46 protein-coding genes and 2 pseudogenes (1 of these 48 cut by a window edge) are annotated in these 50,625 nt (G+C 72.6%); 21 read left to right on the forward strand and 27 right to left on the reverse strand.

The genetic code is table 11. From position 1 onward, the window contains the following. From IG88_RS0118510 to IG88_RS0118550, 9 genes are all read right to left on the reverse strand, one after another. Nucleotides 1–824, reverse strand: partial view of an SRPBCC family protein gene (locus tag IG88_RS0118510; protein WP_031042047.1) — the 5' portion only. Its footprint begins 298 nt before the window's first position; the window shows 824 of its 1,122 coding nt (coding positions 1–824); its start codon is at nt 822–824; the stop codon falls past the left edge of the window. Continuing rightward, entirely contained in the window at nt 821–1,543 is a 723-nt protein-coding gene (locus tag IG88_RS0118515; protein ID WP_031042049.1) for a hypothetical protein, read from the reverse strand. The genes IG88_RS0118510 and IG88_RS0118515 overlap by 4 nt, the downstream gene beginning before the upstream one ends. Then, nucleotides 1,540–1,803 (reverse strand): gas vesicle protein GvpG, encoded by a 264-nt coding sequence (locus IG88_RS0118520; RefSeq protein WP_031042051.1) that lies wholly within the window; start codon nt 1,801–1,803, stop codon nt 1,540–1,542. The genes IG88_RS0118515 and IG88_RS0118520 overlap by 4 nt, the downstream gene beginning before the upstream one ends. Nucleotides 1,804–1,807: 4 nt before the next feature. Then, nucleotides 1,808–2,581 carry a GvpL/GvpF family gas vesicle protein gene (locus IG88_RS0118525; protein ID WP_031042055.1) on the reverse strand — a complete coding sequence of 258 codons (774 nt, stop codon included), beginning with the start codon at nt 2,579–2,581 and terminating at the stop codon, nt 1,808–1,810. Further along, the gene (locus IG88_RS0118530; RefSeq protein WP_031042058.1) at nt 2,578–3,015 is read right to left on the reverse strand and encodes a gas vesicle structural protein GvpA; all 438 of its coding nucleotides are present in this window, start codon (nt 3,013–3,015) and stop codon (nt 2,578–2,580) included. The genes IG88_RS0118525 and IG88_RS0118530 overlap by 4 nt, the downstream gene beginning before the upstream one ends. Before the next feature lie 68 nt (nt 3,016–3,083). Further along, a complete protein-coding gene (locus IG88_RS0118535; protein WP_078861533.1) occupies nt 3,084–3,449 on the reverse strand; it encodes a gas vesicle protein in 366 nt (121 codons plus the stop codon). A 44-nt stretch (nt 3,450–3,493) separates the two neighbouring features. Next, nucleotides 3,494–4,444 carry a non-homologous end-joining DNA ligase gene (ligD, locus tag IG88_RS0118540; protein ID WP_031042065.1) on the reverse strand — a complete coding sequence of 317 codons (951 nt, stop codon included), beginning with the start codon at nt 4,442–4,444 and terminating at the stop codon, nt 3,494–3,496. After that, nucleotides 4,441–6,288, reverse strand: a complete 1,848-nt coding sequence (locus IG88_RS0118545) for a transketolase (RefSeq protein ID WP_031042068.1) — start codon at nt 6,286–6,288, stop codon at nt 4,441–4,443. The genes ligD and IG88_RS0118545 overlap by 4 nt, the downstream gene beginning before the upstream one ends. Continuing rightward, on the reverse strand, nt 6,285–8,315 hold the full coding sequence (locus IG88_RS0118550) for an FAD-dependent oxidoreductase (protein WP_031042069.1): 2,031 nt from the start codon (nt 8,313–8,315) through the stop codon (nt 6,285–6,287). Before IG88_RS0118550 ends, IG88_RS0118545 begins: the two co-directional genes overlap by 4 nt. 181 nt (nt 8,316–8,496) lie before the next feature. Here IG88_RS0118550 and IG88_RS0118555 point away from each other — a divergent pair, with 181 nt between their 5' ends. After that, nucleotides 8,497–9,459, forward strand: a complete 963-nt coding sequence (locus IG88_RS0118555) for an LLM class F420-dependent oxidoreductase (protein ID WP_031042074.1) — start codon at nt 8,497–8,499, stop codon at nt 9,457–9,459. 82 nt (nt 9,460–9,541) lie between these two features. Here IG88_RS0118555 and IG88_RS0118560 read toward each other — a convergent pair whose 3' ends face one another. After that, nucleotides 9,542–10,072 (reverse strand): phage holin family protein, encoded by a 531-nt coding sequence (locus IG88_RS0118560; protein WP_031042075.1) that lies wholly within the window; start codon nt 10,070–10,072, stop codon nt 9,542–9,544. A gap of 80 nt (nt 10,073–10,152) precedes the next feature. Here IG88_RS0118560 and IG88_RS0118565 point away from each other — a divergent pair, with 80 nt between their 5' ends. Both IG88_RS0118565 and IG88_RS0118570 read left to right on the forward strand, forming a co-directional pair. After that, nucleotides 10,153–10,503, forward strand: a complete 351-nt coding sequence (locus IG88_RS0118565) for a VOC family protein (protein WP_031042077.1) — start codon at nt 10,153–10,155, stop codon at nt 10,501–10,503. Nucleotides 10,504–10,661: 158 nt separating this feature from the next. Beyond that, entirely contained in the window at nt 10,662–11,009 is a 348-nt protein-coding gene (locus tag IG88_RS0118570) for a DUF6204 family protein (protein WP_031042078.1), read from the forward strand. On the opposite strand, the gene IG88_RS0118575 is transcribed toward IG88_RS0118570, so the two are convergent. The 8 genes from IG88_RS0118575 to IG88_RS0118610 all read right to left on the reverse strand — a co-directional run bounded on the left by IG88_RS0118575 (nt 10,981) and on the right by IG88_RS0118610 (nt 20,832). After that, the gene (locus tag IG88_RS0118575; protein ID WP_031042081.1) at nt 10,981–11,559 is read right to left on the reverse strand and encodes a GNAT family N-acetyltransferase; all 579 of its coding nucleotides are present in this window, start codon (nt 11,557–11,559) and stop codon (nt 10,981–10,983) included. The two genes, IG88_RS0118570 and IG88_RS0118575, sit on opposite strands and share 29 nt — an antisense overlap. Before the next feature lie 19 nt (nt 11,560–11,578). Then, a complete protein-coding gene (locus tag IG88_RS0118580; protein WP_031042084.1) occupies nt 11,579–12,502 on the reverse strand; it encodes a S66 peptidase family protein in 924 nt (307 codons plus the stop codon). Nucleotides 12,503–12,507: 5 nt separating this feature from the next. Next, complete coding sequence (locus IG88_RS0118585) at nt 12,508–14,463, reverse strand: S9 family peptidase (RefSeq protein WP_234332192.1); 1,956 nt, start codon at nt 14,461–14,463, stop codon at nt 12,508–12,510. Between the two features lie 95 nt (nt 14,464–14,558). Then, entirely contained in the window at nt 14,559–15,890 is a 1,332-nt protein-coding gene (locus IG88_RS0118590; protein WP_031042091.1) for a M20/M25/M40 family metallo-hydrolase, read from the reverse strand. Beyond that, a complete protein-coding gene (locus IG88_RS0118595; protein WP_031042095.1) occupies nt 15,883–16,716 on the reverse strand; it encodes a M55 family metallopeptidase in 834 nt (277 codons plus the stop codon). The genes IG88_RS0118590 and IG88_RS0118595 overlap by 8 nt, the downstream gene beginning before the upstream one ends. 100 nt (nt 16,717–16,816) lie before the next feature. Continuing rightward, nucleotides 16,817–17,542, reverse strand: a complete 726-nt coding sequence (locus tag IG88_RS0118600) for a class I SAM-dependent methyltransferase (protein ID WP_031042098.1) — start codon at nt 17,540–17,542, stop codon at nt 16,817–16,819. A 221-nt stretch (nt 17,543–17,763) separates the two neighbouring features. After that, entirely contained in the window at nt 17,764–20,238 is a 2,475-nt protein-coding gene (locus IG88_RS0118605) for an MFS transporter (RefSeq protein ID WP_031042100.1), read from the reverse strand. 150 nt (nt 20,239–20,388) lie between these two features. Continuing rightward, nucleotides 20,389–20,832: an SRPBCC family protein gene (locus tag IG88_RS0118610; protein WP_031042104.1), complete on the reverse strand. Its 444-nt coding sequence runs from the start codon at nt 20,830–20,832 to the stop codon at nt 20,389–20,391. A 321-nt stretch (nt 20,833–21,153) separates the two neighbouring features. Between IG88_RS0118610 and IG88_RS0118615 the strand changes: the two genes are divergently transcribed. Next, complete coding sequence (locus IG88_RS0118615) at nt 21,154–21,360, forward strand: hypothetical protein (RefSeq protein ID WP_031042106.1); 207 nt, start codon at nt 21,154–21,156, stop codon at nt 21,358–21,360. Nucleotides 21,361–21,370: 10 nt separating this feature from the next. Here the strand turns inward: IG88_RS0118615 and IG88_RS43405 are convergent, their stop codons facing one another. Continuing rightward, nucleotides 21,371–21,772, reverse strand: coding sequence for a hypothetical protein (locus IG88_RS43405; protein ID WP_158853977.1), 402 nt, complete (start codon nt 21,770–21,772; stop codon nt 21,371–21,373). On the opposite strand from IG88_RS43405, the pseudogene IG88_RS44965 reads away from it, so the two are divergent. Further along, nucleotides 21,671–22,102 (forward strand): annotated as a pseudogene (locus IG88_RS44965) (ATP-binding protein); the annotation flags it as partial. The gene IG88_RS43405 and the pseudogene IG88_RS44965 overlap by 102 nt on opposite strands. 216 nt (nt 22,103–22,318) lie before the next feature. On the opposite strand, the gene IG88_RS0118635 reads toward IG88_RS44965, so the two are convergent. Then, on the reverse strand, nt 22,319–22,792 hold the full coding sequence (locus IG88_RS0118635; protein WP_031042109.1) for a cold-shock protein: 474 nt from the start codon (nt 22,790–22,792) through the stop codon (nt 22,319–22,321). A 503-nt stretch (nt 22,793–23,295) separates the two neighbouring features. Here IG88_RS0118635 and IG88_RS0118645 point away from each other — a divergent pair. The 3 genes from IG88_RS0118645 to IG88_RS0118655 are packed head-to-tail and all read left to right on the forward strand — an operon-like array spanning nt 23,296 to nt 25,893. Next, nucleotides 23,296–24,882, forward strand: coding sequence for an alpha/beta hydrolase (locus tag IG88_RS0118645; protein ID WP_031042115.1), 1,587 nt, complete (start codon nt 23,296–23,298; stop codon nt 24,880–24,882). A 58-nt stretch (nt 24,883–24,940) separates the two neighbouring features. Further along, nucleotides 24,941–25,339 carry a RidA family protein gene (locus IG88_RS0118650; RefSeq protein ID WP_031042117.1) on the forward strand — a complete coding sequence of 133 codons (399 nt, stop codon included), beginning with the start codon at nt 24,941–24,943 and terminating at the stop codon, nt 25,337–25,339. Further along, entirely contained in the window at nt 25,336–25,893 is a 558-nt protein-coding gene (locus IG88_RS0118655; RefSeq protein WP_031042119.1) for a GNAT family N-acetyltransferase, read from the forward strand. Before IG88_RS0118650 ends, IG88_RS0118655 begins: the two co-directional genes overlap by 4 nt. 36 nt (nt 25,894–25,929) lie before the next feature. Here the strand turns inward: IG88_RS0118655 and IG88_RS0118660 are convergent, their stop codons facing one another. After that, complete coding sequence (locus tag IG88_RS0118660) at nt 25,930–26,523, reverse strand: adenylosuccinate lyase (protein WP_031042122.1); 594 nt, start codon at nt 26,521–26,523, stop codon at nt 25,930–25,932. Nucleotides 26,524–26,899: 376 nt separating this feature from the next. Here IG88_RS0118660 and IG88_RS0118665 point away from each other — a divergent pair, with 376 nt between their 5' ends. The 9 genes from IG88_RS0118665 (at nt 26,900) to pssA (ending at nt 37,739) form a co-directional block, all read left to right on the forward strand. Further along, nucleotides 26,900–28,717, forward strand: coding sequence for a 3-hydroxyacyl-CoA dehydrogenase family protein (locus tag IG88_RS0118665; protein WP_031042125.1), 1,818 nt, complete (start codon nt 26,900–26,902; stop codon nt 28,715–28,717). A gap of 136 nt (nt 28,718–28,853) precedes the next feature. After that, nucleotides 28,854–29,684 carry a TetR family transcriptional regulator gene (locus IG88_RS0118670; protein ID WP_037836169.1) on the forward strand — a complete coding sequence of 277 codons (831 nt, stop codon included), beginning with the start codon at nt 28,854–28,856 and terminating at the stop codon, nt 29,682–29,684. A gap of 328 nt (nt 29,685–30,012) precedes the next feature. Next, a complete protein-coding gene (ccrA, locus tag IG88_RS0118675) occupies nt 30,013–31,350 on the forward strand; it encodes a crotonyl-CoA carboxylase/reductase (RefSeq protein WP_031042131.1) in 1,338 nt (445 codons plus the stop codon). Nucleotides 31,351–31,360: 10 nt separating this feature from the next. Then, on the forward strand, nt 31,361–33,388 hold the full coding sequence (locus IG88_RS0118680) for a protein meaA (protein ID WP_031042134.1): 2,028 nt from the start codon (nt 31,361–31,363) through the stop codon (nt 33,386–33,388). After that, nucleotides 33,385–34,347: an HpcH/HpaI aldolase/citrate lyase family protein gene (locus tag IG88_RS0118685; protein ID WP_031042138.1), complete on the forward strand. Its 963-nt coding sequence runs from the start codon at nt 33,385–33,387 to the stop codon at nt 34,345–34,347. Before IG88_RS0118680 ends, IG88_RS0118685 begins: the two co-directional genes overlap by 4 nt. A gap of 5 nt (nt 34,348–34,352) precedes the next feature. Continuing rightward, a complete protein-coding gene (locus IG88_RS0118690) occupies nt 34,353–34,865 on the forward strand; it encodes a MaoC family dehydratase (RefSeq protein ID WP_031042140.1) in 513 nt (170 codons plus the stop codon). Further along, on the forward strand, nt 34,866–36,071 hold the full coding sequence (locus tag IG88_RS0118695; RefSeq protein WP_031042142.1) for an acyl-CoA dehydrogenase family protein: 1,206 nt from the start codon (nt 34,866–34,868) through the stop codon (nt 36,069–36,071). A gap of 170 nt (nt 36,072–36,241) precedes the next feature. Further along, the gene (locus tag IG88_RS0118700; RefSeq protein WP_031042145.1) at nt 36,242–36,898 is read left to right on the forward strand and encodes a phosphatidylserine decarboxylase; all 657 of its coding nucleotides are present in this window, start codon (nt 36,242–36,244) and stop codon (nt 36,896–36,898) included. Between the two features lie 58 nt (nt 36,899–36,956). Further along, nucleotides 36,957–37,739: a CDP-diacylglycerol--serine O-phosphatidyltransferase gene (gene pssA, locus IG88_RS0118705; RefSeq protein WP_003972511.1), complete on the forward strand. Its 783-nt coding sequence runs from the start codon at nt 36,957–36,959 to the stop codon at nt 37,737–37,739. A 263-nt stretch (nt 37,740–38,002) separates the two neighbouring features. Here the strand turns inward: pssA and IG88_RS0118710 are convergent, their stop codons facing one another. Further along, complete coding sequence (locus IG88_RS0118710; RefSeq protein ID WP_031042150.1) at nt 38,003–39,145, reverse strand: glycerate kinase; 1,143 nt, start codon at nt 39,143–39,145, stop codon at nt 38,003–38,005. Nucleotides 39,146–39,329: 184 nt separating this feature from the next. Here IG88_RS0118710 and IG88_RS0118715 point away from each other — a divergent pair, with 184 nt between their 5' ends. Both IG88_RS0118715 and IG88_RS0118720 read left to right on the forward strand, forming a co-directional pair. Continuing rightward, the gene (locus IG88_RS0118715) at nt 39,330–39,824 is read left to right on the forward strand and encodes an NUDIX domain-containing protein (RefSeq protein ID WP_031042153.1); all 495 of its coding nucleotides are present in this window, start codon (nt 39,330–39,332) and stop codon (nt 39,822–39,824) included. Between the two features lie 41 nt (nt 39,825–39,865). Continuing rightward, on the forward strand, nt 39,866–40,591 hold the full coding sequence (locus tag IG88_RS0118720; RefSeq protein WP_031042156.1) for an SIR2 family NAD-dependent protein deacylase: 726 nt from the start codon (nt 39,866–39,868) through the stop codon (nt 40,589–40,591). A gap of 92 nt (nt 40,592–40,683) precedes the next feature. Here IG88_RS0118720 and IG88_RS0118725 read toward each other — a convergent pair whose 3' ends face one another. The 3 genes from IG88_RS0118725 to IG88_RS0118735 all read right to left on the reverse strand — a co-directional run bounded on the left by IG88_RS0118725 (nt 40,684) and on the right by IG88_RS0118735 (nt 44,671). After that, nucleotides 40,684–41,178: a methylated-DNA--[protein]-cysteine S-methyltransferase gene (locus tag IG88_RS0118725; protein ID WP_031042159.1), complete on the reverse strand. Its 495-nt coding sequence runs from the start codon at nt 41,176–41,178 to the stop codon at nt 40,684–40,686. A 27-nt stretch (nt 41,179–41,205) separates the two neighbouring features. Next, nucleotides 41,206–42,690 carry an AlkA N-terminal domain-containing protein gene (locus IG88_RS0118730; RefSeq protein WP_031042161.1) on the reverse strand — a complete coding sequence of 495 codons (1,485 nt, stop codon included), beginning with the start codon at nt 42,688–42,690 and terminating at the stop codon, nt 41,206–41,208. 79 nt (nt 42,691–42,769) lie between these two features. Continuing rightward, on the reverse strand, nt 42,770–44,671 hold the full coding sequence (locus tag IG88_RS0118735) for a heavy metal translocating P-type ATPase (protein ID WP_031042164.1): 1,902 nt from the start codon (nt 44,669–44,671) through the stop codon (nt 42,770–42,772). A 67-nt stretch (nt 44,672–44,738) separates the two neighbouring features. Here IG88_RS0118735 and IG88_RS0118740 point away from each other — a divergent pair, with 67 nt between their 5' ends. Continuing rightward, a complete protein-coding gene (locus IG88_RS0118740; RefSeq protein ID WP_031042167.1) occupies nt 44,739–45,098 on the forward strand; it encodes an ArsR/SmtB family transcription factor in 360 nt (119 codons plus the stop codon). Here the strand turns inward: IG88_RS0118740 and IG88_RS0118745 are convergent. Further along, nucleotides 45,079–45,966: a DUF72 domain-containing protein gene (locus IG88_RS0118745; protein ID WP_031042170.1), complete on the reverse strand. Its 888-nt coding sequence runs from the start codon at nt 45,964–45,966 to the stop codon at nt 45,079–45,081. The two genes, IG88_RS0118740 and IG88_RS0118745, sit on opposite strands and share 20 nt — an antisense overlap. A gap of 40 nt (nt 45,967–46,006) precedes the next feature. Beyond that, nucleotides 46,007–49,921 (reverse strand): glycoside hydrolase family 2 TIM barrel-domain containing protein, encoded by a 3,915-nt coding sequence (locus IG88_RS0118750; protein WP_031042175.1) that lies wholly within the window; start codon nt 49,919–49,921, stop codon nt 46,007–46,009. Between the two features lie 296 nt (nt 49,922–50,217). Between IG88_RS0118750 and IG88_RS0118755 the strand changes: the two are divergent. After that, a pseudogene (locus IG88_RS0118755) lies at nt 50,218–50,625 on the forward strand (hydrogenase expression protein); the annotation flags it as partial.

The raw sequence follows: 50,625 nt of genomic DNA on the forward strand, positions 1-50,625 counted from the left end.
CCGCGCCAGCCGTCGTCGGCCTCGCCCTTGAACGTGATGTGGCGGACGTAGTTCTTGAGGTCGAGCCGGGCCCGGCGGCCCTGGGCGCGCCAGATGTTGCCGGTCTTCTCGAACAGGCCGCTCGGGTAGTACTCGATGACCAGGACCACGCGGGTGAGGCTGTCGGCGAGCCGGTGGAAGCTGACGACTCCCTTGGTCGAGCCCTTGGCGCCCTCCGACGTCCAGGAGATCCGGTCGTCGGGCACCTGCTCGGTGGTCGTCGCCTTCCAGCTCCGGTTGGACCACAGGACCTTGAGCTGCCAGTCGGAGGTCGTGTCGTCGGCGCGGTTCGCGCTCTTGACGCCCTTGGCGAAGGTGCTGAAGTCCTGGTACTGGGTCCACTGGTCGTAGGCCGTGCGCAGCGGTACACCGACGTCGACGTACTCGATGATGACCGTCGGCTTCTGACCGCCGCCGCCCTTCTTGCCGCCCTTGCCGCCGCCGAGGTTCTTGAAGGCGCCGGCCACGCTGTCCTTCACCTTGCCGGCGCCGACCTCGAAGGCGGCCCGCATCGGGCTCTTGCCCTCGGCGAGCTTGCGTCCGCCGTCGAGGGCGAGCTTGGCGAATCCGGGGCTGTTGCCCTCGGCGATGTCGTTGAGCCTGCCGGTCGTCTCGCCGAGCTTGGTGCCGAGGCCGGTGAGCAGCCGGGTGGCCTGGGCGGCGAGGTAGTCCTGCACCTCCGCCTTCAGACGGTCGGCCGCCTCGCTCTGCGCCACGTCGGCCAGCGGGTTCTTCTTCGCGGCGTCCTTCGCCCCGGAGGCCGCTGATCCCAGGGTGCCGCTCATCGCTCACCACCGCCCTTCGGCTGCCGGGCACGGGCCGTCTTCTTGGCGGCCGTCTTCTTCGCGGGCTGGGCACGCTTCGCGGCGGCCTTCTTCGCGGGGGCCTTGGCCGCGGACTTCTTCGCGGGCGCCTTCCGGGCCGTCTTCCGCGCCTCGGCCGGAGCCTTCCCGGCCGGCCGCTCACGGCGCGGCGCGCGCCGCTCGCGCGGCTCCTCCCGCCGCGGCTCGTCGGGTCCCTCGGCCTCCCCGGCCTCCGCGGCCTCCTCGGTCTCCCCGCGCTGCTCCGGCTCCTCGTGCTCGTCGTGCTCCCCGTACTCGTCGTACGCGTCGTGCTCCGAGTCCTCCGAGACCTCGGAGTCGCGGGAGTCGTCGGACCCGGACCCGGCGCCGGGTGCCCGGGAAGCCACGCCGGAGAGCTGGTCGCGCACCTGCGCGGTACGCCCGTGCAGCCGGTCGGCCAGCGCGTCCATCTGCCGCTCGACCATCGCGCCCGAGGCCGCCTTGCCCACGCCGCGCAGATCCGTGCGGAGCTGGTCCCCGATCTCCTTGAACTGCGGGTTGTTCTGCAGTTGCCCGGAGACCAGTTCGGCGACGCCCTTCGGGGTCAGGTTCAGCTTCTTGCCGGCCACCATGGTGCCCACGGCGACCGCGAGTTTCAGTTTCTTCGTGCGTCCCAGCAGATATCCGGCCCCTATCGCGAGGCCCAGTCCCATTCGGTTCATGGTGCCGTCCCGTTGCCCAATCCCGCGCTCGTGCGCGTAGCGGTCTCCAGCCGGTCCAGAAGCTCGTCCTCCTGCCGGTCGAACTCCTCCTCGCTGATCTCCCCGGCCTCCAACTGCTCCTCCAGGCGGGCAAGTTCGGCCCGTATCGTGGCGGGGTCGTAGTAGATCCGCTCGGCCTCCGCGAGTACCTGTCTGATGGCCCAGCCACTGCCGCGCGCCGGGGCGAGCGGCAGCAGGAGGATTTCCGAGATGAGTCCCATGTCCTCACCCCGCTCCGGCGCCCGCCCCGCCGGCCGCGGTGCCCGCGGGCTCCGCCGGTCCGGGCTCGACGAAGCTGTACGGCGGCAGCGGGCCGTTGACGCGGACCTCGAGGTGCGGCATCTCGGCGCGGGCCCGCTCGACGGCGGCCAGGAAGGCGTCGGCCGCCTCCCGCTTCACCAGGAACGAGACGTTGGCCAGCCAGCCCGTGGACTCGGGACCCACGCTCACGGCGTCGGCGGCCGGCTCCAGGGCGCGCTCCAGCGTGCCGGCGTCCTCGGCCTCCTTGTCCTTGACCGCGGCCGCGACCATCTCGCCGAGCTGGATCTTCGTCTCGTACGTGCCGCCGCCGGCCTGCCGGTTGGACTCCGCCAGGGCGCGGATCTCGGGGTTCTGGGCCATCACGTGGTGCAGCACGGCCTCTTCGACATGGGTGGCCTTGATGTTGTACTCCACCCGGCCGTCCAGCGCCTTCAGGCGCTCCCCGTAGTGCCCGGCGCGCTCGGCGAGCACCCCGGTGACCGTCTCGTCGTCCGGGGCGACACTGCCGAAGCGCATCGGCAGCACACAGCCGTCCGCGCCGATCTCGCTGAGTACGTTCTGGTGGGCGAGCAGTTCCCTGCGCTTGGGACGCAGGTCCTCGGGCGCGTCGCTGACGACGGCCGCCAGGTCTCCCTCCTTGAGGATCCGCACCTCGCGCGGCGGGTCGCCGACTCCGCCCGTGCCCTCGGGAAGCGGGGGATGCGTGGCGGCGGTGATGCCGTAGACGTACGTACTCACTCCTGCTCCTCCTTCCGGCGCGAGCGCGCGGCCTTGCGGGCACGCGGACGCGACGAGGTCTCACGCTCGGAGCCGCCCTCGTCACGGGCCTGCTTGAACGCGTCGGAGATGGTCTCGGCGGCGCCGGACAGCGCCCCCTTGGACTTGCCCCGGGCGCCGGACTCGGTCATCTCGCCGACCAGGTCGGGCAGCCCCGGGTCCTTGCGCGGCCCGGCCTCCAGGTCGAGCCGGTTGCATGCCTCGGCGAAGCGCAGATAGGTGTCCACGCTCGCGACGACGACACGGACGTCGATCTTCAGGATCTCGATGCCGACCAGGGAGACACGCACGAACGCGTCGATGACGAGCCCCCTGTCCAGAACAAGCTCAAGCACGTCGTAGAGGCCGCTGCTGCCGCCTCCGCCGCCGGTCTGTTGTGCCGGTACGACAGTCATGCCGGTTGTTCCTCCATCGTGTCGGGTGTGGTGTGTTCGCGTGTACGGGGCGGGCGCGGTGCGCCGGTCTAGCGGCCGCCGCGGGCGTCGGACCGACCGCGCTCATAGCGCCGTACGCGCCGGTAGCCGGTGAGCTGTCCCTCGGCGTCCAGGTCCACCTGGTAGCTCGCCATCAGGCTCATGGTGTCGGGCACCCGCTCCAGCTCCAGGACCTCGACCTCCAGCGCCCAGCCCTCCTCCGTCTGCTCGAAGGACGACACGGACTCGGGCGTCATGCCGGTGAGCTCCGCAAGCTGGGCTCGCGCCTCGCGCAGAACCTCCATAGGCTTGGGACGATGAGACTTCTGTGATGTGTGCGACTCGTGCGAGTCCTGTGTCTCGCGTGAATTTCGGTGCGAATCTTGGGATTCGGGCGTCTTTTTGGTGTTCGTCATGGCCACCTCGTCACTCGGGTGGCCGTATGCGTGGGCGCCAAACCTCAGCCGCGCAGGGCGTTCAGGCGTCGCCGGGCGGGGCCCAGGGCCCGGGTGCGGCCGGTGAGCCCGCTCCAGGGCCGGGTGCGGGCCTGTTCCACGGCGTCGGCGACGGTCCAGCGGCGGGCGTGCAGCCCCGGGTCGTCCAGTTGGTCCCAGGTGATGGGCGTGGCCACGGGGGCGCCTGGCAGGGCGCGCACGGTGAAGGGGGCTACCGCGGTCTGGGCGTAGGCGTTGCGCTGGATGTCGAGGTAGAGCCGGTCGCCGCGGTCCTTCTTGCGGGCGGCGGTGGTGAGCCGGTCCGGGTGGGCGGCGGCCAGGACGTCGGCGACGGCCCGCGCGAACTCCCGCACGCCGTCGAAGTCCTGGCGGCCGTCCAGGGGGACGACGACGTGCAGCCCCCGGGACCCGGTGGTCATCGGCGCCGAGGGCAGCCTCAGCTCGTCGAGCAGCTCCCCGAGCAGCCGGGCCGCGGTCCGGACCGTCTCGAAGTCGTCCCCGGCCGGGTCGAGGTCGAAGACCATGCGGTCGGGCCGGTCGAGCCGCCCGGTCCGGGACAGCCAGCGGTGCAGGGTGAGCGCGGCCTGGTCGGCGAGGTGGACGAGGGTCGCGGAGTCGTCGCAGACGGTGTGGCAGACCGTGCCGCCCTCCTTGCCGACCTCGACCCGGCCGATCCACTCCGGGTAGTGCTCCGGGGTGTTCTTCTGCATGAACCGCGGTCCGTCGATCCCGTCCGGATGCCGCTCCAGCATCAGGGGGCGGCCCCGCAGGTGGGGCAGCATGAACGGGGCGACGGCACGGCAGTAGTCGACGAGATCGCCCTTGGTGTACGCCTCGGCGCCGCCGTCACCGGCCGGGAACAGCACCTTGTCCGGCCGGTGGATCTCCAGGGTGCGCCGGCCGGCCCGTACGGTCCTCGTCCCCGTCCCGCCGCCGCTGCCGCCGCTCGCCCTCACGGCACGATCGCCTGCTCCACGAGCATCCGTGCGGCCGCCTCGATGGCCTCGGCGTCGATCCCGGCGGCGTGCAGTTCCTCGGCCGGGGTCGCCGAGCCCGGCATCGTCGTGACCGCGAGCCGTACCAGCCGGGGCACGGGCCGTCCGTCCGTGAACGCGTCCAGGACGGCGTCGCCGAGGCCGCCCTCCCGCCGGTGGTCCTCCACCGTCACCAGGCAGCCGGTCTCCTCGGCGGCCGCCCGCAGCGTCGCCCGGTCGACGGGCTTGACCGAGTAGAGGTCGATCACCCGGACCGGGATGCCGTCCCGCCCGAGGGCGTCGGCCGCGGCGAGCGCCTCGTGCAGGGTCACCCCGGCCGCGACGACGGTGAGCCGGTCGGCGTCGGAGGAGCGCAGCACCTTGCTGCCGCCGACGGGGAACTCCTCGTCGGGGCCGTAGATCACCTTGCTCTCGCCGCGCGAGGTGCGCAGGTAGCGGATGCCCTCCAGGCCCGCCATCTCGGCGACCAGCCGTGCGGCCTGGTTGGCGTCGCACGGGTACAGCACGGTCGAGCCGTGGACGGCCCGCATCATCGCGAGGTCCTCCAGCCCCATCTGGCTGGGCCCGTCCTGGCCGATGGCGACGCCCGCGTGGGAGCCGACGAGGTTGATGCCGGAGCCGCTGATCGCGGCCATGCGCACGAAGTCGTGGGCGCGGGTCAGGAACGCGGCGAACGTGGTGGCGAACGGCACCCAGCCGCGCGCGGCCATCCCCACCGCGGCGGCGACCATCTGCTGCTCGGCGATGTAGCACTCGAAGTAGCGCTCGGGGTGTTCCTTGGCGAAGAACTCGGCCCGCGTGGAGTCGCCGACCTCCCCGTCCAGGGCGACGACGTCGCCGCGCGCGGTGCCGAGGGCGGCGAGCGCCTCGCCGAACGCGTTGCGGGTGGCGACCTCGTCCCCCGGGTCGTAGCGCGGCAGCTCGGTCTGCCCGGTGCCCGTCGAGTGCAGGGCCCGGGCGGCCTCGGGCGCGTGCACCCGCACCTCGATGTCGCGGGGTCCGCCGAGTTCGGCGACGGCCTCCTCGGCCTCCGGAAGCGGCTTGCCGTGCTGTCCCTCGCGGTCCTCGACCGCCGCGACGCCCTTCCCCTTGAGGGTGCGGGCGATGATCGCGGTGGGCTGTCCCCTGGTGGACAGGGCCTCGCCGTAGGCGCGGTCGACGGCGTCGACGTCGTGGCCGTCGACCTCGACCGTGTGCCATCCGAAGGCCCGGAAACGGCGCGCGTAGGCGTCGAGGTCGTGGCCGTGCCGGGTGGGACCGCGCTGGCCGAGGCGGTTGACGTCGACGATCACGGTGAGGTTGTCGAGGTGCTCGTGTCCGGCGTGCTCGGCGGCCTCCCACACCGAGCCCTCGGCCAGCTCGCTGTCGCCGCACAGCACCCACACGCGGTAGTCGGTGTGCTCCAGCCGCTTGCCGGACAGCGCGATGCCGACGCCCACGGGCAGCCCCTGGCCGAGCGAACCGGTGGCCGTCTCGACCCACGGCAGTCGCTGCGGCGTGGGGTGCCCCTCCAGGCGGCTGCCCTGCTTGCGGAAGGTGAGCAGTTCCCGGTCGTCGATGGCGCCGGCCGCCTTGAAGGCGGAGTAGAGCAGGGGCGAGGCGTGACCCTTGGAGAGGACGAAGCGGTCGTTGCCGGGGTGGTCGGGGCGCTCGAAGTCGTAGCGGAGGTGGTTGGCCAGCAGTACGGCCATCAGGTCCGCGGCGGACATCGACGAGGTCGGGTGTCCGGAGCCCGCGGCGGCGGACGCCCGTACGCTGTCGACGCGCAACTGCTGTCCGAGGTCGACGAGTTCACCGGTGTTCATGAGTCTCCTTCCGCGCCGCGGCCGTCGGTGCGCCTGACGGGGCCGGGGGCGATGTCGGGTCCGGGGGGCGGCTGGTGCGCCGGGGGTTCGGGACCGGGCTCGGCGGGCGGGCCCGCGGCGCGGCTCGGTCCGGACGAGGCGGTGGGCCGCTTGCCGCCGGTGCCCGCGCCGGCCCCGCGCGGGGTCTTCCCCGGCTTGGCGGAGCCGCCCCGGGCGGGACGCTGCGCTCCGGCGGCCTCCACGGCACGACGGGGCCTGCCGGACGCGCGGGGCGAACCGGACGGCCCCTTCTTGGCAGCCCCGCCGTGCGGCTGGTTCTTGGCGGGTTCACCGCCGGGCTGACGCTTCGCCGGTTCACCGCCGGGTTGATTCCTGGCCGGTTCACCGCCGGGCTGGTTCCTGGCGGGCTCGCCGCCGGGCTGCGCCTTGGCCGACTCGCCCCCGGGTTGATTCCTGGCCGGTTCACCGACCGGTCGGGCCTTCTCCGGATCACCGTCCGGTGAGGTCTTCTCCGGATCACCGTCCGGTGGGGCCTTCTCCAGGTCACCGTCCGGTGGGGCCGTCTCCAGGTCACCGTCCGGTCGGGCCTTCTCCAGGTCACCGTCCGGTGGGGCCTTCGGCTGTTCGCCGTCGGGGCGACCGCCGTGCCGGTTGGCGGCGGGCTGCTCGCCGGTGGAGGGGCTCCGGGCCGGCTCGCCGGTCCCTCCCGCGTCCTTCCCGGGCCGCCCCGGTACCCGCGCGACCTCGGGCGAGGACGACTCCAGCGGTACGGACCAGGACCGTACGAGGCCGAGCTGTACGGCCTGGCGGGGCAGCACCGCGTCGAGCAGCCAGTCGGCGGCGACCCGGACGCGGTTGCCCGGCATCGCGGCGAGGTGGTAGCCGCGGGTGACCGCGCCCGCGGCCGGGCCGGACATCGGCAGGCCCAGCGGGTTGGCGGCGGCCTTGGCACCACCGAGGTCCACGACGAACCCCAGGTCACGGTGGCGGTAGGCACGCCGCTGCCCCCTGCCGAGCGACGCGACGACGTTGTGGGCGCAGACCTTCCCGTGCCGCCAGGCGTGCTGCGCGGTCATCGGGGTGTACTGGCCCGGCTGGTCGAGGTCGGGCACGGCGGCGACGTCACCGCAGGCGAACACCTCGGGCCGCCCGGGCACCTGGAGGTGGGGGTCGACGAGCAGCCGGCCGCGTTCCATGGGCAGCCCCAGGGATTCCACCAGCGGGTCGGGCCGCACGCCCACGCACCACACCAGCGTGCGGGTGGCGACGGTCGTCCCGTCGGTGAGCACCACCCCGTCGTGCGTGGCCTCCTTCACGGAGGTCCCCATCCGCACGTCGACACCCCGCTGCCGCAGCACCCGCTCGGCGGTGCGGGAGAGCCGTTCGTCCATCTCCGGCATGACCCGGGGCGCCACGTCCAGCAGCATCCAGCGGGGCCGCATGCCGGTGCGCATCGGGTGCTTGCGGACCTGCGCGTCGGTGTACATCGCGCCGTGCGCGGCGACCTCGGTGCCGGTGTAGCCCGCGCCGACCACGACGAACGTGCACCGCGCGGCGCACTCGGCCCGGTCGTCAGTCGCCGCGGCCAGCTCGATCTGCCTGGTCACGTGGTCGCGCAGGTAGAGCGCCTCCGGCAGCCCGCGGAAGCCGTGGGCGTGCTCGGCGACGCCGGGGACGGGCAGCAGCTTGTTGACGCTGCCCGCGGCGAGCACCAGCCGGTCGTAGGGCAGGGTGCCCTCCTCCCCCTCCGGGCCGGTGTAGTGCACGGTGCGCCCGTCCAGGTCGATGCCGTCGGCCTCGCCGAGCACCAGCCGGACGTGCGGGAGCGTGCCCGACAGGGACACGCTGACCCGGCGCGGTTCCAGGATTCCGGCGGCGACCTGGGGCAGCAGGGGCAGGTAGAGGAAGTAGTCGGTCGGGTTGAGCACGGTGATGTCGGCCTGGTGCCGGGTGAGCCGGGACAGGGTGCGGGCCGTCCGGTACCCGGCGAAGCCGGCACCGACGATCACGATGCGGGGTCGGCTCACGGTTCGCCTCCGGGCTGTCGCGTACCTCGTGAGCCTTCCGCGTCCCCTGGGCCGGGGTGCCCAAACGTCCGCGGGGAGGGCGGCGGCCCCCGGGCGAGGAAGCCGCCGCGCCGCCGGTTTCCGGCCCCGCGCCCGGGTACCCGGCCCCGGACCCACCCTCTTCCTGTCCGGAGGCACCCTCATGCCCGAGTACGGCTATTTCCTCTCGTGCGAGCAGTACGGTCCCGCGGAGCTGATCGAGCAGGCGCGGATGGCCGAGCAGGCCGGATTCCAGGCGCTGTGGATCTCCGACCACTACCACCCCTGGAACGGCGAACAGGGCCAGAGCCCGTTCGTCTGGTCGGTGATCGGCGCCCTGTCCGACGCCGTGTCCCTGCCGGTCGAAACGGCGGTGACCTGCCCGACCGTGCGCATCCACCCGGCGGTGGTGGCCCAGGCCGCCGCGACCAGCGCGGTGATGACGGACGGCCGGTTCCGGCTGGGCGTGGGCACCGGCGAGGCGCTGAACGAGCACATCTTCGGCGACGCCTGGCCCGCCGCGCACGTCCGCCTGGAGATGCTGGAGGAGGCCATCCTGATCATGCGCCGGCTGTTCAGCGGCGAGGAGGTCAACCACCACGGCACCCACTACACGGTGGAGAACGCCCGCCTGTACACGGTGCCGGACGAGCCGGTGCCGATCGACATCTCGGGGTTCGGCCCGGCGGCGACGAAGCTGGCGGCCCGGGTCGGCGACGGCTACATCACGATGATGCCGGACGCCGCGATGGTGGAGCAGTACCGCAAGGGCGGGGGTGGCGGGAAACTGGTCAGCGGGGGCACCAAGGTCTGCTACGACACCGACAAGGACGCCGCCGTACGCACGGTGCACCGCCTGTGGGCCAACGAGCAGTTGCCCGGCGAACTGGGCCAGGTGCTGCCCTCGCCCAAGCACTTCGAGCAGGCCCAGACGCTGGTGACCGAGGACATGGTCCGCGACAACCGCGTGTGCGGCGCCGACGTGGACGAACACGTCGCGGAACTGCGGAAGTTCGCCGACGCCGGCTTCGACCGCGTCTACGTCAACCAGATCGGCCCGGACCTGCGCGGCTTCTTCGACCTCTACCGCACCAAGGTACTGCCGCAGCTCCAGCAGGCCGCCTGAGGCACACGCCCGCCGGACGGCACAGGGGTGCGCCCCGCACGGACCGACTGTCCGTGCGGGGCGCACCCCTGTCCGTGGCCGGTCAGCCGCGTCCGTGCCGCGCCTCGGGGTCGATGTCGTCCTGGCGCGGGGCGGCCGGGCCGGTGCCGCCCGGAGCGGGCGTGCCCGCGCCCGGGGCACCGGTCGCGCCGCCCGCGCCGCCGGGCGCCACGGGCGGCACCGGCGGGTACGGCATGCCGAGTCCGCCGGGCGGTGCGGCGGGCGCACCGCCGCCGGCCACGTGCCCCGGGCCGGTGCCGTGGGCGGAGCCCGGCCCGGAGGTGTGCGGCCGGGCCGCACCGCGCAGCAACTGGGCCACGACGCCCAGGAGGACGGCCGTGATCAGTGCGGCGGCCCAGCCGGGCAGGACGAGGGCGAGGGCCAGTCCCACGGCGAGGGCGACGGCGGCGCCCGCGTACAGGGCGGCGGTGTCGGACGCGGCGTACAGCGCGGCCCTGCGGCGCTGTCTGCGGGTCTGTTCGCGCAGTTCGTCGCGCACGGTCTCGCGTGCCACCTGCGCCAGTTCGTCGACCAGTTGCCTGTCCAGGTGTTCCAAGTGATCTATGCGGTCCATGCGGTGCGGGTACCCGCGGCTCCGGCTTCCATGGCCGGACGGGAGGTGCGCGGCGGGCGGTCCCAACTAGGCTCCTCCGTATGGACATTCTGGGAGCCACACTGCGCATCTACGTCGACGACCTGGACAAGGCGATCCCCTTCTACGAGGGACTGGCCGGCGGCGAGGCCCTCCGTTTCGAACGCGGTGGCGTCGAAGTCGCCGCCGTCGGCTGCTTCCTGCTGATGAGCGGGCCCGAGTCCCAGCTCGAGGTGCTGCGCAAGGTGGCCGCGACCATCGCCGTGACGGACGTCGAGGAGACGCACCGGGTCCTCGGCTCACTGGGCGCGGACATCATCGCCGGCCCGGTCGCCACGCCCGCGGGCCGCAACCTGATCGCCCGGCACCCGGACGGGACGATCTACGAGTACGTGGACCGGCGGCAGCAGTAGGCGGGTCCGGGCGGGTCCGGGGACGGCGGAACGGACGTCGTGGCTCACGGATAACCGCTGGGCGCGGCGCCGCGGCGGGCTTAGGGTCGGGCGGTCGGCCCGCGCATGGAGGCGACGGCCGAGACGACGGAGGAGAGCGGCACGTGAGTGAGCAGTCCGTGGCTGAGCAGCACACCTACCGGGTGATCGTCCGGGGCACCTGGGACGGTCTGGCCGAGGAGGCCCGTGCCCGGTTGCTGGCCGAGGCGGGCGAGCACGGGATGGCGAGCATGCGGTTCACCGAGGAGGGATCGCTGTCCTACGAGCCCGCGCCGCTCAAGCACTTCTCCATGCGTTACGTGGTGGTGTCGGACGCGGCGGACGGCGAGGAGATGGCGGGCGCGATCGCGGAGGACCGGGCGGAGGTCGCGCTGCGCGGCCTCGGCTACGGGTTCCGCGATCTGCGGTCCACGGTGACGGACCTGGACACGATGAAGGTCAACCGGAAGTCACGGACTCGGCGGTGATGGCCCAGCGCTGGTGGTCCCGCCAGTCGCCGTCGATGTAGAGCATCCGCGGCGAGAAGCCCTCCAGGCGAAACCCGCAGGCGCGGGCCAGCGCGATCGAGGCGGCGTTGCCCGGCTGGACGTTGATCTCCAGTCGGTGCAGCCGCATCGGCCCGAAGGCGTACCGCACCACGAGGTCCAGCCCTTCGCGCATCAGCCCGCGGCCCGCCGCGTGCGCGAAGGCGCCGTAGCCGAGCGCACCGCTGAGGAACCCGCCCTCGACGATGTTGTTGATGTTCACGAACCCGGCGATGGAGCCGCCGGGCGTGCTCCCGGAGGCCGGGTCCGGGTCCTTCTCGCACACCAGGAACCCCGCCTTGGTGCGGTCCTCGATCAACCGGCCCGCGTAGGCCTCGTACGCCTGGACGCTGTCCGGCGGGAAGAGCCAGGGGTGGTGCAGGTCCTTGCTCTCCCGGGCCCGGGCGGTGAACTCGGCGGCGTCGTCGTGGGTGAAGTGCCGGATGCCCACGCGCGGGCCCTCGGCGAGGTGGCGGGGCGGGATGTGCGGCATGCGGGTCAGCCTACGTCGGTCAGCGCAGCGCGGGACGGTCGAGGGTCAAAGTACCCGTGTCCGCGTCGAATTGCGCCGGTATGCCGAACGGGACGGTCAGCGCGCCCTCGCAGTGCCCGAACCCGGCGTGCTCGGCGACCGGCACGCCGAGGCCGCCGAGCCGGTCGGCCAGCAGGGGCCGCAGCCGTTCGTAGGGGCCGCACTCCTCCCAGGAGCCGAGCAGCACCCCGGCGACCCCGTCGAGCCACCCGGCGCGCAGCAACTGCGTGAGGCAGCGGTCGACGCGGTACGCCTCCTCCCCCACGTCCTCCAGGCACAGCAGCCCGCCGCGCGCCGAGGGACGGGCGTGCGGGGTGCCGAGTTCGGCGGCGAGCAGGGTCAGGCAGCCGCCCAGGGTGACGCCCCGGGCCCGGCCGGGCACCAGCGGCGTGCCGCCGGAGGCGATCTCGCGGACCGTCTCCGGGGCGAACAGGGTGGCCTTCAGGTGCTCCTGCGCCCGCGTGTTCTTGACGAAGTCGGCCCCGGCCGCCATCGGCCCGTGGAGGGTGGCCAGGCCGAGGCGGGTGGCGAACGCCTCGTGCAGCGCGGTGATGTCGCTGAAGCCGACGAACACCTTGGGTCCGGCCGCGCGCATCGCCTCCCAGTCGAGCAGGTCGGCCATGCGCTGGGCGCCGTAGCCGCCGCGGGCGCACAGCACCGCGTCCACGGACGGGTCGCACCAGGCGGCCTGGAGGTCGGCGGCCCGGTGGGCGTCGGTGCCCGCGAGGTAGTCGAAGGTGCCGTGCCGGTCCAGCACGTGCGGCGCCAGGACCGGGTCGAGGTCCCAGCCGCGGAGCACGTCCAGGCCCGCCTGGACCCGCTCCTCGGGCACCGGCCCGCTGGGCGCGACGACGGCCACCCGGGCACCGGCGGCGAGCCGGGCCGGCCGGGCCAGCTCCCGCACCCGGCTCACCGGTTCAGCTCCAGGGCGGGGACACCGGGCGGGGTGAGCCCGAAGACCTGTGCGTACAGCGAGAGTTCGGCCTCCAGTGCGCGCACCATGGTCTCCGCCCGGCGGAATCCGTGCCCCTCGCCCTCGAAGGTGAGGTAGGCGTGCGGCACCCCGCGGCCCGCCATGCGGTCCAGGAACCGCTCGCACTGAACGGGCGGGCAGATCACGTCGTCCAGGCCCTGGAGCAGCAGGAACGGGGCGGTGACGTGCTCGGCGTGCTCGGCGGGCGACCGTTCGGTGTAGCGGCCGGGGACCTCGGCGTACGGGCCGATCAGGCTCTCCAGGTACTGCGACTCGAAGTCGTGGGTCTCCCCGGTGCCCCAGCCGGTCAGGTCGAGGATCGGGTAGAGGATCGTGCCGCAGGCGTAGACGTCGGTGGTGGCCAGCGACGCGGCGGAGGTCCAGCCGCCCGCGCTGCCGCCGCGCACGGCGAGCCGCTCCGGGTCGGCGGTGCCTTCCCGGGCGAGGGCCAGGGCGACGGCCGCGCAGTCCTCGACGTCGACGACGCCCCACTGCCCGCGCAGCCGGTTGCGGTACTCCCGTCCGTACCCGGTCGAGCCCCCGTAGTTGACCTCGGCGACGCCGATGCCGCGGGAGGTGAAGTAGGCGATCTCCAGGTCCAGGACGAGCGGGGAGCGGCTGGTGGGGCCGCCGTGCGCCCAGATGACGTACGGCGGCCGTTCGCCGTCCGGGGCCCGGCAGACGGGGTTGTGCGGCGGGTAGAGGTGGGTGTGGATCTCGCGTCCGCCCGGACCCGGGAAGGTGCGGATCTGCGGCTTCGGGTAGTACGCCGGGTCGGTGGCGTCCTCGTGCGGGGCGCCGATCACGCGAGCGCGGCCGGTGCGGGTGTCCAGCTCGACGACCTCGTAGCCGCTGTGCGCGCCGGCACCGACGCCCGCGACCCGCTCGCCGTGCACGGCGAGGGCCGGCGCGAACTCGGTCCAGGGGCCCGCCGCGTCGACGACCTCGCCGGTCTCGGGGTCGAGTATGCCGAGGGCGGCGGCGCCACGGCCGTGCAGGACGGCGATCAGGCCGCTGTCCAGGGGCGCGAACCAGCGCTGTCCGAGCTTCCACAGCGGACCGCCGAACTCCTCCTCGCGGGCGCACAGGGGCTGCCCGTCGCGGTAGAGGTTCCACCAGCCGGTGCGGTCGGAGGAGTACAGCAGGGTGCCGTCCGGTGCCCAGTCGGCCTGGGCGATCGACTCCTCGGGCCCGCCCGCGACGGTCCGGGGGTCCCGGAACACGCCCTCGGGGCCGACCTCGGCGACGATCAGCTCGGTGCCGTCCCAGGGCATGCGGGGGTGGTCCCAGGCGAGCCAGGCGGCGCGGCTCCCGTCGGGGGAGAGACGGGGCCCGGTGACGAAGCGCTGCCGTTCGGGGGCGAGTTCACGCACCGCGCCCCGGTCGTCGGCCGCCGAGCCGTCCAGCGGCACCGCCACGGGCACGCGGCGCACGTCGGTGGGGCCCTCGCCGGTGAACTCCTCCAGGACGCACCAGACTTCGCCGCGTCCGGGGCGCGGGTCGGGTTCGATCCAGCGCAGTCCGCCGCCCACCGTGGACAGCGGAGTCAGCGGGCGCGGTGCGCCGCCGCCCGGGGTGAAGGCGTACAGCCGCTGGTCGGAGAAGTTCACGAAGACCACGAGCGGGCCGGTGTCGGTGGTGGCCGCGCCCCAGGGCCGGCCGCCGTACTCGATGACGCGGCTGCGTACGTTCCACGGCGCGGGCAGCAGCGACTCCTCGGTGCCGTCGGTGTGCCGCCGCACCAGGGTGCGCCGCCCGCCCTCGGCGGGCCGGGGCGCGGTCCACCACACCTCGTCCGCGACGAAGCCGACGTCGTCGGGCCGTCCGTCGTGCGCGGCGGCGAGGGCCGCGTCGACGGGCGAGGGCCACGATCCGTACGAAAGAGTCCGCACTGACTCCTCCAGTTCCACTTCTCCTCCAGCTCCTTGTCGCGGGGGCGGCTCCGGGTCCCGCCGGACGCGGGGTTCCGGCCGCCGGTTCCGGGTCCCTAGGCCGTACGCAGGAATCGGTCCAGGACGCGGACCCCGAAGTGCAGCGCCTCGACGGGGACCCGTTCGTCCACGCCGTGGAAGAGGGCCTGGTAGTCGAAGCCCTCGGGCAGCTTCAGCGGGGCGAAGCCGTAGCCCGTGATGCCGAGTCGCGAGAACTGCTTGGCGTCCGTGCCCCCGGACATGCAGTACGGCACGACGTGCCCCTCGGGCGCGAACTCCCGGACCGCCGCGCTCATCCGGGCGTAGGTCGGCGAGTCGACCGGTGCCTGGAGGGCCACCTCGTGGTGGGCGAACTCCCACTCCACATCCGGTCCGGTGAGCCGGTCGAGGGTGCTGCGGAGCTCGTCCTCGCCGCCGTGCAGGAACCGTCCGTCGACATGGGCGACGGCCTCTCCCGGGATGACATTGACCTTGTAACCGGCGTCCAGCATGGTCGGGTTGGCGCTGTTGCGGACGGTGGACTCGACCAGTTGTCCGGCCGGGCCGAGCTTGTCGAGCAGCGCGTCGACGTCGCTCAGGTCGGCCTCGATGCCGTAGACGGCGGCGATCTCGGTCAGGGCGGCGCGCACGGTCGGCGTCAGGCGCAGCGGCCACTCGTGGCCGCCGATACGGGTGATCGCGGCGGCGAGCCGGGTGACCGCGTTCTCCCGGTTCACCTTGGATCCGTGCCCGGCGCGTCCGCGTGCGGTGAGCTTGAGCCAGCCCGTGCCGCGCTCGCCGGCGGCGATGGGGTAGAACTGCCGCCCGGCCCCGTCGTGGAAGGTGAACGCGCCGGACTCGCTGACGCCCTCGGTGCAGCCCTCGAAGAGCGCCGCGTGCCGGTCGGCGAGGAAGCCGGAGCCGTCCTCGGCGCTGGCCTCCTCGTCCGCGGTGAACGCGATCACCACGTCCCGCCGGGGCCGCACCCCCTGCCGGGCCCAGTCGCGGACGACCGCGAGGATCATCGCGTCCATGTTCTTCATGTCGACCGCGCCGCGCCCCCACACGACCCCGTCGCGGATCTCCCCGGAGAAGGGGTGCACGCTCCAGTCGGCGGCCTCGGCGGGGACCACGTCCAGGTGACCGTGGACCAGCAGCGCGTCGGCCGACGGATCGGTGCCCTCGATGCGGGCCACGACGTTGGTGCGGCCCTCGGTCCGCTCCAGCAGCGTCGGCTCGATCCCGGCCTCGGCGAGCCGCGCGGCGGCGTACTCGGCGGCCGGCCGCTCCCGGCAGTCGCCGCCGCCCCGGTTGGTGGTGTCGATCCGGATCAGCTCGGAGGTGAACCGGACGACCTCGTCCAGTGCCTGCCCGCCGGTCCGGGCTGCGGTGCCCGTGTGCTCAGCCATACTGCTCCTCCACCGCGGCCGAGACGATCGTGGTGACCGCCTTGAACGTCCGGATCGCCTCGAACATCGTGTCGTGGGTGTACGCCACCTTGCGCTCCCCGACCTGCGCCACCCCGGGCACGACGGTCGAGGCCGCGGCGAGGTGCTCGGCGTCGAACTCCAGGGCCAGGGTGAAGGGCCCGTCGCTCACCGGCTCGTGCCGCACCGCGAGCGCCGTCGCGTCCTTGGCGGCGGCCCGGATGTCGGCGGCGGTCCTGGCCGGCGTGCGGCACACGGCCGCGTACCGCGACACGTGGTCCTTGACGGCGACCTTCCGCGCCTCCGGCGCGTATCCGAGGGCGTCCTCGCAGGCCACGTCGTCCCCGGTGACCAGCACCACCGGCACCCCGTACTCGGCGACCACGTGTGCGTTGAGCAGACCCTCGCTGGCGCGTACGTCGTTCAGCCAGACGCCGGTGAGCTGGTTGGCGAGGTAGGTGTGGGCGAGGACGCCCTCCATGCCGGCACCCGCGTGGTATCCGACGAACGCGATGCCGTCCACGTCCCCGTGCTGGACGCCCTCCACCATGGACAGCGCCTTGTGCCGGCCGGTGAGCATCTCGGTCCGCTCGTCGAGCCGCTCCAGCAGCAGGTTGCGCATGCTCCAGTGCGCCTCGTTGACCAGGACGTCGTCGGCGCCGCCGTCGAAGAATCCCAGCACGGCCGCGTTCACGTCCGAGGTGAACATCGACCGGCACCGCTCCCACTGCGGGGTCCCCGGCAGCACGTCGGCCGGCCAGGTGACACCGGTGGCGCCTTCCATGTCGGCACTGATGAGGATCTTCATGTGGCGTCACGTTACGCGGTCCCGCCGAGCCTCAGCCAGGCCTGTGGACAACTCTCACCGGTCCAGACCAGTGGTCCGTCGGCGCTGGTCAGGCGCCGCCTCACGCACTCCGGCCCGCCACCACCCAGGTCGACGGCAGCTCGATCCGGGTGCCGTCCGGCGTGTACTCCGTGGTGGTCAGCGGGAGTTCGCCGTTCGCCAGCACGGTGAGGCCCGCCGCGCGCAGGTACTCCGGCACCGCTTCGTCGGGCACGGCGGCTGGTGTCAGACCGTGGCGGAGGACGGGGGCGACCTTCGCGGGCGGCCCGGCGGGGCCCGCGGCCAGTTCCGCCAGGACGGTCCTGGCCGCGGGGGACGGCTCCACCAGGAAGAGGCGGCCGTGGTCGCCGAGGAGCACGGCGAGGGCGTCGGCCAGGGACCGGCGGTCGTCGGGCTCGCACTGGTGCAGCACGCCGCGGACGTAGAGGTTGGCGTCCCCCAGCTCGGCGTGCAGGGCCTCCGCCTCGGCCTTGTCGGCGGCGTCGACCTGCCGGTAGGCGGCGGTCCCGGCCGGGTCGGCACGGCGGGCGTGTTCGAGGGCGGCGGCGGACAGGTCGGCGCCGACGACGTGGGGGAAGCGTTCGGCGAGGTAGCGGGTCTGGGTTCCGTTGCCGCAGCCCAGGTCGATCAACGGCAGGGCCGGGTCGGTCAGGTGGGGTTCGAAGTGGGCCAGGTGGCGCCCGGCGGTCAGGGGCGGCTCCGCGTCCCAGAACACCGTCCCTTGGTCCCCCTCGACCTCGTTCCAGAAGCCCTCCCAGGCGTCCCGGTACCGACTCGTCACGCTCATGCCCACTCCCCGGTGCGACGACGCAGGGCCCGTCGGGGACGACGGGCCCGTACGGTGTACCGCGCCCGGCGCACGGCCACAAGCGCCGGGCGCATTCCTTCACCGGTCGTCCGCGCCGGAGGAGCGGTGAAGGAATGCGCCCGCGGGTCCGCACCGGCGGCGCTCGGCGGGCCGGGCCGGTGCGGACCGGGCCGGTGCCGACCGGGCGGCGGTGGCCGTTCTCAGTCCTCGTGTCCGAGCTGCAGGTCGCGCTCGGTGCGCCCGCCGCCCGCCACTTGGAGGACGGTCGCGACGGGCGGGTATCCGGCCGCGATGACGGTGTACTCGCCGGACGACAGGTCGACGAACCGGAAGGTGCCGTCGGGCCCGGTGGTCAGGGTGTCCACCACGTTGCCCGCGGCGTCCAGCAGCGTGACGCGCGCATCCTCGACGACCCGGCCGCCACTGGCACGTACGGTGCCGCGCAGCACGGCGCCGCCGGCCAGTTCGACGTCCTGGCGGGTCTCCCGGGCGGCCTGGACGCTGACCGGCAGCGCGGCCGGGCGGAAGGCGGGGGCGCTGGCGGCGAGGGTGTACTCGCCCGCCACCAGCTCGGTGATGACGTAGCCGCCCTCCCGGCCGCTGCGGGTGGTGGCGACGACCTCGCCGTGGACGTTGGTGAGGGTGACGGTCGCGTCGCGCACGGGGCTGCCGTCGGCGGTCATGACGCTGCCGGCCAGGCGCCCGGCTCCGCCGAGGACCACGTCCAGTTCCACCGGGCGTTCGCCGACGGTCACGGAGACCGCCTGCGGCTGGTGGCCGCCGGCCGCGGCGATCAGGACGTACGCGCCGGAGCCGGGGGTGGCCAGCGCGTACCGTCCGTCGTCGCCGCTGGCGCCCCGGCCGATCTGCTGTCCGCCGACGTCGATGAGCGTGAGCGCCGCGCGGGGCACGACGGTTCCGTCGGGGTGCTGCACCGTGCCGCAGACGGGGATGCCGCCCGCGTAGGGCGACCGGGCCGGGGGGACCTGGGTGGCGGCGGGCTGCGCCTGCTGGGCGTACTGCGGCTGCTGGGCGGTCTCCGGCTCGGTGACGGGGGCGTTGTGGGACACCAGGGGTTTCTCCTTGAGGAAGAGGGCGATGAGGAGCCCGAGGACGAGCACCGGCACCAGGTAGAGGAAGATCCGCGGCATGGCGTCGGCGTACGCCCCGATGTAGGCGTCGCGCAGCGCCGGGGGCAGGGAGTGGACGAGCTGGGGGGTGATGGCCTCGGCGTCGGGGAGGTGGTCCCCCGTCGAGGCCGGGATCCGGTCGGCCAGGGCGTCGGTGAGCCGGCCCGCGAAGAGCGTGCCGAAGACGGCCGCCCCGACGCTGCCGCCGATCTGCCGGAAGTAGTTGTTGGCGCTGGTGGCCGTGCCGAGGTCGGTGGGGCGCACGGAGTTCTGGACGGCGAGGACGAGGACGGGCATCACCATGCCGATGCCGGCGCCGAGGACGGCCATCCAGATGCTGTAGTGCAGCCGGGGCGTGTCGGTGCCGAGGCGGGAGAGCAGCCACATGCCGACGACGGACAGCGCGCTGCCGAGGATCGGGTGGACGCGGTAGTGGCCGGTGCGGCTGATGAGCTGTCCGGAAATGATCGAGGCGGCGACGACGCCGCCCATCATCGGCAGCATCAGCAGGCCGGACTCGGTGGCGCTGGCGCCGTCGACCATCTGGAGGAAGGTCGGCAGATAGCTGGCGGCGCCGAACAGGGCGACACCGATGACGAGTCCGACCAGGGCGGTGACGTTGAAGATGGAGTCCCGGAACAGGCGCAGCGGGATCAGCGGTTCGGGGGCGAAGCGCTCGGCGACCAGGAAGAGCAGGGTGGTGCCGACCGCCCCGGCGGCGAGGCCGAGGATCGTCCTCGACCCCCACGCGTACTCGGTCCCGCCCCAACTGGTGAGCAGCACCAGGCAGGTGGAGGCGGCGGCGAGCAACAGGGCGCCGAGGACGTCGAGGCGGGGCTTGACCCGTGGCCTGGGCAGCTTGAGGACGACGGCGACGACGGCCATGGTGACCAGGCCGAAGGGCACGTTGATGTAGAAGCACCAGCGCCAGGAGAGGTGGTCGGTGAAGTAGCCGCCCAGCAACGGGCCCGCGACCGAGGCGAGTCCGAAGGCCGCGCCGATCAGCCCCATGAAGCGGCCGCGCTCGCGGGGCGGCACGATGTCCGCGATGATCGCCTGCACGCCGATCATCAGGCCGCCCGCGCCGACTCCCTGCACCGCGCGGAAGGCGATCAGTTGGTCCATGCTCTGCGCGCGTCCGGCGAGCGCGGAGCCGACGACGAAGACCAGAATGGCGAACTGGAAGACGCCCTTGCGTCCGAAGAGGTCACCGAGCTTGCCGTAGATCGGCAGCCCGACGGTGGAGGTGAGCAGGTAGGCGGTGATCGCCCAGGACATCTTGTCCAGGCCGTGCAGCTCACCCACGATCTTCGGCAGCGCCGTGGCGACGATCATCTGCTCCAGCGCCGCCAGCAGCAGCGCCAGCATCAGCCCGACGAAAACCAGCCGCACCCGGCGCGGGCTCAGCCCGGCGACCGGCTCCCGCTCTTCCGGGGCCCGGTCCGGCTCGGGGCCCGGCCCTGCGGCCGGGGGCCCGGGTGGCGCCTGGTCGGCGACGACCGGCCCGTCCTGCACCGGATCCTGCACCAGAGTGATCCCGCCCACGTACCGCTCCCCTCGTCACACCTGCTCACATTTGCCACCTGAGGCGACAACTGCGAACAAGTGCGACGAGTTACGGACGTACCGCAGGTTCGCTTGGAGATCACTCGAACCGGTGAGGCGCCCAACAGGCGCCGCACGCTTGCCCCTTGGCTACTTCTCGACCTCGGCGGCGAGCTTGGTGAGCATCGCGTCGTAGATCCGGGCGAGGCCCTTGGGTGCGAAGGTCTTCTCGAAGAAGCCGCCGACACCGCCCGCGCCCTGCCAGGTGGTGACCACGACGACCCGGGACCTGCCCTCGCCCGCCGGGGTGACCCGCCAGGTGGTGACCATGGAGGAGTTGCGGTCCTTCTCGACCAGCTCGCCGTCGGTGGGCTCGGTGACCTCCAACAGGCAGTCACGGACGCGCTTGCTGGTGGCCTGCAGCTTCCAGTGCACGAGGGTGCCCTCACCGTCGCCGCCCTCGCGGACCTCGTACTCGCTGAAGTGCTCGGGGAGCAGCTTCTCGCGGGTGCCGCTGTAGTCGGCGAGGGTGTCGAACACCGTCTCCGCGTCCGCCGCGACGATCCGCTCCGTCGTCGCCTCGACCTGCGCCATCGGGTTCCTCCAGGGCCTGGTTCTCGGGTTCGGGGCAAGCCAACCACCCCGCCGCGCGGCCACCAAATCGGGGGGCGTGAAGCGGCCCCGCGCGACGCGTCCGCACGATCAAGGGAACAAGTGTTCTATTGTGTCGGCCAGTACTGCCGGAGGAGGCCGCGATGCGCCGGGAGAACCTCACGGACGCCGACCACGCCCGGGCGGCGCACACCTCGCCCGGCGGCGCACATCGCGCCCGAGTGGCCGGTCAGCCCCCGCCGGGGGTGCACGCACGCGTGCGTGCACCGCACTGCACGACCCTATTGAGCCCCGGGAGGGCCGATGCTCAGCACTCCGAACGCGGACAAGGCCTGGAAGGGCATGACGAGGTCGTTCCCGACCCCGGACGCGCCAGGCCGGTCTGCCGCCCCGAACAAGGCAGAGAGGACGGCCTTCGCCGTGCTGCTGCACGGACCGGCCACGCGCTCGGGCGACGCCGTCGCGAGTCAGTGGCTGCTGCTGCGCAACCGCACAGCGAAGCGCCTGTGACTGTCGGCGGTCACGAAGTCCCCAGCTCGGGTGCCTCACTTGTCACGCACTTCCCCGGCGTCACGATCACGTAATTCCGCCTGGGGATCGTGAGTGCGGTCCGCGGGACCTCACCGTAGAGCTGTTCGAGGTGCTGGGAGAGGATCAGGACTGGCAGTCCCGGCATCTCGCGGCGCGCCACGGTGACCACGTTCATGTGGGTCGGGGCCGCTCTGCTCCCGATCGTCGCCCTCTGGTCCACCGGCTGGCCGCCTCCGCCGCCCGCGGATCCCGCCGTGCCTTCGAGCGCGTCCGCGCCGTCACCGCCGTCATGCCCATCGCGATCATAGGCATCGACCGGCATCGACCTACTGCCCGGCGTCTGCCCGCCCTGGTACGCCGCTGTGCAGGCCGTCCGCATGCTGCCCGTCATCCGCGTGGCCCTCCTCACCCGCTTCTCCGTACTCCGCACCGCCTTCTCCGAGACTTACTGACCAACAACCCCGCTCCCGGCGGCCCTTCCCTGCTCCAGAGCTCGCCGAGCAGCAGGGACAAGCGCAGGCACGGGTTCGTCCGCCCCGACGTGCTCGTCCTCAATGATTCCGCGATGCGCCGGCTCACCGCGCCCGAGGCCGACGACCTCTACGGTCTCGTCTCCGGGCGGCAAGGCAGGTCGCTGATCCTGACCAGCAACGGGGCGCCGAGCGACTGGTATCCGCTGTTCCCGAACCCTGTCGTCGCGAAGTCCCTGCTGGACCGGCTCATCAACACCGGCCATCCCAGGATCCGCCGGCCTTCCGGCTCGGGTGCCGGCGAACTGGCAGCTCGTCTCCCCTCGATCCTGCTCCCACGACGACGCTCGTGGAGCTGGCGTCCACGGACGCCACGGGCCGGTTCGCTGATCAAAAGCTCATCAAAAAATCCGGTGTGCCCCTGGGGAGCCAGGGGCACACCGGACCCGACGCGTCGATGCGGTCGCTCAGTCCACGACCCAGCCGCGCTTGCGCACCAGGTCGATGACGCAGGACCTGACTTCCTTGAGCTGATCGACCGTAAGGCTGCCGTCGCTGTTCAGCAGCGCTTCGGTGAGATCGATGCGGAACTCCTCGACGGAGTGCAGCTCGACATGCTCGTCCGTGCCGTCCGCCGCGTACTGCGTGGGCAGAGACGGAGCGGGGGCGAGAGCGGAAGCGGGGGCGGGAGCGGCGGCCGCGGTTGCGCGTTCGACCGGCCGGCTCGACGAAGATTTCCGGATGAGGCGAATCTCGGACGCCTTCAGCCCTTTGTCGCCTTGCTCCATCGAGAATTCGACGTCGCTTCCCGCCTGGTACAGGAACTTCTCATCGAGCAAGTCATTGGCGTGCATGAAAACATCCTCGCCCCCTTCCCTGGGGCGGATGAAACCGTAACCACGGATCTCGTCGAACCGCACGACCTTACCCACCGTCAACACACCGCACCTCCACGCAAACAGCCAAACAGCCAAACAGCAATACGGGTAACTCTCTTCGAATACCCGGCCGAGATCCTACCCAGTCCCCCTCACGCGTACGAGACCGCGCTGGCAAAACTGCGGGCGATCACCGGATTTCAGGGGTGGCACCCCTCCTGCGCGGGGGTGGGTCGGCGTACTGAGTAGGGGTCAGGGACGCTCCCTTGGTCGGCACCGTGGTCAGGAAGCGCTCCGCGGCCTCGAACTCCCGGATCGGCGGCCGGACGAAGTCGCTGCCGAGGTCCAGCCGATGCCCTGCTCCCACGCCGGCCGAGACCGACACCCCCACGGGCACGGGCCACGGGCCACGGGCCACGGGCGGCATTGGAGCGCATCTCGCGGCCCAACCGGGTCAAGTTTCGGCGGCCCGCGTTCTTCCGAAGCCGCTCCCCGGGACGATCCGGCGAGGACCGCGACCCGCGAGGACCGCGGCCACTCCGTCCTGCGAGTCCTGGGAGAACGCCATGAGACAACGCGCAGCCGTGCTGTGCGGCGCCGCCGTCATCGCCGCCGGGACCGTCACGGCCGTCCCCGCCGAGGCGAGTCCCCCGCCGTACACCCCGACCGCGCCTGCCGCGGGCCTGCACTGGAAGAAGTGCGCCACGGACGACTACCCGACGCTCCAGTGCGCCTCCCTGGAGGTCCCCCTCGACCACGCGCGTCCGCGCGGGAGGCGGATCACGCTGGCCCTCTCCCGCGTGCCGCACACCGCCGACACGTTCCAGGGCCCCCTGCTGGTGAACCCCGGTGGCCCCGGCGGCAGCGGGCTGAGTCTCGCCGGGTTCGTGGCGTCCTCGCTGCCGGCCGAGGTGGCCGCCCAGTACGACGTCGTCGGTTTCGACCCGCGCGGGGTCGGCAGGAGCAGTCCGGCACTGAACTGCCTGCCGGGGCACTTCGACCCCGTGCGCCCCGACTCCCTGCCGGACACGCCCGACGCCGAGCGGGCCAACCTCAAGCGCGCCGAGTCCTTCGCCGACGCCTGCGGCGACAAGTACGCGGACGTCCTGCCGTACATCGACACGGTGAGCACCGCGCGGGACGTGGACGCGATCCGCGCGGCGCTCGGTGCCGAGAAGCTCAACTACTTCGGCTACTCGTACGGCACCTATCTCGGCGCCGTCTACGCCAAGCTCTATCCGCAGCGGGTACGGCGGCTGGTCCTGGACTCCGTCGTCGGCCCGGACGACGTCTGGTACGACGCCAACCTCGCCCAGGACCTCGCCTTCAACGACCGCCACCGCGCGTTCCTGGCCTGGATCGCGGGGCACGACACGGCGTACGGGCTGGGCACCGACCCGGAGCGGGTCGAGACCGCGTGGTACGCCATGCGGGCGGCGCTGGCGAAGAAGCCCGCGGGAGGGAAGGTCGGCGCCGCCGAGCTGGAGGACACGTACATGCCCGGCGGCTACTACAACGGCTACTGGCCCTACCTGGCCGAGGCGTTCGCCGCGTACGTCAACGACAAGGACGGCGGCCCGCTCGTCGAGGCGTACGAGGACTTCGGCGCCCTGGACGCCTCCGGGGACAACGGGTACAGCGTCTACACCGCCGTCGAGTGCCGGGACGCGAGCTGGCCGCGGGGCTGGGACGAGTGGCGCGACGACAACTGGGGCCTGTACGAGAAGGCGCCCTTCATGGTGTGGAACAACGCCTGGTACAACGCACCGTGCGCCTTCTGGCCCACGAAGTCCCGGCAGCCGGTGGACGTCGCCAACGGCGAACTGCCCCCGGCACTGCTGTTCCAGGCGACGGGCGACGCGGCCACCCCGTACGAGGGCGGCGTCGCCGCGCACCGCCTGCTGCGCCGCTCCGGCCTCGTCGTCGAGGAGGGCGGCGGCAACCACGGCATCACGCTGAGCGGCAACGACTGCCTGGACGAGCACCTCGCCGCCTACTTGGCCGACGGCACCGTGCCGCACGGCGACGGCGACGGCGGCGACGCGGACGCGGTGTGCCCGGCACTGCCGGACCCGGAGCCGCTGAAGTCGAAGGCGGCCTCGACCTCGTCGCGCGGCTCCACCCTGCACGGACTGCTCGGCTTCCGCGGCTAGCGTCCGTTCCGCGCACCCCGTCGGGGGCGTTGTCAGTGCCGTGGTCCACGATGGACGCATGAGTGAGCTGACCAGGATCCCCGCCCCCGAGGGCGTCGCGCCCGCCGCGCAGTACACCCATGTCGTTCTCGGCACCGGGCGGTTCGTGGCCGTCTCGGGCCAGCTCGCCCTGGACGAGGACGGCAAGGTCGTCGGCGAGGGCGACCCCGCGGCCCAGGCCCGCCAGGTCTTCGAGAACCTGCGCCGGTGCCTGGCCTCGGCCGGTGCGGCCTTCGACGACGTGGTGAAGCTGACCTTCTTCGTCACGGACATGGCGCACATGGCCGCGATCCGCGCGGCCCGCGCCGAGCACATACCGGACGACCGGCTGCCGGCCGCCTCGGCGGTGCAGGTGGGCGCGCTGGTGCGGCCGGAGTTCCTCATGGAGATCGAGGCGTTCGCGGTCGTGGCGCCATGAGCGGCCCCTCGGCGCCGGAGCCGGTGCCGGAGCCGGTGCGGGTGCGGGAGATGGCCCTGGCGGACTGCGAGCGCGTGTCCCGGATACGCGTCCGCGGCTGGCAGACCGCGTACCGGGGCCTGGTGCCGCAGCGCCACCTGGACGCGATGGACCCGGCGGCCGACGCCGAGCGGCGCCGCGCCCTGTTCGCCTCGGCCGCGCGGGACGTGGTGAACCTGGTCGCCGAGGACGACGGCGGCGAGGTCGTCGGCTGGGCCTGCCACGGCCCCTACCGGGACGGCGAGGTGCGCACCGCGGACGCCGAGCTGTACGCGCTCTACGTCGACGACGGACGGCTCGGCACCGGCATCGGGCGGGCCCTGCTCCGGGAGTCGGTGCGCCGGTGCGAGAGGGCCGGGCACGCGCGCATGCTCCTGTGGGTGCTCAAGGGCAACGCCCGCGCCCGGCGCTTCTACGAGCGGGCGGGGTTCGGCCCCGACGGCGCGGAGGAGCCCTTCGAGGTGGACGGCGTCGCGGTGCCGGAGGTGCGGTACGCGCGCCCACTGGACGGCTGACGGGGAGTCAGTGCACCACTGCCGGGCGGGGTTTCGTCACCGCTGCCCTGGGATGCGCCCGAGGGCCCGCACCGCCGCCTCGGCGAGCGCCGGGTGGGCGAGGGCCTCCTTCAGGACGGGGACGGCACGGTCGTCGCCGAGGGCGCCGAGTCCCTCGACGCAGGCGAGCGCGACACGCCGGTACGGATCGTGCGGGCGCAGCCTCCTGCGCAGCGTGGTGATCAGCGCGGGCACCGCTTCCGGCGCCCGCAGTGCGACCAGCAGCCGCACCGGGTGCAGGGCGTAGGCGACGCGCAGCTCGTTGGTGGCGAGCGCCGCGGCGGCGCGGGCGGTGCGCGGGTCGCCGAGGCGGGCCAGGGCGTGGGCGGCCGAGGCGCAGCGCGGCGGGTCGCGGTGGTTCAGCAGCAGCACGAGCGACTCGAAGGCCCGCCGGTCCCCCGCCACGCCCAGCTTGAAGGCGGCCAGTTCCCGGGCCCACAGCGGGTGTCCCGGCTCAGTGAGCACCCCGGCCAGCTCGTCGTGGTCCGCGGTCGCCACGAGGCGGTCGTACTGCGCCGGGGCACCCGGGGCGCCGGACGCGGCCGACTCGGCCCGTAAACGCTCCGTGAGCACGCGCAACTCTTCGTCCATGCCAACGAGGTTAGGCGCGTCACTCCGCCCGTGGGACCTACATCACGAACACCGGGGGCTGGCGCGCTCGTTACCCGCGGGTTAACCTCAGACGAGCGGGTCATCCACTCGCAGCACCTCCTCACGGTGGTCTGGTGACGCAACCACCGCGAGAGCAGACGGTCCGGTCCCTCGGGTACCGGATCAGGACCCGGCCCCGGGACAGGGCCGGTCACAGGCCGCCGGGCGGGCGTGTGCGCCCTCCGCGACGGCACCGGGCGTGTGCGCCGTTCCAGCCTGGCAACACCCGCACCCCTTCCTTTCCCACGCACCCGGTGCGCCGTGCCGCGCACCGGGGCGCGTTTCCGTCGTCACCCCTCATTCCTGGAGTCCCGCGATGGCCACTCCCGTGTCCGACACCCCCCTGTCCCCGCTGTCCCCGCTGCGGACCGTCGCCGTCGTCGGCCTCGGCACCATGGGCACCGGCATCGCCGAGGTCCTGGCCGTGGCCGGCCGCGACGTCATCGGCATCGACGTCGGCGAGGCCCAGGCCGTCGCGGCCGTCGCCGCGCTGGAGTCCTCCACCGCCCGGGCCGTCGAGCGCGGGCGCCTGACCGGTGAGGAGCGCGACGCCGCCCTGGGCCGCGTCCGCGTCTCCACCGACCTGCGGGCCGCCGCCGACGCCGACCTGGTGATCGAGGTGACCCCGGAGTCGTACGAGATCAAGCAGCGGGTCTTCCGGGAGCTGGACGGGATCGTGCGCCCGGAGGCGGTCCTGGCGACCGGCACCAACGCGCTGTCCGTCACGCGCCTGGCCGCCGACTCGGCCCGCCCGGAGCGGGTCCTCGGCCTGCACTTCTTCAACCCCGCACCGGCGATGAAGCTGGTGGAGGTCGTCTCCTCGGTGCTGACCGCGCCGGCCGCCGTCACCGCCGTCACCGACCTGGCCCTGGACCTCGGCAAGGAGCCGGTCGCGGTCGGGGACCGGCCCGGTTTCGTCGCGGACGGGCTGCTGTTCGGCTACCTCAACCAGGCCGCCGCGATGTACGAGGCGAACTACGCCTCCCGCGAGGACATCGACGCGGCGATGAAGCTGGGCTGCGGCCTGCCGATGGGCCCCCTGGCCCTGCTCGACCTGGTGGGGGTGGACACCGCGCGCACGGTCCTGGAGGCCATGTACGCCGCCTCCCGGGACCGGCTGCACGCACCCGCGCCGATCCTCCGGCAGCTCAGCGAGGCCGGGCTGACCGGGCGCAAGGCGGGGCGCGGCTTCTACACCTACGAGGCGCCCGGCAGCGCAGTCGTCGTGCCGGACGCGCTGACCCCGGGCAGGGGCGGCACCGCCGCGGTCGCCGGGCGGCCGGTCCGCGCGGTGGGGGTGGCCGGTTCGGGCACCATGGCGTCCGGCATCGCGGAGGTGTTCGCCAAGGCCGGCTACGAGGTGGTGCTGGCCGCCCGCAGCGCGCAGAAGGCGCGGACGGCCAAGGACCGGATCGGGAAGTCCCTGTCCCGGTCGGTGGACAAGGGGCGCATGACCGCGGAGGCCGCCGCGCGGACGCTGGAGCTGATCACGCCGACGGACACCTACGACGACTTCGCCGGCGTCGACCTGGCCGTGGAGGCCGTCGCCGAGGACCTGGAGGTCAAGCGGCAGCTCTTCGGCACGCTGGACAAGGTCTGCAAGCCCGGCGCGGTGCTGGCCACCACCACCTCCTCGCTGCCGGTGGTGGCCTGCGCCCGCGCCACCTCGCGCCCGCAGGACGTGATCGGCATGCACTTCTTCAACCCGGCCCCGGCGATGAAGCTCGTCGAGGTGGTCCGCACGGTGCTGACCGCCGACGACGTGCACGCCACCGTCCACGAGGTCTGCGCCGGGGTGCGCAAGCACGCCGTGGACTGCGGCGACCGGGCCGGATTCATCGTCAACGCGCTGCTGTTCCCGTACCTCAACAACGCGGTCAAGATGGTGCAGGAGCACTACGCGACCCTCGACGACATCGACGCCGCGATGAAGCTGGGCGGCGGTTATCCGATGGGCCCCTTCGAACTGCTCGACGTGGTGGGCCTCGACGTGTCGCTGGCCATCGAGAAGGTCCTGCACCGCGAGTTCCGCGACCCCGGGCTGGCCCCCGCGCCGCTCCTCGAGCACCTGGTGGCCGCGGGCTGCCTCGGCCGCAAGACGGGCCGCGGCTTCCGCGAGCATGCCCGCCGCTGAACGGCCCGGCGACTGGTCCGGGTCCGAGGAGGACTGGGGCGGGCTGCTGGATCCGGCCGGGTCTCCCCCACCCCGCGCGGGCGGGGGAACCCCCGGTCACGCGCATGATTGCGCCCGCATGCAGTACGTTCGGGTCATGTCCCAGCCCGCCAAGTCCTCACGTACCTCAGCCACGTCCGACGCTCCGGAGAGCACGGCCGGCAGCCGTGCCGCCGCCCAGCGGCTCAAAATGCGCCGGGAACTGGCGGCGGCGGCGATGGAGCTGTTCGCGACCAAGGGGTACGAGGCGACCACCGTCGACGAGATCGCGGCGCGCGCCGGGGTCGCCCGCCGCACCTTCTTCCGCCACTTCCGCTCCAAGGAGGAGGCGATCTTCCCGGACCACGACGACACCCTGGTGCGCGCCGAGGCGGTCCTCAACGCGGCGCCCGCGCACGAGCATCCGCTCGACACGGTGTGCCGCGGCATCAAGGAGGTCATGAAGATGTACGCGGCCCGGCCGGAGATCTCGGTCGCCCGCTACAAGCTGACGCGCGAGGTGCCCACACTGCGCGAGGCGGAGATCGCGTCGGTGGCCCGTTACGAGCGCCTCTTCACCCGCTACCTGCTCGGCCACTTCGACGAGCACGCCCACGAGGACGACGCCAACGACGACCCGCTGCTCGCGGAGGTCGCCGCGTCCGCCGTGGTCACCGCGCACAACCACGTGCTGCGCCGCTGGCTGCGGGCCGACGGGCGGGGCGACGTGGAGGCCGAGCTGGACCACGCCTTCGCGATCGTGCGGAGGACCTTCGGCACGGGCATCGGGGCGGGGCGCACCGCCTCCGCCGCGGGGCCGGCGGGCTCCCCGGCCCCCGGGACCTCCTCGGCCTCCGTGCGGGGCGAGGTGCTCGTGACGGTGGCGCGCACGGACGCGCCCCTGCACGAAGTCATGCGCACCATCGAGCAGGCGCTCAAGGAGCGCTGAGGCTGCGCTCAGGGCCCCGAGGCTCCCCTTCCGCACTGTGACGACGGCCACCCACCGGGTGGCCGTTTTCGCATGTCAGAGGGGGTTTGATCGATCATCGCTCATCTGAAGCGTAAAGATTTCATCTGAGATCAATTTCTGGCACTCAGTGCCTTGCGGGGTGACACGCGGTGTCATACGTTGAAGGTGTTCGGGCTGTCCCCGCACCTCACCCCCTGCGCGCCCCGAACGCCTGCGTCACAGGCACACACCCTCACCTCAGCAGCACCGACGTACCCCTCAGCGCCCCTCCCTCAGGGCGCTCACCGCCGGAGGCAACACCGTGACCGTGAAGGACATCCTGGACGCGATCCAGTCGCCCGACTCCACCAAGGCCGACATCGCCGCGCTGCCGCTCCCCGAGTCGTACCGCGCGATCACCGTGCACAAGGACGAGACGGAGATGTTCGCGGGCCTCGAAACCCGCGACAAGGACCCCCGCAAGTCGATCCACCTGGACGAGGTGCCGGTGCCGGAACTCGGCCCGGGCGAGGCCCTGGTGGCCGTCATGGCCTCCTCGGTCAACTACAACTCGGTGTGGACCTCGATCTTCGAGCCGCTGTCCACCTTCGGGTTCCTGGAGCGCTACGGCCGCACCAACGACCTCGCCAAGCGACACGACCTGCCGTACCACATCATCGGCTCCGACCTCGCGGGCGTCGTCCTGCGCACCGGGCCGGGCGTCAACGCCTGGCAGCCGGGCGACGAGGTCGTCGCGCACTGCCTGTCCGTCGAGCTGGAGTCGTCCGACGGCCACAACGACACGATGCTCGACCCGGAGCAGCGCATCTGGGGCTTCGAGACGAACTTCGGCGGCCTGGCGGAGATCGCGCTGGTCAAGTCCAACCAGCTCATGCCGAAGCCGGACCACCTCAGCTGGGAGGAGGCCGCCGCACCCGGTCTGGTCAACTCCACCGCCTACCGCCAGCTCGTCTCCCGCAACGGCGCCGGCATGAAGCAGGGCGACAACGTCCTCATCTGGGGCGCCAGCGGCGGACTCGGCTCCTACGCCACGCAGTTCGCGCTCGCCGGCGGCGCCAACCCGATCTGCGTCGTCTCCTCGCCGCAGAAGGCGGAGATCTGCCGCTCGATGGGCGCCGAGGCGATCATCGACCGCAACGCCGAGGGCTACCGGTTCTGGAAGGACGAGCGGACCCAGGACCCCAAGGAGTGGAAGCGCTTCGGCAAGCGCATCCGCGAACTCACCGGCGGCGAGGACATCGACATCGTCTTCGAGCACCCCGGGCGCGAGACCTTCGGCGCCTCGGTCTTCGTCACCCGCAAGGGCGGCACCATCACCACCTGCGCCTCCACCTCGGGCTACCTGCACGAGTACGACAACCGCTACCTGTGGATGTCCCTGAAGCGCATCATCGGCTCCCACTTCGCCAACTACCGCGAAGCCTGGGAGGCCAACCGCCTCATCGCCAAGGGCAAGATCCACCCCACGCTCTCCAAGGTGTACTCGCTGGAGGACACCGGCCAGGCGGCGTACGACGTCCACCGCAACCTCCACCAGGGCAAGGTCGGCGTCCTCTGCCTCGCCCCCGAGGAGGGCCTGGGCGTCCGCGACCAGGACAGGCGCGCGCAGCACCTCGACGCCATCAACCGCTTCCGGAACGTCTGAGGAGTGCCGGATGAGTGAGCGTCAGAAGGACCGGCCGTGGCTCATGCGCACCTACGCCGGTCACTCCACGGCCGAGGCGTCCAACGAGCTGTACCGGCGCAACCTCGCCAAGGGACAGACGGGTCTGTCGGTCGCCTTCGACCTGCCGACCCAGACCGGCTACGACTCCGACCACGTCCTCGCCCGCGGCGAGGTCGGCCGGGTCGGCGTGCCGGTCGCGCACCTCGGCGACATGCGCCGGCTGTTCCAGGACATCCCCCTGGAGCAGATGAACACCTCGATGACCATCAACGCCACGGCCATGTGGCTGCTGGCGCTCTACCAGGTCGTCGCCGAGGAGCAGGGCGCGGACATCACCAAGCTCCAGGGCACGACCCAGAACGACATCGTCAAGGAGTACCTGTCCCGGGGGACGCACGTTTTCCCGCCGGGCCCGTCGCTCCGCCTGACGACGGACATGATCGCGTACACGGTCTCCCACCTGCCGAAGTGGAACCCGATCAACATCTGCAGCTACCACCTGCAGGAGGCGGGCGCCACGCCGGTGCAGGAGATCGCGTACGCGATGTCCACCGCGATCGCCGTGCTCGACGCGGTGCGCGACAGCGGGCAGGTGCCGCGGGAGCGCATGGGCGACGTGGTCGGCCGGATCTCCTTCTTCGTGAACGCGGGCGTCCGCTTCATCGAGGAGATGTGCAAGATGCGCGCCTTCGGCCGCATCTGGGACCGCGTCACCCGCGAGCGCTACGGCATCGAGGACCCCAAGCACCGCCGCTTCCGCTACGGCGTCCAGGTCAACTCGCTCGGCCTGACCGAGGCACAGCCGGAGAACAACGTCCAGCGGATCGTGCTGGAGATGCTGGCGGTCACCCTCTCCAAGGACGCACGCGCGCGTGCCGTGCAGTTGCCGGCCTGGAACGAGGCACTGGGCCTGCCCCGTCCCTGGGACCAGCAGTGGTCGCTGCGCATCCAGCAGGTGCTGGCGCACGAGAGCGACCTGCTGGAGTACGAGGACATCTTCGAGGGCTCGAAGGTGATCGGGGCGAAGGTCGACGAACTGGTCGAGGCGGCGTCCGCGGAGATCGAGCGCATCGAGGAGATGGGCGGCGCGATGGCCGCCGTCGAGTCCGGCTACCTCAAGTCGCAGCTCGTCGCCTCGCACGCCGAACGCCGGGCCCGGATCGAGTCCGGCGAGGAGAAGATCATCGGGGTCAACGCCTTCGAGGGCACCGAGCCCAACCCGCTCACCGCCGACCTGGACACCGCGATCCAGACGGTCGACCCGGCGGTGGAGGCCCGCGTGATCGCCTCGCTGCGGAACTGGCGGGACACGCGGTACCAGCCGCCCTTCAACCACCCGCGCCCGTGCAAGGCGCTGGAGAAGCTGAAGGAGGCCGCGCGCGGCACCGGCAACCTCATGGAGGCCACCCTGGAGTGCGCCCGCGCCGGCGCCACGACCGGCGAGTGGGCCGGGGCGCTGCGCGAGGTCTTCGGCGAGTTCCGGGCGCCGACCGGAGTGTCCTCGGCGCCGGTGGCGGTCACCGCCGAGGAGGGCTCGGCCCTCTGCGAGGTGCGCCGCAAGGTGGAGCTGACGGCCAAGGAGATGGGCGTCGGCAAGCTCCGCTTCCTGGTCGGCAAGCCCGGCCTGGACGGCCACTCCAACGGCGCCGAGCAGATCGCCGTGCGGGCCCGCGACGCCGGGTTCGAGGTGGTCTACCAGGGCATCCGGCTCACCCCGGAGCAGATCGTGGACGCCGCGCTCGCGGAGGACGTGCACGCGGTGGGCCTGTCCGTCCTGTCCGGCTCGCACGCGCAGCTCGTGCCGGACGTGCTCGAACGGCTCCGTGTGGCCGGTGCCACAGATATACCGGTGATCGCCGGTGGCATCATCCCGAACGGTGACGCCGAGGAACTGCGGGCCGCGGGAGTGGCCGCGGTCTTCACCCCGAAGGACTTCGACATCACCGGCATCATCGGCCGGATCGTCGACGAGATCCGGAACGCGAACAAGCTCGACCCCCTGGAGGTCCCCGTATGACGACCGTCGACCGACTCCGCCCGCGGCGCTCTTGCCTGGCCGTACCCGGCTCGAACCCCCGCTTCCTGGAGAAGGCCCAGGGCCTCCCGGCGGACCAGGTCTTCCTCGACCTGGAGGACGCCTGCGCGCCCCTCGCCAAGCCGGAGGCGCGGCACACCATCGTCAAGTTCCTCAACGAGGGCGACTGGACCGGCAAGACCCGCGTCGTGCGCGTCAACGACTGGACGACCGAGTGGACGTACCGGGACGTCGTGACGGTGGTGGAGGGCGCGGGCCAGAACCTGGACTGCATCATGCTGCCGAAGGTTCAGGACGCCCAGCAGGTCGTCGCCCTCGACCTGCTGCTGACCCAGATCGAGAAGACCATGGGCTTCGAGGTCGGCCGCATCGGCATCGAGGCGCAGATCGAGAACGCGCAGGGCCTGAACAACGTCAACGAGATCGCCCAGGCGAGCCCGCGCGTGGAGACCATCATCTTCGGCCCGGCCGACTTCATGGCGTCCATCAACATGAAGTCACTGGTGGTGGGCGAGCAGCCGCCCGGCTACCCGGCCGACGCCTACCACTACATCCTGATGAAGATCCTGATGGCCGCCCGCGCCAACAACCTCCAGGCGATCGACGGCCCCTACCTCCAGATCCGCAACGTCGACGGCTACCGCGAGGTCGCGCGGCGCGCCGCCGCCCTCGGCTTCGACGGCAAATGGGTGCTGCACCCGGGCCAGGTGGAGGCGTCCAACGAGATCTTCTCGCCCTCCCAGGAGGACTACGACCACGCCGAGCTGATCCTGGACGCGTATGACTACTACACGTCCGAGGCGGGCGGCAAGAAGGGCTCGGCGATGCTCGGCGACGAGATGATCGACGAGGCCAGCCGCAAGATGGCGCTGGTCGTCTCCGGCAAGGGACGTGCGGCCGGCATGCGGCGCACCAGCAAGTTCGAGATCCCGGAGGGCTGAGCGCCGTGCAGTTCGGACGCACCTATGAGGAGTTCGAGGTCGGGGCGACGTACAAGCACTGGCCGGGGAAGACGGTCACGGAGTACGACGACCACCTGTTCTGTCTCCTGACGATGAACCACCACCCGCTCCACATGGACGCCAACTACGCCGAGAAGACGACGGACTTCGGCAGGAACGTGGTGGTGGGCAACTACATCTACTCGCTCCTGCTCGGCATGTCCGTCCCGGACGTCTCCGGCAAGGCGATCGCCAACCTGGAGATCGAGTCGCTCAGGCACGTGGCTCCGACCTTCCACGGCGACACGCTCTACGGGCAGACGACGGTGCTCGACAAGTGGCCGTCCAGGTCGAAGGACGACCGCGGCATCGTCCACGTCGAGACCAAGGGCTACAAGCAGGACGGCACGCTCGTGTGCGTCTTCCGCCGCAAGGTGATGGTGCCGACCGAGACGTACACCGAGGAACGCGGCGGCGAGCAGCCGGGCCGCCCCGAGCTGAAGGAACAGGGGAAGTAGATGAGCCGTCTCGCCCAGACCCACGGCCTCACGGACGTCCAGCGGGAGATCCTCTCCACCGTCCGGGACTTCGTGGACAAGGAGATCATCCCGGTCGCCACCGAGCTGGAGCACCGGGACGAGTACCCGCAGGACATCGTCGACGGGCTCAGGGAACTCGGCCTGTTCGGGCTGATGATCCCCGAGGAGTACGGGGGCCTGGGCGAATCGCTCCTGACGTACGCCCTGTGCGTGGAGGAGATCGCCCGCGGCTGGATGTCGGTGTCCGGCATCATCAACACGCACTTCATCGTGGCCTACATGCTCAAGCAGCACGGCACGCAGGAACAGAAGGACCACTTCCTGCCCCGCATGGCGGCGGGCGACGTCCGGGGCGCCTTCTCGATGTCCGAGCCGGCGCTCGGCTCCGACGTCTCGGCGATCTCCTCGAAGGCGGTGCGGGACGGCGAGGAGTACGTCCTGAACGGCCAGAAGATGTGGCTGACGAACGGCGGCACGTCGTCGCTGGTGGCCGTTCTGGTGAAGAGTGACGAAGGTCACCCCGAGGGGACCGCTCCCCACAAGTCGATGACGACCTTCCTGGTGGAGAAGGAGCCCGGCTTCGGCGAGGTCCGGCCGGGCCTGACCATCCCGGGCAAAATCGACAAGATGGGCTACAAGGGCGTCGACACCACCGAGCTCGTCATGGACGGCCTGCGCATTCCGGCCGATCGCGTCCTCGGCGGCGTGACGGGCCGAGGTTTTTACCAAATGATGGACGGCGTGGAGGTGGGCCGCGTGAATGTGGCGGCCCGTGGCTGCGGCGTCGCTCAGCGTGCCTTCGAGCTGGGCGTCCGCTACGCCCAGCAACGCCACACTTTCGGCAGGCAGATCGCCCGGCACCAGGCCATCCAGTTCAAGCTCGCGGAGATGGCTACCAAGGTCGAGGCGGCGCATGCGATGATGGTGAACGCTGCACGCAAAAAGGACTCGGGCGAACGAAACGACCTGGAAGCGGGGATGGCCAAGTACCTCGCCTCCGAGTACTGCAAGGAGGTCGTGGAGGACGCCTTCCGGATCCACGGCGGGTACGGCTTCTCCAAGGAGTACGAGATCGAGCGTCTCTACCGCGAGGCGCCGATGCTGCTCATCGGTGAGGGCACCGCCGAGATCCAGAAAATGATCATCGGCCGCCGACTGCTCGAAGAGTATCGATTCCAGGGTTAGATGTCCGGATACGGGGTGTTTTCTTGGAGAAGAAGGTCACACCCCGTAGGCACTGTTCGGCCGCCGACTCGGCTTCCTGGCTTACCCAGTTGCGGCGCGGAGCCGCTACGATCGCCGGAAAGCCGCCGTCCCCCGTCAGAGCGCGGCATCATCCGCTACGAAGGTCATCCATGCCCCACAGCCAAACCTCTGCACCTCGCGACAGCCTGGCCGGCGTACGCCTCGCGCGCGGAGCATCGCCGTGGCTTCTGCCGACCGTCGCCACCGCAGCCGTCAGCCTCCTGCGGGCCCGCCGTTCCGGCACCGCCAAGGCCGTCGCCGTCCCCGCCACCGCACTCGCGGCGGGGATGCTGTGGTTCTTCCGCGACCCCGAGCGCGAGATCACCCGGGGCCGGGTCGTCTCGCCCGCCGACGGTGTGGTGCAGAGCATCATGCCGTGGAAGGACGGCCGCACCCGCGTCGCGATCTTCATGAGCCCGCTCAACGTCCACGTCAACCGAGCCCCGCTGGCCGGCACGGTGACGTCGGTCGAGCACGTGCCGGGCGGCTTCGTTCCTGCCTTCAACAAGGAGAGCGAGAACAACGAGCGCGTCGTGTGGCACTTCGACACCGAGCTCGGCGACATCGAGATGATCCAGATCGCCGGCGCGGTGGCCCGCCGCATCGTCCCGTACGTGCCGCAGGGCACCAAGGTCGAGCAGGGCGAGCGGGTCGGTCTGATCCGCTTCGGCTCCCGCGTCGACCTGTACCTGCCGGAGGGCGTCGAGGTGGACGTCGAGGTGGGCCAGAAGACGGTGGCTGGGGTGACTCGAATTGACCGTGATTGATCCACAGACCCAGGCCGGATGGGTGCCGGAGGCCGACGAGGCGGACGACGAGGAGGAGATGCCGCTCTCGCTCCGCCTGTCGATAGCGGACACGCTCACGCTCGGCAACGCGACCTGCGGCTTCATGGCGGTGTACTTCACCACCACCGGCATCCTGATCCCGCACCTCATGGGCAGCGACGAGTCGGGCATGGCCCGGCACAGCGCGGCCACCGCGGTCATCCTGATGCTGTGCGCGGCGATCTTCGACCTGTTCGACGGCCTGGTCGCCCGCAAGCTGCGCAGCTCGCCGATGGGCGCGGAGCTGGACAACCTCTCCGACCTCATCAGCTTCGGCCTCGCTCCGGCGTACTTCGTCCTCGTCTACGGCATGGTCGCCGACGACGCCTACCAGCGCGTGGCGGCGGTGGGGGCGATCGTGGTGCTGCTGGCGGTGGTGCTGCGGCTCGCGCGGTTCTCCTGCGTCACCGTCAAGGACGGCACCTTCCAGGGCATGCCCTCGCCGTTCGGGGCGCTGACGGTGGTGTCGATCGTGCTGCTGGAGCTGCCGTTCGTGGCGACGCTGCTCGCGATCCTGGGCACGGCCTGGCTGATGGTGAGCCGGGTCGAGTACCCGAAGCCGCGGGGGCGGCTCGCGGTGGCGATGCTGTCGTGGATCGTGCTGTCGATGGGTCTGCTGGCCGGCTGGGCCTTCGACGCGCCGAGCGGGCAGTTGCTGCTGCAGACGGGGTGCGCGCTGCAGTTGGTGATGGGGGCGGTGATCCCGCTGTTCGCCACGGCTCGCCGGGTGAACAACTTCCGTGACAATCGGCGGGAGGCGCGCGCCGCGCAATTGCCGTAGCGCTCCGCTGGGTGGGGCCCCGGACCCGGGTTGGGTTCGGGGCCCTCCGCTTTTTCGGCGCCCGGTCTCGGTGCGGGCGTCCCTGGGGGCTCCGCCCCCCAGACCCCCGGCCTAGGCCCACCCTCCACCCGACTCGGTGGGGAGAGTGACGTTTCCAGCCCGTCCGGCGTTTGAGGACGAGGCCCGTTCGGGGCCGAAACGGGGGTCTGGGGGCAGAGCCCCCAGGGTCGGGAACGGGAAGGGGCGGCGGGGGCGAGATTCCCCTACGCGACGAAGTCCCGCGCGATGGACTCAGCCACCCGCTCCAGGATGGGCCCGGCATCCGCGATGCACTTGTCGACGTCCGGCTCGACATCCGTCAGCGGATACGCCCGCCGGATCCCCGCCCGCCCCAGCGTCTCCGCGGGCAGCGCCAGGCGACCGCACACCGCGACGACCTCCTTGCCCGCGGCCCGTGCCGCCGCCGCGACGCCCGCCGGGGCCTTGCCGTGCAGGGTCTGCTCGTCCAGCGAGCCCTCCCCCGTGATCACCAGCTCCGCCCGCTCCAGCGCCGGCGCGAACCCCAGCACGTCCAGCATCACCTCGATGCCGGGCCGGAACCGCGCCCCCAGCAGCATCGCGCCGAAGCCGATGCCGCCCGCCGCCCCGGCACCCGGGGACGCGGCGTACTCGGCGGCCCGCGCGCCCACGCCCTCCGTCTGCTCCAGCACCTTCGCGAAGTGCGCGAGGGCCGCGTCCAGTGCCGTCACGTCCTGCGGGGTGGCGCCCTTCTGCGGGCCGTAGACCGCCGGGGCGCCCTTCGGTCCGGTCAGCGGGTTGTCGACGTCGCTGGCGAGCACCAGCTCCACCTCGGACAGGCGCGGGTCGAGACCCGACAGGTCGGCCGAGGCCAGCGCGGCGAGGCCGCCGCCGCCCGGCGCGACGGGCGCCCCGTCCGCGTCCAGGAACCGCGCGCCCAGCGCGGCCAGCATTCCGGCGCCGCCGTCCGTGGTGGCGCTGCCGCCGACCCCGAACACGATCGTCCGCGCCCCCGCGTCCAGCGCGGCCCGCAGCAGCTCGCCCGAGCCGTAGGTGGACGACGTCAGCGGTGCGAGGACCCCGTCCGGGAGCCGCTGGAGGCCACTGGCCTCGGCCATCTCCACCACCGCGGTGCCCTCGCGCAGCGCGTACGCCGCCGTCACCGCGTCGCCGAGGGGCCCGGCCACCCGTATCTCCCGGCGCTCGAACCCGGCCGCGACCGCGGCGGCCACCGTGCCGTCGCCGCCGTCGGCGACGGGCAGCGCCTCGACCAGGAGGTCCGGCACCACCCGGCGCAGTCCGGCCGTGACGCGCTCGGCGACCTCGACGGCCGTCAGCGAGCCCTTGAACTTGTCCGCGGCCACGAGGACCCGGCGGGTCCCGTCCACAGCAGCGTCAGCCACCTTGATCTCCCCTTGCTCTCCGAGCCTTGCGCACGTCAAGGCAGTCGCGCCGCTGCGACCCTAACCGGAGGACACCCGCTCCGTCATGCCCTGCCCACACCGTGGAACCGGCCCCGGGCCCGCGCCGGGGGTGCCCCGGGCCGGGGCCGCGGGCTCGTACGCTGTCGGGATGACCACTGCTGACTACGCCACCTACATCGCGGGCCTCCCCCGCGTCCTCGCCGGTGCCGCCGTCGTCTTCCGGGACGCCGGGGGGCGGGTGCTGCTCGTCGAGCCCGGCTACCGCGAGGGGTGGACGTTGCCCGGCGGGACGGTCGAGTCCGACGACGGGGAGACACCGCGGCAGGGCGCGCGGCGGGAGACCCTGGAGGAGATCGGCCTGGACGTGCGGGTCGGCCGGCTGCTCGCGGTGGACTGGGCGCACGGGCCGGGCAGGCCGCCGATCGTGGCCTACCTGTACGACGGCGGTGTCCTGTCGGCGGACGACCTCGATGCGATCCGGCTGCAGGAGGACGAGCTGCTGTCCTGGCGGCTGGTGCCGCGCGAGGAACTCGGCGACCACCTGCTGGGCTCGCTGCACGGCCGGGTGCTGGCCGCGCTGGACGTGCTGGCGGACGGCTCGGGCACGGCCGAGCTGGAGAACGGCGTGCGGGTCGACGGGTAAAGCGTTCGCCGACGGCTCCCCCGCGCCCTACCCTCGACCGCATGACCGGCAAGCCCCTCGTCGCCGTCCTCAGCGGCGCCGGCGTCTCCACCGACTCCGGCATCCCCGACTACCGCGGTCCGAACGGGCTGTGGCGGCGCGACCCGGAGGCCGAGAAACTCGTCACGTACGCGTACTACATGGGCGATCCCGAGATCAGGCGGCGCTCCTGGCGGATGCGGCGCGACACCGCGGCGCTGGGCGCCGAACCGAACGCGGCGCACCGCGCGGTGGCCGAGCTGGAGCGGCGCGGGGTGCCGGTGCGCGTGCTCACCCAGAACGTGGACGGCCTGCACCAGCTCGCCGGGATCCCGGCCCGCAAGGTCCTCGAACTGCACGGCACCGCCCGTGCCTACGTCTGCACCGGCTGCCGGACCCGGGGGCCGATGGCCGACGCCCTCGCCCGGATCGACGCGGGCGAGGACGACCCGCCGTGCCTGGAGTGCGGCGGCGTCCTGAAGCCGGCGACCGTCATGTTCGGCGAGAGCCTCGATCCGGTGGTGCTGGGTGAGGCGGTCGCCGTCAGCAAGGCGTGCCAGGTGTTCGTGGCCGTCGGCACCAGTCTCCAGGTGGAGCCCGCCGCCGGACTGGCCGGCATCGCGGTCGAGCACGGGGCCCGGCTGGTCGTCGTCAACGCCGAGCCGACGCCCTACGACGACCTGGCCGACGAGGTGGTCCGGGAGCCGATCGGCACCGCCCTGCCCGAGGTGCTGCGCGGGCTGGGCTGAGCCGCGGCGGCGGGCGGCACGGTCGCCCGCAGTCGGCATGCCTCGGAGCCGGAGCCCTGGTACGCAGGGAGGGCCGGGAGGGCCGGAAGACCTCAGAACAGGGCGTCGGGCCCCGCACCGCCCCGTTCGAAGTCCAGCAGCCGCCGCTTGCGTTCCAGGCCGCCGCCGTAGCCGGTGAGGTCTCCGCTCGCGCCGACGACGCGGTGGCAGGGGACGATGATGCCGACCGGGTTGCGGCCGTTGGCGAGGCCCACCGCGCGGGAGGCGGCCGGGTTGCCGAGGGCGGCGGCGAGTTCGCCGTAGGTGCGGGTCTCGCCGTAGGGGATCTTCCGGAGCTGTGCCCAGACCGTGCGCTGGAACGGGGTGCCGTTCAGCCGCAGGCCGAGGGTGAAGTCCTTCAGTCCGCCGGTGAAGTACGCCTCCAGTTGTTCCTCGGCCTCGGCGAAGGGGCGGGCGTCGCGGGCGCCGAAGGTCTCCTCCGGCGGACGGTGGCGCTGGTCGGTCATGTAGAGGCCGCACAGGGTGCCGTCCTCGGCGACGAGGGTGAGTGCGCCGTAGGGGCTGTCGATCACGGTGTGCTGTTTCACGGGTTTGCTCCGGCTCCTCGAACGGGCTCACACGGGCAGGAAGTTGATGGGGTGGTCGTCGGTCGCCCACAGGTACTGGACGGCGTACGCCCGCCAGGGCCGCCAGGCCGCCGCGCGGGCGGTGAGCGCGGCCGGGGTGGAGGGCAGGCCCAGTCCGGCGGCGGCGCGGCGGACGCCGAGGTCGGTGGGGAGGAAGGCGTCGGGGTCGCCGAGGGCGCGCATGGCGATGACGTCGGCGGTCCAGGGGCCGAAGCCGGGGAGGGCCAGGAGCCGGGCGCGGGTCTCGGCCCAGTCGCTCTCGACGCCCGGGTTGACGGAGCCGTCGGCCAGGTGGGCGACGAGGGTGGTGAGGGTGGTGCGGCGGGTCCTGGGCATCGCCAGGGTCTCCGGGTCCACCGCCGCCAGCGCCTCGGTCGACGGGAAGAGGTGGGTGAGGCCGCCCTCGGGATCGTCCACGGGGTCGCCGTGCGCGGTGACCAGACGGGCGGCGTGGGTGCGGGCGGCGGCGGTGGAGACCTGCTGGCCGAGCACGGCCCGTACGGCGAACTCCGCCTCGTCCACGGTGCGGGGCACCCGTCGGCCGGGGGCCTTGTCGACGAGCGGTGCGAGCAGCGGGTCGGCGCGCAGTTGGCCGTCGATCGCCGTCGGGTCGGCGTCCAGGTCGAGCAGGCGCCGGCAGCGGCTGATGGCGACGGTCAGGTCCCGCAGGTCGCTGAGGGTGAGACGGCAGGCGATGTGGTCGGGGTTCGGGGTGAGGGCCACGATGCCGTGGCCGTAGGGGAGGCGCAGGGTGCGCCGGTACGCGCCGTCCCGCCACTCCTCCACGCCGGGTACGGCGGTGGCGGCGAGGTGGCCGAAGAGGTTGTCGGGGTTGAGCGGGGCGCGGAAGGGGAGGCGCAGGGACAGGGCGCCGGGGGCGGTGGGGGCCGGGCGGTTGCCGGGAGCGCGGGTGCGCAGTTCGCTCGGGGAGAGGGCGTAGACCTCGCGGACCGTGTCGTTGAAGGTGCGGATCGAGGAGAAACCGGCGGCGAAGGCGACGTCCGCCATGGGCAGCGGGGTGGTCTCGATCAGCAGCCGGGCGGTCTGGGCACGCTGGGCCCGGGCGAGCGCGAGGGGGCCCGCGCCCAGTTCGGCCAGGAGCTGGCGTTCGACCTGGCGGGTGCTGTAGCCGAGGCGGGCGGCGAGGCCGGGCACGCCCTCGCGGTCCACGACGCCGTCGGCGATCAGACGCATGGCGCGGGCGGTGAGGTCGGCGCGCCGGTTCCACTCGGGCGAGCCGGGGCTGCTGTCCGGGCGGCAGCGCTTGCACGCCCGGAACCCGGCCTGCTGGCAGGCCGCCGCGCTCGGGTAGAAGGTCATGTTCCCGGGCTTGGGCGGCACCACCGGGCAGCTCGGCCGGCAGTAGATGCGGGTCGTCAGGACGGCCGTGAAGAACCAGCCGTCGAACCGCGCGTCCTTCGACCGGACGGCGCGCACGCAGCGCTCGGTGTCGGTGTGCATTCCCGTCTGCATGCGTCCAGGATGGTCCACCGCACGGGCCGGGGCTGGCGGGAATCCGACATGGACGTGCTCCGTGCTGGGGTCCCGCGGATCACTCCGGGCGCCATGCCGACTCGCGCAGCAGCCGCAGGCCGTTCAGACCGACCAGCACGGTCGAGCCCTCGTGGCCCGCGACGCCGAGCGGCAGCGGGAGGTGGCCGAGGAGGTCCCACAGGACGAGGACGGTGATGAAGACCCCGGCGACGGCCAGGTTCTGGACGACCAGTCGGCGGGCCCGCCGGGAGAGGTCCACGACTGCGGGTACGGCCGCCAGTTCGTCGCGCACGACCACCGCGTCGGCGCTCTCCAGGGCCAGGTCGGAACCGGCCCGGCCCATGGCGACCCCGGCGTGCGCGGCGGCCAGCGCGGGGGCGTCGTTGACGCCGTCGCCGACGAAGAGCACCTTGCGGCCGGCCCGTTCCTGCTCCCGTACGGCCTCGACCTTGTCCTCGGGCAGCAGGCCGGCGCGGACGTCGGTGATGCCGGTCGCGTCGGCCACGCGGGCGGCGGCGGCCGCGTGGTCGCCGGTGAGCAGGGTGGGGGCGGTGCCGGTGAGGGCGGTGAGCCGGGCGGTGGCCGTGGGCGCGTCGGCGCGGAGGCGGTCGGTGAGGGCGAGGGTGCCCACGAGGGTGCCGTCACGGGTCACGCGGACGGTGGTCTCGGCGCCCTCGGGGGCGTCCGCGCGGCCGACCCGCACGGTGCTGCCGTCGATCACGGCCGTCACCCCGCGGCCGGGAGCCGCCGTGAAGTCGTCCGCGGGCGCGATGCGCAGCCCCCGGGCGCGGGCGGCGGCCACGACGGCACGGGCCAGCGGGTGCTCGCTGGGATCCTCGGCCGCGGCGGCGAGGGCGAGCAGCGCGTCCTCGTCCATGCCGGATCCGGCCGAGGGGCGTACGGCGGTCACCTCGGGGGTGCCCTCGGTCAGGGTGCCGGTCTTGTCGAGAGCGGCGGAGTCGATCTCCCCGAGGCGTTCCATGGCGACCGCCGACTTGACCAGCACGCCGTGCCGGCCGGCGTTGGCGATGGCCGAGAGCAGCGGCGGCATGGTCGCGAGGACGACCGCGCACGGCGAGGCGACGATCATGAAGGTCATGGCGCGCAGCAGGGCGTCGGTGAGGCCGGCGCCGAAGGCGAGCGGGACGCCGAAGACCGCGAGGGTGGCGACGACCACGCCGACCGAGTACCGCTGCTCGATCTTCTCGATGAAGAGCTGGGTCGGGGCCTTGGTGCGGGACGCCTCCTCGACCAGGGTGACGATCCGGGCGATGACCGAGTCGGCCGGGTCGCGCCCGACCCGCAGGCGCAGGGCGCCGGTGCCGTTGAGGGTGCCGGCGAAGACGTCGTCGCCGGGGCGCTTGAGGACGGGCAGGGGCTCGCCGGTGATGGTGGCCTGGTCGACCTCTCCGGTGCCCTCGACGACCGTGCCGTCGGCGCCGATCCGCTCCCCCGGCCGGACCAGGACCAGGTCGCCGACGGCGAGGTCGGCGGTCGGGACGGTCTCCTCGCCTCCGTCGCGCACGCGGGTCGCGGTGGTGGGCGCGAGGTCGAGCAGGCCGCGTACGGAGTCGGCGGTGCGGGCGGTGGCCAGGGCTTCCAGGGCGCCGGAGGTGGCGAAGATGACGATCAGCAGGGCGCCGTCGAGGAACTGTCCGATGGCGGCGGCGCCGAGGGCCGCCACGATCATCAGCAGGTCGACGTCCAGGGTCTTCTCGCGCAGCGCCCGCAGGCCCTCGAGGGCGGGCTCCCAGCCGCCGGCGGCGTAGGCGAGCGCGTAGAGCGGGCCGTACATCCAGGCGGGCGCGCCGCCCAGGTCGAAGGGCAGGGCCACGAGGAACGCGAGGAGCGACACGAGCGCCCAGCGGGCCTCGGGCAGGGACAGGACGCGGGTGCGGCGGCGGGGCGGCACCGGCAGGGCGGGCGAGGTCTGCGCAGCGGGGGCGAGGGTGGTGGACACACGGCCACCATACAGGAACAGATGAAGACTCGTTCATGTGTTCATGAGCGACGGGTAGGATGAGCGCATGGGTCACGGAGCCACCACCGCACAGGACGCTGCCGCACGCGTGCGCCTGGACGCGGACAACGTCGCCAAGGTCGCCACGACGCTCCAGGCCCTGTCCACCCCCTCCCGCCTGCTGATCCTCGCCCGCCTGCGCGAAGGGCCGTTGCCCGCGACCGAGTTGGCGGCGGAGGTCGGCATGGAGCAGTCGGCCTGCTCGCACCAGCTACGGCTGCTGCGCAACCTCGGTCTGGTGGTCGGCGAGCGCCGGGGCCGTTCGGTGGTGTACGCGTTGCACGACGACCATGTCGCCGGGCTGCTCGACCAGGCCGTGTACCACGTGGAGCACCTGCGACTGGGGATCAGCGACGCGGCGGAGTGAGCAGCCGCCGCATGGTCTCGGCGGCGCGTACCGCGGCGTCGGCGCAGCAGTTGTTGAACAGCACGTGCAGTTCCCGCGACCGGCGTGCCGCGCGCCGCAGGCGGGGCACGGCGGCGGCCAGTTCGCTCACGTCGTAGTCGTGGCGGAAGCGGTCCTCCTTGCCGCCCCTCCCCCACGCACGGCTGCGCCCGTGGAAGCGGACGACGGCGAGGCCGGGCCGGGTGACCGGCGCGACGGGCGGCAGCGAGCCGGGCAGGCCCTGCGCCATGTCGGTGCCGACGGCCGAGGCCCCCAGGGCGGCGAGCAGGTCGTGGGTGATCTCCGCCTGCCCCGCCTCCCACCAGCCCGGGTGCCGGAACTCGACCGCGAGCGGCCAGCCCCGCGTGCGCCGGGCGCACGCGTCGAGCGTCTCCTCGGCCCGCGTACCGGGCGCGAACCACGGCGGGAACTGGAAGAGCACGGCGCCCAGCCGTCCGGCCCCGAGCAGCGGCTCGATCCCCTCGGCGAACCTGCCCCACACCTCGTCCAGCAGCCCGTCGCCCGCCTCTCCCCGCCCGGACCGTCCGGTCCACCCGTGTCCGGCGCCCCGCAGGTCCGCGGGGAGGGCCTCCGGGCGCGTGGGGTGGCCGGTCAGCAGCGAGAACGCCTTGACGTCGAAGCGGAAGCCGTCCGGCGTGCGCTCCACCCACAGTTCGCTGTTGCGCCGGCTCGGCAACGCGTAGTACCCGGCGTCCACTTCGACCACGGGCAGCCGCGAGGCGTAGTGCCGCAGCCGCCCCTCCGCGTCCCGGCGCCCGCGCGGGTACCAGCCGCTCGCCAGGAGCTGCCGGTCCGTCCACGAACAGGCGCCGACCAGAACCTCACCCATGGGGGCCCGGAGTACCCCGGACCCCCGTGTTCATCCCCGGTTACTCCGTCGCCGTACGCCGCCGCGAGGCACGCATGGCGTCACGGACGTCGGTGAGCGGGCGCAGCCGGTAGGTGTACGCGTAGTCCCGGTCGGCGAAGAGCTTGAACTCGTCGTGCGTGTGCGCACCCCAGCTGTTGTCGCCGCCGACACCCATCTGACGGTGGTTCAGCCGCAGCACGACCTCGTTCCTGGGCGTGAGCTGGTAGTCGTGCCGGACGCCGGCCGACAGGTCCTCCGGGGTGAAGTACGAGGCGTTGGCCTCCAGCAGGGGCTCGCCGGACGCGAGCAGGCCGGATCCGTGGCGGTCGGTGAGGGCGATCCAGCGGACGTCGGTCTTGTTGCCGTTCTCCTGCGGGCGGATGTACGGCGTCCACTGTTCGGCGACGGTCCCGGAGTACAGGCCGACGTCCGTGCCGTCGTTGCGGTCCCAGTGGTTCTCCTCGGGGCCGCGGCCGTACCAGTGCACGCGGTCCAGGCGGCTCGGCAGGAGGAGCAGGGTGCCGACCTCGGGGAGGTACGGCAGGTTCGCGGCCCCCGGGTGCAGGGTGTTGTCGACCTTGATCTCGCCGTTGCCGAACACCGTGTAGGTGGTGCCGTACGCGGACTCCACCGAGGTCGGCAGGGTGCCGGTGACCTTGATCTCGACGGCCCGGTCACCGAGGGCGCGCACGGTCACGCCGGTGACCCTGCGGCGGGCGCCGGCGTCGCGCCAGGTCTCGTTGCGGGTGTGCTGGCCGTTGCCCTTGTCGTTGTCGGTGGGCGCCCGCCAGAAGTTGGGCACGGGCCCGGAGGTGATCAGGGCGGTGCCCTTCGCCTCGTAGGAGGTGATCGTGCCGGTGCGCTTGTCGACGGTGACCGAGAAGTCCTTGCCGGTGACCCGGACGTCCTTGTCGCGGTCCTGGTGGCGCAGGGCCGGGACGCTCTCCAGGCGGGCGGCGGCCGGGGCGGGGACGCCGGTCCCGACGGGGAGCTGCTGCCGGGCCACTTCGAAGCCCGCCTTGGCCCAGGGAGTGGACTCCTTGGTGGTGAAGGAGAGCTGGAGGAAGTACTCGGTGCCGGGAGCCGGGTCGCGCGGCAGCTCGACGGGGAGGGTGATGTCCTTCTCGGACCGCGGCCCCACGTCCAGTTGGTCCCGGGTCAGCTTCCCCCGCCGTACGACCTCGCCGTCGGCGACCAGTTCCCAGCGGCCGTCGAACTCGCGCAGCGAGGTGAACAGGTACTCGTTGGTGAGGGTGACCGCGCCGGGGCCGCCGCCGGGGGTGCGGGCGGCGTTGACCGCCTGGTAGACGCGCTTGACCTCGGCGGCCTTGCCCGTGTGGCGGCGCTCGGCGGTGACGATGCCGTCCGCGACGAAGGCGCCGTCGTTGGGGTTGTCGCCCCAGTCGCCGCCGTAGGCGAGGAACGTCTTGTCCCGGGGCCGCTTCGTCTGCGTCTTCACGGTGGCCGCGTCGAACCAGAACCGCACGCCCTCGTCGCCCGGAGCGCGGCCCTCGGAGGCGAGTTCGGCGGCGGTGAGGGCGCGGGCGTAGACGCGGGCGCGGCGGACGGTGCCGCTGAACTCCCGTACCTGGTTGTCGGCGTCGGTGGCGAGCGCGAGGGGTGCGGTGTTGCTGCTGGGGCGCCGGTCGGTGGTGCGGGTGGCGCGCTCGACGCCGTCGACGTACAGGGTCAGGGTCCCGGCGTCCGCGTCGAAGACGCCCGCGAGGTGGTGCTCGCGGCCCGTCCAGTCGTCGGGCACGGTCCAGTTCGCGGTGATCCACTGGCCCTGGGAGTGGATGAAGAACTCCAGGGTCCGGCCGTTCTGCTTCAGCGCGTACTGGGTGTCGCCCTTGGCCAGGATCGGCTGGTGGTAGCCCGTCACGTGCGGGGTGACCCACGCCTCCAGGGTCAGTGACCCGGTGAGGTCGAGGCTGTCGTGGCGCTCGAAGACGGTGATGCCGGACAGGCCCTTGGCGCGGTCGAGGGTGCCGCGGGTGGCGAGGATCTCGCCGCGCAGCCCGGCGGGCCCGGTCTCGGTGAGCAGGGTGCGGGCCGGGACTGGCGTGTGGAGGGACTGGTCGACGAAGTCCCAGATCCAGCCGCCCTGGAGCACGTCGTACCGGCGCACGATGTCCCAGTACTTCTTGAAGTTGCCGGTCGAGTTCCCCATCGAGTGGGCGTACTCGATCATGACGTACGGCCGGGTGTCGGAGGTGTCCTGGGCACGCTGCTCGACGCGCTGCGGACTGTCGTACATCTCCGAGCGGATGTCGCTGATGCCGGGGCGGTCGTCGCCCTCGTACTGGATGACGCGGGTGTCGTCGTAGGAGCGGATCCAGTCGTGCATGGCGGTGAAGGTGGAGCCGCCGCCCGCCTCGTTGCCCAGCGACCAGATGACGACCGAGGCGTGGTTCTTGTCGCGGTGCACCATGTTCTGGGCGCGGGCCACGCAGGCGGCGGTCCAGTCGGGGTGGTCGCCGGGGTACTCGCCGCGGATGCCGTGCGTCTCCAGGTTGGTCTCGTCGACGAGGTACAGGCCGTACTCGTCGGCCAGTTCCAGCCAGTACGGGTTGTTGGGGTAGTGCGAGGTGCGGACGCTGTTCATGTTCATCCGCTTGATGATCCTGATGTCCTCGACCATGTCCTCGCGGGTGAGCGCGGTGCCGCGGGCGGGGTGCATCTCGTGGCGGTTGGTGCCGCGGAAGGACACCGGTTGGCCGTTGATGCGCATCAGGCCGTCCTTGAGCGCGAACTCGCGGAAACCGACCCGGTGGGACAGGGTCTCGGTCACCTTGCCCGCGGGGTCGCGCAGGCGCAGGACGGCCGTGTAGAGGTTCGGGTGCTCGGCCGACCAGAGCGCGGGTTTCGGTACGGCCTTGGCGGCCCGTACGGTGACGTCCTCGCCCGCGCGGGCGGTACCGACGTCGACGGGCTGCTCCAGCGGCCGGGACCAGACGGCGTGGCCGCGCGCGTCGTAGAGCTGGGTCTCGACGGTGTAGCGGCCGGTGCCGCCCTCGCCGTACGCCCGCACGCTCGCGGTGACGGCCAGCTCGGCGCGGGTGTAGGTGTCGTCGAGCGGGGTGTCCAGCTTGAAGTCGCGCAGGTGGACGGCCGGGGTGGAGTAGAGGTGGACCGAGCGGAAGATGCCGCTCAGCCGGATCATGTCCTGGTCCTCCATCCAGTCGCCGTCGGAGTAGCGGTAGACCTCCACGGCGATCTGGTTGGTGCCGGGCTTGAGGTGGTCGGTGACGTCGTACTCGGACGGGGTGTAGGAGTCCTCGTCGTAGCCGACCAGTTCGCCGTTGATCCAGACGTAGTGCGCGGACTTGACGCCCTCGAAGTGCAGGAAGGTGCGGCGGCCCGTCCAGTCGCGGGGGACGGTGAAGGTGCGCCGGTACTGGCCGACCGGGTTGTAGCGGGTCGGTGCGGCGGGCGGCTGCGGTTCCTCGCCGAGGCCGTTGGGGCCCCAGTACGGGTAGGTGATGTTCAGGTAGATGGGGAAGTCGTGGCCGTGCATCTGCCACACGGACGGGACCGGGATGGTCTCCCAGTCCCCGTCGTCCACGTCGGTGCGGTGGAAGTCGGCGTCCCGGTCCTCGGGGCGGTCGGCGTAGGCGAACTTCCAGGTGCCGTCCAGGCTCAGCCGGTAGGGCGAGCCGGCGCGGTCGCCGGCGAGGGCCTGCTTCACGTCCGCGTACGGGGTGAGCGTGGCGTGCGGCGGCTGGGTGCCGAGCCGGAAGACACCGAAGTCGTTCCACTCCGGGGTCTCGTCGGCGGCGGCTCTGCGTCCGGCCGCGTGCGCGGCGACGGGCGACGCGGAGAGGGCGAGTGCGCCGAGGACGGCGGCTCCGCCCTCCAGGAGACGGCGGCGGCTGACGATCCGGCGGGGCGGACGGGCCGGGGACGGGGCGGGGAACGCGGGAGAGTGCGGCATGACCGTGGCCTTCCGTGGGCTTCGGGGGCGGCTCAACGCACGGTGCTTCGACGGCAGTTGACGGCGGGCGGGTGACAACTGCCGATGGATCCCAACTGCCGGTGACGCGGTGACTACTGAATCAGGGTCACCCTAGGACTCGAACAGAACCTAATCAATTATCCCGTCGGAGTTTGTTTGTTCCTGATGGAGGGAGGGGCCGCCGCACGAGCGGTCAGGGAACGCGGACCCTTGGGGCAACCGGGGCTGCCCCCGAAGCTCCTGACGGCCGCTCGATCACCACGTAAAGTCCTGGCGTGAACCTGTGGACTTCCCTGGAGCCCGCGTCCGCGACCGTGGACCCCGGCAGCAGTACGCGCGTACGGCTGCGGGTGCGCAACACCGGTGACGTGGTGGACGAGTACCGCTTCGAGCCCGTCGGGGACGTCGCCCCCTGGACGACGGTCGAGCCGCAGAGCTTGCGCCTGTATCCGGGGACGACCGGCACCGTGGAGCTGACCTTCGCGCCGCCGCGTACGCCGGACGCGGTGGCGGGGCCGAATCCGTACGCGGTGCGGATCACGCCGACGGAGCATCCGGACGCTGTGACGGTGCCGGAGGGGAACCTCACGATCACGGCGTTCACCGAGGTGCGGGCGGAGTTGGTGCCGCCGACGGTGAAGGGGCGGTTCCGGGGGCGTCCGCGGCTGGCGGTGGACAACCTG

The organism is Streptomyces sp. NRRL F-5650 (assembly GCF_000721365.1).
GTDB lineage: Bacteria > Actinomycetota > Actinomycetes > Streptomycetales > Streptomycetaceae > Streptomyces > Streptomyces ardesiacus.

What these genes read in the sequence shown, in the direction of transcription:
- IG88_RS0118555 (WP_031042074.1), top strand. Translation starts at nt 8,497, where the DNA reads ATGCCCGAGTACGGCTATTTCCTCTCGTGCGAGCAGTACGGTCCCGCG.
- IG88_RS0118595 (WP_031042095.1), bottom strand. Translation starts at nt 16,716, where the DNA reads ATGAAGATCCTCATCAGTGCCGACATGGAAGGCGCCACCGGTGTCACC.
- IG88_RS0118740 (WP_031042167.1), top strand. Translation starts at nt 44,739, where the DNA reads ATGGGTCACGGAGCCACCACCGCACAGGACGCTGCCGCACGCGTGCGC.
- IG88_RS0118520 (WP_031042051.1), bottom strand. Translation starts at nt 1,803, where the DNA reads ATGGGACTCATCTCGGAAATCCTCCTGCTGCCGCTCGCCCCGGCGCGC.
- IG88_RS0118535 (WP_078861533.1), bottom strand. Translation starts at nt 3,449, where the DNA reads ATGACGAACACCAAAAAGACGCCCGAATCCCAAGATTCGCACCGAAAT.
- IG88_RS0118720 (WP_031042156.1), top strand. Translation starts at nt 39,866, where the DNA reads ATGACCGGCAAGCCCCTCGTCGCCGTCCTCAGCGGCGCCGGCGTCTCC.
- pssA (WP_003972511.1), top strand. Translation starts at nt 36,957, where the DNA reads ATGCCGCTCTCGCTCCGCCTGTCGATAGCGGACACGCTCACGCTCGGC.
- IG88_RS0118700 (WP_031042145.1), top strand. Translation starts at nt 36,242, where the DNA reads ATGCCCCACAGCCAAACCTCTGCACCTCGCGACAGCCTGGCCGGCGTA.
- IG88_RS0118515 (WP_031042049.1), bottom strand. Translation starts at nt 1,543, where the DNA reads ATGAACCGAATGGGACTGGGCCTCGCGATAGGGGCCGGATATCTGCTG.
- IG88_RS0118530 (WP_031042058.1), bottom strand. Translation starts at nt 3,015, where the DNA reads ATGACTGTCGTACCGGCACAACAGACCGGCGGCGGAGGCGGCAGCAGC.
- IG88_RS0118615 (WP_031042106.1), top strand. Translation starts at nt 21,154, where the DNA reads ATGCTCAGCACTCCGAACGCGGACAAGGCCTGGAAGGGCATGACGAGG.
- IG88_RS0118665 (WP_031042125.1), top strand. Translation starts at nt 26,900, where the DNA reads ATGGCCACTCCCGTGTCCGACACCCCCCTGTCCCCGCTGTCCCCGCTG.
- IG88_RS0118590 (WP_031042091.1), bottom strand. Translation starts at nt 15,890, where the DNA reads ATGGCTGAGCACACGGGCACCGCAGCCCGGACCGGCGGGCAGGCACTG.
- IG88_RS0118685 (WP_031042138.1), top strand. Translation starts at nt 33,385, where the DNA reads ATGACGACCGTCGACCGACTCCGCCCGCGGCGCTCTTGCCTGGCCGTA.
- IG88_RS0118730 (WP_031042161.1), bottom strand. Translation starts at nt 42,690, where the DNA reads ATGCAGACGGGAATGCACACCGACACCGAGCGCTGCGTGCGCGCCGTC.
- IG88_RS0118600 (WP_031042098.1), bottom strand. Translation starts at nt 17,542, where the DNA reads ATGAGCGTGACGAGTCGGTACCGGGACGCCTGGGAGGGCTTCTGGAAC.
- IG88_RS0118695 (WP_031042142.1), top strand. Translation starts at nt 34,866, where the DNA reads ATGAGCCGTCTCGCCCAGACCCACGGCCTCACGGACGTCCAGCGGGAG.
- IG88_RS0118560 (WP_031042075.1), bottom strand. Translation starts at nt 10,072, where the DNA reads ATGGACCGCATAGATCACTTGGAACACCTGGACAGGCAACTGGTCGAC.
- IG88_RS0118750 (WP_031042175.1), bottom strand. Translation starts at nt 49,921, where the DNA reads ATGCCGCACTCTCCCGCGTTCCCCGCCCCGTCCCCGGCCCGTCCGCCC.
- IG88_RS0118610 (WP_031042104.1), bottom strand. Translation starts at nt 20,832, where the DNA reads ATGGCGCAGGTCGAGGCGACGACGGAGCGGATCGTCGCGGCGGACGCG.
- IG88_RS0118565 (WP_031042077.1), top strand. Translation starts at nt 10,153, where the DNA reads ATGGACATTCTGGGAGCCACACTGCGCATCTACGTCGACGACCTGGAC.
- IG88_RS0118650 (WP_031042117.1), top strand. Translation starts at nt 24,941, where the DNA reads ATGAGTGAGCTGACCAGGATCCCCGCCCCCGAGGGCGTCGCGCCCGCC.
- IG88_RS0118660 (WP_031042122.1), bottom strand. Translation starts at nt 26,523, where the DNA reads ATGGACGAAGAGTTGCGCGTGCTCACGGAGCGTTTACGGGCCGAGTCG.
- IG88_RS0118645 (WP_031042115.1), top strand. Translation starts at nt 23,296, where the DNA reads ATGAGACAACGCGCAGCCGTGCTGTGCGGCGCCGCCGTCATCGCCGCC.
- IG88_RS0118575 (WP_031042081.1), bottom strand. Translation starts at nt 11,559, where the DNA reads ATGCCGCACATCCCGCCCCGCCACCTCGCCGAGGGCCCGCGCGTGGGC.
- IG88_RS43405 (WP_158853977.1), bottom strand. Translation starts at nt 21,772, where the DNA reads ATGACGGGCAGCATGCGGACGGCCTGCACAGCGGCGTACCAGGGCGGG.
- IG88_RS0118745 (WP_031042170.1), bottom strand. Translation starts at nt 45,966, where the DNA reads ATGGGTGAGGTTCTGGTCGGCGCCTGTTCGTGGACGGACCGGCAGCTC.
- IG88_RS0118715 (WP_031042153.1), top strand. Translation starts at nt 39,330, where the DNA reads ATGACCACTGCTGACTACGCCACCTACATCGCGGGCCTCCCCCGCGTC.
- IG88_RS0118670 (WP_037836169.1), top strand. Translation starts at nt 28,854, where the DNA reads ATGTCCCAGCCCGCCAAGTCCTCACGTACCTCAGCCACGTCCGACGCT.
- IG88_RS0118680 (WP_031042134.1), top strand. Translation starts at nt 31,361, where the DNA reads ATGAGTGAGCGTCAGAAGGACCGGCCGTGGCTCATGCGCACCTACGCC.
- IG88_RS0118545 (WP_031042068.1), bottom strand. Translation starts at nt 6,288, where the DNA reads ATGAACACCGGTGAACTCGTCGACCTCGGACAGCAGTTGCGCGTCGAC.
- IG88_RS0118655 (WP_031042119.1), top strand. Translation starts at nt 25,336, where the DNA reads ATGAGCGGCCCCTCGGCGCCGGAGCCGGTGCCGGAGCCGGTGCGGGTG.